This is a genomic window from Streptomyces flavotricini, assembly GCF_020639365.1.
Classification (GTDB): Bacteria; Actinomycetota; Actinomycetes; order Streptomycetales; family Streptomycetaceae; genus Streptomyces; species Streptomyces flavotricini.
Window position 1 is genome coordinate 831480 of the sequence record NZ_JAINUL010000001.1, and the last position, 57671, is coordinate 889150.

General features: G+C 73.8%; 43 protein-coding genes and 1 pseudogene (1 of these 44 only partly in view). 27 read left to right on the forward strand and 17 right to left on the reverse strand.

What is annotated here, in order from left to right:
• Positions 1-1167, forward strand: a 1167-nt coding sequence (locus K7B10_RS04130) for a diflavin oxidoreductase (RefSeq protein WP_372481364.1), incomplete at its 5' end; no start/stop codon positions are given.
• Between the two features lie 25 nt (positions 1168-1192).
• Here K7B10_RS04130 and K7B10_RS40670 read toward each other — a convergent pair.
• Complete coding sequence (locus tag K7B10_RS40670; RefSeq protein WP_308284681.1) at positions 1193-1432, reverse strand: putative Ig domain-containing protein; 240 nt, start codon at positions 1430-1432, stop codon at positions 1193-1195.
• A gap of 252 nt (positions 1433-1684) precedes the next feature.
• On the opposite strand from K7B10_RS40670, the gene K7B10_RS04140 reads away from it, so the two are divergent.
• Complete coding sequence (locus tag K7B10_RS04140; protein WP_229334574.1) at positions 1685-1948, forward strand: hypothetical protein; 264 nt, start codon at positions 1685-1687, stop codon at positions 1946-1948.
• Between the two features lie 627 nt (positions 1949-2575).
• Here K7B10_RS04140 and K7B10_RS04145 read toward each other — a convergent pair.
• On the reverse strand, positions 2576-3469 hold the full coding sequence (locus K7B10_RS04145) for a LysR family transcriptional regulator (RefSeq protein ID WP_229334575.1): 894 nt from the start codon (positions 3467-3469) through the stop codon (positions 2576-2578).
• A 603-nt stretch (positions 3470-4072) separates the two neighbouring features.
• Here K7B10_RS04145 and K7B10_RS04150 point away from each other — a divergent pair.
• From K7B10_RS04150 to K7B10_RS04195, 9 genes and pseudogenes are all read left to right on the forward strand, one after another.
• Complete coding sequence (locus K7B10_RS04150; protein ID WP_229334576.1) at positions 4073-11506, forward strand: type I polyketide synthase; 7434 nt, start codon at positions 4073-4075, stop codon at positions 11504-11506.
• A complete protein-coding gene (locus K7B10_RS04155; protein WP_229334577.1) occupies positions 11499-16013 on the forward strand; it encodes a type I polyketide synthase in 4515 nt (1504 codons plus the stop codon). The genes K7B10_RS04150 and K7B10_RS04155 overlap by 8 nt, the downstream gene beginning before the upstream one ends.
• Complete coding sequence (locus K7B10_RS04160; RefSeq protein WP_229334578.1) at positions 15997-16365, forward strand: acyl carrier protein; 369 nt, start codon at positions 15997-15999, stop codon at positions 16363-16365. Before K7B10_RS04155 ends, K7B10_RS04160 begins: the two co-directional genes overlap by 17 nt.
• Positions 16366-16372: 7 nt before the next feature.
• On the forward strand, positions 16373-17215 hold the full coding sequence (locus K7B10_RS04165) for an alpha/beta fold hydrolase (RefSeq protein ID WP_229334579.1): 843 nt from the start codon (positions 16373-16375) through the stop codon (positions 17213-17215).
• Entirely contained in the window at positions 17212-18375 is a 1164-nt protein-coding gene (locus K7B10_RS04170; protein ID WP_229334580.1) for a glycosyltransferase, read from the forward strand. Before K7B10_RS04165 ends, K7B10_RS04170 begins: the two co-directional genes overlap by 4 nt.
• Entirely contained in the window at positions 18372-20303 is a 1932-nt protein-coding gene (locus K7B10_RS04175; RefSeq protein ID WP_229334581.1) for a class I SAM-dependent methyltransferase, read from the forward strand. Before K7B10_RS04170 ends, K7B10_RS04175 begins: the two co-directional genes overlap by 4 nt.
• The gene (locus K7B10_RS04180; RefSeq protein WP_229334582.1) at positions 20300-21331 is read left to right on the forward strand and encodes a galactokinase; all 1032 of its coding nucleotides are present in this window, start codon (positions 20300-20302) and stop codon (positions 21329-21331) included. The genes K7B10_RS04175 and K7B10_RS04180 overlap by 4 nt, the downstream gene beginning before the upstream one ends.
• A gap of 65 nt (positions 21332-21396) precedes the next feature.
• Positions 21397-22296: pseudogene (locus K7B10_RS04185) on the forward strand (alkaline phosphatase family protein); the annotation flags it as partial.
• Positions 22297-23060: 764 nt separating this feature from the next.
• Positions 23061-23834, forward strand: coding sequence for a CAP domain-containing protein (locus tag K7B10_RS04195; RefSeq protein ID WP_229334583.1), 774 nt, complete (start codon positions 23061-23063; stop codon positions 23832-23834).
• A gap of 9 nt (positions 23835-23843) precedes the next feature.
• Here K7B10_RS04195 and K7B10_RS04200 read toward each other — a convergent pair whose 3' ends face one another.
• The 5 genes from K7B10_RS04200 to K7B10_RS04220 form a co-directional block, all read right to left on the reverse strand.
• Complete coding sequence (locus K7B10_RS04200; RefSeq protein ID WP_229334584.1) at positions 23844-25085, reverse strand: ROK family transcriptional regulator; 1242 nt, start codon at positions 25083-25085, stop codon at positions 23844-23846.
• Positions 25086-25159: 74 nt separating this feature from the next.
• Complete coding sequence (locus K7B10_RS04205; protein WP_229334585.1) at positions 25160-25726, reverse strand: mycothiol transferase; 567 nt, start codon at positions 25724-25726, stop codon at positions 25160-25162.
• Between the two features lie 186 nt (positions 25727-25912).
• Positions 25913-26536, reverse strand: coding sequence for a VOC family protein (locus tag K7B10_RS04210; protein WP_229334586.1), 624 nt, complete (start codon positions 26534-26536; stop codon positions 25913-25915).
• A gap of 5 nt (positions 26537-26541) precedes the next feature.
• Positions 26542-26874 (reverse strand): AraC family transcriptional regulator, encoded by a 333-nt coding sequence (locus K7B10_RS04215; RefSeq protein ID WP_229334587.1) that lies wholly within the window; start codon positions 26872-26874, stop codon positions 26542-26544.
• Positions 26875-26904: 30 nt separating this feature from the next.
• Complete coding sequence (locus K7B10_RS04220; protein ID WP_229334588.1) at positions 26905-27315, reverse strand: VOC family protein; 411 nt, start codon at positions 27313-27315, stop codon at positions 26905-26907.
• 378 nt (positions 27316-27693) lie between these two features.
• Here K7B10_RS04220 and cseB point away from each other — a divergent pair, with 378 nt between their 5' ends.
• The 4 genes from cseB to K7B10_RS04240 all read left to right on the forward strand — a co-directional run bounded on the left by cseB (position 27694) and on the right by K7B10_RS04240 (position 33303).
• Positions 27694-28485 carry a two-component system response regulator CseB gene (cseB, locus tag K7B10_RS04225; protein WP_308284500.1) on the forward strand — a complete coding sequence of 264 codons (792 nt, stop codon included), beginning with the start codon at positions 27694-27696 and terminating at the stop codon, positions 28483-28485.
• Between the two features lie 5 nt (positions 28486-28490).
• Positions 28491-29759, forward strand: coding sequence for a sensor histidine kinase (locus tag K7B10_RS04230; RefSeq protein WP_229334589.1), 1269 nt, complete (start codon positions 28491-28493; stop codon positions 29757-29759).
• A gap of 144 nt (positions 29760-29903) precedes the next feature.
• Positions 29904-30686 (forward strand): ABC transporter ATP-binding protein, encoded by a 783-nt coding sequence (locus K7B10_RS04235; protein WP_372481365.1) that lies wholly within the window; start codon positions 29904-29906, stop codon positions 30684-30686.
• Between the two features lie 55 nt (positions 30687-30741).
• The gene (locus tag K7B10_RS04240) at positions 30742-33303 is read left to right on the forward strand and encodes an ABC transporter permease (RefSeq protein WP_229334590.1); all 2562 of its coding nucleotides are present in this window, start codon (positions 30742-30744) and stop codon (positions 33301-33303) included.
• A 105-nt stretch (positions 33304-33408) separates the two neighbouring features.
• Here K7B10_RS04240 and K7B10_RS04245 read toward each other — a convergent pair whose 3' ends face one another.
• The 3 genes from K7B10_RS04245 to K7B10_RS04255 form a co-directional block, all read right to left on the reverse strand.
• Positions 33409-34626 carry a cytochrome P450 gene (locus tag K7B10_RS04245; RefSeq protein ID WP_229334591.1) on the reverse strand — a complete coding sequence of 406 codons (1218 nt, stop codon included), beginning with the start codon at positions 34624-34626 and terminating at the stop codon, positions 33409-33411.
• Positions 34623-35339, reverse strand: coding sequence for a cyclodityrosine synthase (locus tag K7B10_RS04250; protein ID WP_229334592.1), 717 nt, complete (start codon positions 35337-35339; stop codon positions 34623-34625). Before K7B10_RS04250 ends, K7B10_RS04245 begins: the two co-directional genes overlap by 4 nt.
• A gap of 195 nt (positions 35340-35534) precedes the next feature.
• Complete coding sequence (locus K7B10_RS04255; RefSeq protein ID WP_229334593.1) at positions 35535-35741, reverse strand: hypothetical protein; 207 nt, start codon at positions 35739-35741, stop codon at positions 35535-35537.
• Between the two features lie 249 nt (positions 35742-35990).
• Between K7B10_RS04255 and K7B10_RS04260 the strand changes: the two genes are divergently transcribed.
• Positions 35991-36977, forward strand: a complete 987-nt coding sequence (locus K7B10_RS04260) for a cation diffusion facilitator family transporter (protein WP_229334594.1) — start codon at positions 35991-35993, stop codon at positions 36975-36977.
• A gap of 85 nt (positions 36978-37062) precedes the next feature.
• Here the strand turns inward: K7B10_RS04260 and K7B10_RS04265 are convergent, their stop codons facing one another.
• Positions 37063-37338, reverse strand: a complete 276-nt coding sequence (locus K7B10_RS04265) for an isoamylase early set domain-containing protein (protein WP_030863784.1) — start codon at positions 37336-37338, stop codon at positions 37063-37065.
• 284 nt (positions 37339-37622) lie between these two features.
• Here K7B10_RS04265 and katG point away from each other — a divergent pair, with 284 nt between their 5' ends.
• A complete protein-coding gene (katG, locus tag K7B10_RS04270; protein ID WP_229334595.1) occupies positions 37623-39812 on the forward strand; it encodes a catalase/peroxidase HPI in 2190 nt (729 codons plus the stop codon).
• Positions 39813-39953: 141 nt separating this feature from the next.
• Here the strand turns inward: katG and K7B10_RS04275 are convergent, their stop codons facing one another.
• The 6 genes from K7B10_RS04275 to K7B10_RS04300 are packed head-to-tail and all read right to left on the reverse strand — an operon-like array spanning position 39954 to position 45631.
• Positions 39954-40991, reverse strand: a complete 1038-nt coding sequence (locus K7B10_RS04275; protein ID WP_229334596.1) for a pyridoxal-phosphate dependent enzyme — start codon at positions 40989-40991, stop codon at positions 39954-39956.
• Positions 40912-41916 (reverse strand): GHMP family kinase ATP-binding protein, encoded by a 1005-nt coding sequence (locus K7B10_RS04280; RefSeq protein ID WP_229334597.1) that lies wholly within the window; start codon positions 41914-41916, stop codon positions 40912-40914. Before K7B10_RS04280 ends, K7B10_RS04275 begins: the two co-directional genes overlap by 80 nt.
• Positions 41916-42767 (reverse strand): Rossmann-like domain-containing protein, encoded by an 852-nt coding sequence (locus K7B10_RS04285; RefSeq protein WP_229334598.1) that lies wholly within the window; start codon positions 42765-42767, stop codon positions 41916-41918. Before K7B10_RS04285 ends, K7B10_RS04280 begins: the two co-directional genes overlap by 1 nt.
• 11 nt (positions 42768-42778) lie before the next feature.
• The gene (locus K7B10_RS04290; RefSeq protein WP_229334599.1) at positions 42779-43576 is read right to left on the reverse strand and encodes an ABC transporter ATP-binding protein; all 798 of its coding nucleotides are present in this window, start codon (positions 43574-43576) and stop codon (positions 42779-42781) included.
• Positions 43573-44619 (reverse strand): FecCD family ABC transporter permease, encoded by a 1047-nt coding sequence (locus K7B10_RS04295; protein ID WP_229334600.1) that lies wholly within the window; start codon positions 44617-44619, stop codon positions 43573-43575. Before K7B10_RS04295 ends, K7B10_RS04290 begins: the two co-directional genes overlap by 4 nt.
• Positions 44609-45631, reverse strand: coding sequence for an ABC transporter substrate-binding protein (locus K7B10_RS04300; protein WP_229334601.1), 1023 nt, complete (start codon positions 45629-45631; stop codon positions 44609-44611). Before K7B10_RS04300 ends, K7B10_RS04295 begins: the two co-directional genes overlap by 11 nt.
• 134 nt (positions 45632-45765) lie before the next feature.
• Between K7B10_RS04300 and K7B10_RS04305 the strand changes: the two genes are divergently transcribed.
• From K7B10_RS04305 to K7B10_RS04350, 10 genes are all read left to right on the forward strand, one after another.
• Positions 45766-47037, forward strand: coding sequence for an MFS transporter (locus K7B10_RS04305; RefSeq protein WP_229334602.1), 1272 nt, complete (start codon positions 45766-45768; stop codon positions 47035-47037).
• Between the two features lie 87 nt (positions 47038-47124).
• A complete protein-coding gene (locus tag K7B10_RS04310) occupies positions 47125-47676 on the forward strand; it encodes a GNAT family N-acetyltransferase (protein ID WP_229334603.1) in 552 nt (183 codons plus the stop codon).
• Positions 47677-47831: 155 nt separating this feature from the next.
• Positions 47832-49313, forward strand: coding sequence for a Y4yA family PLP-dependent enzyme (locus tag K7B10_RS04315; RefSeq protein ID WP_229334604.1), 1482 nt, complete (start codon positions 47832-47834; stop codon positions 49311-49313).
• Positions 49310-50635 carry a pyridoxal-phosphate dependent enzyme gene (locus K7B10_RS04320; protein ID WP_229334605.1) on the forward strand — a complete coding sequence of 442 codons (1326 nt, stop codon included), beginning with the start codon at positions 49310-49312 and terminating at the stop codon, positions 50633-50635. The genes K7B10_RS04315 and K7B10_RS04320 overlap by 4 nt, the downstream gene beginning before the upstream one ends.
• The gene (locus tag K7B10_RS04325; protein WP_372481366.1) at positions 50628-51857 is read left to right on the forward strand and encodes an aminotransferase class V-fold PLP-dependent enzyme; all 1230 of its coding nucleotides are present in this window, start codon (positions 50628-50630) and stop codon (positions 51855-51857) included. Before K7B10_RS04320 ends, K7B10_RS04325 begins: the two co-directional genes overlap by 8 nt.
• A 54-nt stretch (positions 51858-51911) precedes the next feature.
• Positions 51912-52694, forward strand: coding sequence for a class I SAM-dependent methyltransferase (locus K7B10_RS04330; RefSeq protein ID WP_229344763.1), 783 nt, complete (start codon positions 51912-51914; stop codon positions 52692-52694).
• A gap of 177 nt (positions 52695-52871) precedes the next feature.
• Entirely contained in the window at positions 52872-54548 is a 1677-nt protein-coding gene (locus K7B10_RS04335) for an NAD(P)/FAD-dependent oxidoreductase (protein ID WP_229334606.1), read from the forward strand.
• On the forward strand, positions 54545-56026 hold the full coding sequence (locus tag K7B10_RS04340) for an ATP-binding protein (protein ID WP_229334607.1): 1482 nt from the start codon (positions 54545-54547) through the stop codon (positions 56024-56026). The genes K7B10_RS04335 and K7B10_RS04340 overlap by 4 nt, the downstream gene beginning before the upstream one ends.
• A 35-nt stretch (positions 56027-56061) precedes the next feature.
• Positions 56062-56418 carry a UBP-type zinc finger domain-containing protein gene (locus K7B10_RS04345; protein WP_229334608.1) on the forward strand — a complete coding sequence of 119 codons (357 nt, stop codon included), beginning with the start codon at positions 56062-56064 and terminating at the stop codon, positions 56416-56418.
• Positions 56419-56891: 473 nt separating this feature from the next.
• Positions 56892-57671, forward strand: partial view of a (2,3-dihydroxybenzoyl)adenylate synthase gene (locus K7B10_RS04350; RefSeq protein WP_229334609.1) — the 5' portion only. The gene runs 591 nt beyond the window's last position; 780 of the gene's 1371 nt are visible here — the first part of the coding sequence; its start codon is at positions 56892-56894; its stop codon lies off the right edge, out of view.

Genomic DNA, 57671 nt, shown 5'->3' on the forward strand with positions numbered 1-57671 from the left:
GCCGCGCCCGCGCCCGCCGAGCCGCCGCGGACCTCCGGCGTCCCGGGCCGGGCGGCCGCCCTGCACACCGCCCGACTGTCCGGCAACCGGCTGCTGAGCCTGGCCGGCGCCACCAAGGAGGTCCGGCGGTTCACCTTCGACCTCGGCGAGGACGGCCCGGCGTACGAGACGGGCGACGCCCTGGGCGTCCGGCCGGTCAACTGCCCCGACCTGGTGACGGAATGGCTGGGCGCCACCGGCCTGGCCGGGGACGCCGAGGTCGCCGTACCCGGCCACGACCAGCCCATGCCCTTCGCCCGCGCGCTGCACCGGCACCTCGACATCACCCGTGTCACGCCCGAGCTGCTGCGGTTCATCACCGAGCACACCGGCGACCGCAGGCTCCGGCAGTTGACGCGCCCCGACAACAAGGACGGCCTCGCCCGCTGGATCTGGGGGCGCCAGCCCGTGGACATCGTGGCCGAGTTCCCGGTACGGCTCAGCGCCCAGGAATGGGCCGAGCGCCTCAAACGGCTCCAGCCGCGCCTCTACTCCATATCCTCCAGCCCCCTCGTCGACCCGCGCGAGGTCAGCCTCACCGTCTCGGTGCTGCGTTACGAGGGTCCGCGCCGCCACCCCCGCAAGGGGGTGGCCTCCACCTTCCTCGCCGACGCCGAACCGGGCGACCCCGTACCGCTGTTCGTCCAGCGCTCGGCGCACTTCCGCCCACCCGCACGTCCCGAGACGCCGGCCGTGATGGTCGGCCCGGGGACCGGCATCGCCCCGTTCATGGGCTTCCTTGCACACCGTCGCGCCCTCGGCCACCACGGCGGGAACTGGCTGTTCTTCGGCGAGCAGCGCCGGGCCACCGACTTCTACTACCGCGAGGAGCTGGAGGAACTGCACCGCCACGGCACGCTCAGCCGTCTGGACCTGGCCTTCTCCCGCGACCAGCGGGCCAAGGTCTACGTCCAGGACCGGATGCGCGAACAGGGAGCCCAGTTGTGGTCCTGGCTCCGGGAGGGCGCCCACTTCTACGTGTGCGGGGACGCGAGCCGGATGGCCAGGGACGTGGACCGGGCGCTGCGGGACATCGCCATGGCCCACGGCGGCCTGGCCGAGGACGAGGCCGCCGCGTACCTGAAGCAGCTCTCCGCCGAGAAGCGGTACGCCCGCGACGTGTACTGACGGGCGGCGCCTCCCCGGCTGCCGGTCAGAACCAGGTGACGGTGAGGGGGAAGGTGGTGGTGGCGGTGGTCGGGGTGGAGTCGGTGGCGGTTGCGGTGATCTGGAGGGTTCCCGTGGTCCAGGGTTTGCCGGTGATGCGGCCGGTGTTGGTGTCGATGGTGAGGCCGAAGGGGAGTCCGGTGGCGGTGTAGTGGAGGGTGGGTTTGCCGTGGGTTTGCCTCCGGTGGTGGTGAGTTGGATGGTGCAGGTCTGGTTGAACTTGCAGGTCTGGGGGCCGGGGTCGGTCAGCTTCAGGTCACCGGGCGTGGGCGTCGGCGTGGGGGTGGGGGTCGGCGTGGGGGTGGGGGTCGGCGTGGGGGTGGTTCCGCAGCCCGGGGTGGCATCCGGCGGCAGCGGGACCCGCCAGATCTGGGTGTCGTTCTCCGAGCCGACGAGCAGGCTCGTGCAGTCGAGGTAGGTCACCGTCTCGCCCTGCGACTGCGCCGGCAGGGCGACGTCCGCGAGCCTGGTCCCCGCGGTGTCGTACACGGAAGCCGTGTTCGCGCCCAGCGGCCCGCCGCTGCGCAGCGCGTACGAGGCGCCCGACGGCGAGAACGCGCCGTCGGTGGTGAAGACCGGCCCGGCCCGGACCGCGGTGAGCGTGTTGACCCGGCCGGTCTGCGGCGGCAGCGGGGCCTGGTACAACTGCCCCGCCGCGCCGATCTGCTTGCTCGCGACGTACAGCCTGCCGGTGCCGGGGTCCGCGAGCAGGGATTCGGCGTCGTGCGGGCCGTCGGCGTAGGCGAACCTGTAGGTCACCGGGGTGACGGTGGCGTCGGCGAGCCGGTCGGGCTCGGTGAAGGAGTGCACGAGGATCTCGGCGCGGCCGCTGAAGTTGTCCCCGATGTCGCCCACCAGGATCGCCGGGAGCCCGGCCGCGTCCTTGCCGATCGTGAGTCCTTCCCAGTCGGTGTTGCCCACGCCGGAAAGGGTGTAGGTGGCCTTGAGCCGGCCGGTCGCGTCCGTGCAGTCGACGGCGAAGACCTGGTTGGTGTTGCCGCTGTCGTTGACGGCGTAGAAGATGCCCGGGTGCTTGCGGCTCATGGCGAGCCCGCTGAGTTCTGCCATGCCGCCGGGCAGCGTGCACTCGCGTTCCGGGGCGAGCGCGGCGGCCGCGGCCCGGGCTCCGGGATCGGCGGCCGGGCCGGTGGCGGCTCCGGCGGCCTGCCATGCGGCGGCCGGCAGCACGGCGGCGAGGACCGCGGTCACGAGGGCGGCGACCCAAGGGGGTGTGAGGAGTCGAGACATGTCCACCATCTGATGGCACATCAGATGGTGATCGCCAGGCCCGGCGACCCCCCGTTTGAGCATCGCTCAATGCCAAGGCGGCATATCTGGCCGAAACTCGGCGGCTTCCGCCGGCTTCCGATCAGCGCGCCGGCTCCCGGACGGGGGCGTTGTGACGGGCGTGCGCGATGAACGCCCGGGCGGCGCGGGTCAGCGGCCGGCGGGCGTGCGCGATGCCTACCGGCCGCAGCAGCGGCGGGGTGAAGGAGCGGATCTCGGCGCGGCTGCCGAAGGCCCTCAGCACCACGTCCCGGTACCAGATGAGGGAGCCGCGGCCATCAATCACGCCGGTCACCCAGGCGAGCCGCTCGTCGACTTCGAACGCGGGCACGGGACGGACCCCGAGGCAGCTGAACATGGCCTCCATCTCGGTGCGCCGCCCGGTGCCCGGGGTCGGCAGGACCATCGGCAGGCCGTCGAGCAGCCGGAACGGCACCGGGTCGGGCAGACGGGCACCGAAGGGCGAGACCAGAACCACCTCGCGCTCCTGGATGTGGTGCGTGGAGAGCTCCTTGTCGACCGGCAGGTCGACCAGCGCCAACTCCGACTTCCCGTCCATGAGTTCCTGTACGAGTGGCTCCCGGCCGTCGTGCTGGTGCAGGCGCACCTGCACGCCGGGGTGGCGCGCCGTGAACGCCGGGACCAGCTCGGAGGCCAGGTCCAAGGCCAGGGTGGGCGTGGTGACGAGGGTGAGGGTGACCAGCCCGCCCTTGCCGTTCGGCGTCCCGACGTCGTCGATGGCGTCCACCGCGTCGAGCACGGTGCGGGCCAGCCGGACCACCCGGGTGCCTTCGGGGGTGAGGTCCACCCCTCTGCCCCGGCGGGCGAGGAGCTCGACGCCGAGATCGCGCTCCATGGCCTGGACGGCCCTCGACAGGGCGGACTGGGCAACGAAGACCGAGGCCGCCGCGCCGGTGATGGAACCGCAGTCCGCGACGGCGACGAGGTAACGAAGCTGCGCGAGTGTGGGGGTCATGACCGGACGGTAACCGCGCGAGGTTGACCCCGTAAGGGGCGCCATGGTGAACAACTGCCCGAATTTTGCCGGGTGTTCATGCTCCAGGGGCGCCGAGGCATACCGGCCGGGCATGAGCCCCGGCTCATGCCGCCGCTCGGGCGCCGCCGCGCCGGCGCCCGCCCGGACGGAGAACACCGCAGGTCGGCGGCCTGGCGGGAGCCCCCAGGTGATGCTCGCGGGGCGCCCCGGGGCCGCCCGATAACTCTCCGGTACGTGAAGGACCTTACTCCGCATGGCCGTTGACAGTGCACGGCGACCACCGCACGATGCATCCCGGCGTCAGGGGAATTGACCACCGTTCAAGCCCGTCCCACCCAGACGGGTCGCCCGGCCACCCGTACCGGCGGGGAACTGCCTGCGCGCGTTCCCCGCTGCCCCCGCTCGGCCCGCTCGCCCCTGCGCCCCCGCCCGTCCCCGCTCACCCCTGTGCCCCCGCAGGCCCCGTACCCGGCTCACCCCTTCCGCCCCTGCGCCCCGGCTCGCCCGGGGGTGTACCGCCACGCCTCGCCCGTCCCCTGCGCAACCGGCGACATGTGACACAGCACTCGATGAGGAGCGCCCGTGACCCCCCAGCCCACGCCGTCCCCCCACACCGGCGAACCGTCCCCGCGGCCGGCCGCCCCGCGCGATCTGGTGATCGCGTTGAGCCCCTTCGAAGAGCCGCGGCCCCGGATCGTGATCGCCGCCGAGCGGGCGGGCAGCCTCGGGCTGCTCGACCTCGGCCGGGACCCCGACCCCGCGCGGGCCGCCTTCACGGAGCTCGCCCGAAGGCTCGGCCCCGGTCGGTGCTACGGCGTACGGGTGCCCGCCGGCTGCCCGCTCGGGCCACAGCAGCTGCCCTCCGAGGTGGACACGGTGCTGCTCGCCGACCCCGCCGAGCACACCCCGGAGCGGGTCGCCGGCTGGGCGGCGGCGCCCGGGCGGCCGCGCGTCTGGGCCGAGGCCACCGACCCGGCGCAGGTCTGGGCCGAGGCCACCGACCCGGCGCAGGCCGGGGCCGCGGTGTCCGCCGGGGCCGGGGCGGTCGTTGCCAAGGGGCACGAGTCCGGTGGCCGGGTGGGCGGCGCCACCACCTTCGTCCTGGTCCAGCAGCTGCTCGCCGACCCCGGCATCCGTGTGCCCGTCGTGGCCCGCGGCGGGATCGGCCCGCACACGGCGGCCGCGGCCGTCGCGGGCGGAGCCTCCGGCGTGCTGGTCGACGTACAACTGGCCCTGACGACCGAGGGCGAAGCCGGGCTGCCCATCGAAGTGGCGGCCGCGATCAGGACGATGGACGGATCGGAGACCCGGCTGGTCGACGGCCACCGGGTGTACGCACGGCCCGATCTGCCCTCGCCGCAGGGTCCGGCCGCTGCCCTGCTCGGGGCCCGGGACCTGCGTACGCAGCTGCTGCCCGTCGGCCAGGACGGAGCCGCCGCGGCCCGGCTCGCCGCGCGCCACCGCACGACCGGCGGTGTGCTCCGGGCCGTCCGGGCCTCCGTCACCGGTCATCTGGCGGCCGTGGTGCGGGCCCGGCCGCTCATGGCGGCCCGGCCCGTCGCCCAGGGACCGATGACCCGGGTCAGCGACCAGGCCGCCTTCGCGGAGGCGGTGGCCGCCGCGGGCGGGATCCCGTACCTGGCGCTGGCCGTCATGGAGGGGCCGGACGTACGGCGTCTGCTGGCCGAGACCGCCGAGCGGCTCGGGGACCGGCCCTGGGGCGTGGGCCTGCTCGGCTTCGCCCCGCCCGAGCTGCGCAGGGAACAGCTGGCCGCCGTGGCCGGGACCCGGCCGCCGTACGCGATCATCGCCGGCGGCACCCCGGCGCAGGCGGCCCCGCTGGAGGCCGCAGGGACGCTGACCCATCTCCACGTGCCCTCGCCGGGCCTCCTGGAGCGGTATCTCGCCGAAGGTGCACGGCGGTTCGTGTTCGAGGGGCTGGAGTGCGGCGGCCATGTCGGGCCGCGCGCCTCGTTCCCGCTGTGGGAGGAGCAGATCGAGCGCCTCCTCGGCTGTTCCGAACCGGCCTCCCTGGACGTGCTGTTCGCCGGTGGGATCCACGACGAGCGCTCCGCGGCCATGGCCGTCGCGGCCGCCGCCCCGCTGGCGGAGCGAGGCGCCCGGATCGGCGTACTGATGGGCACGGCCTACCTGTTCACCGAGGAGGCCGTGGCCGCGGGCGCGGTCACGCCCCGGTTCCAACGGGCGGCGGTGGAGTGCGCGGACACCGTACTGCTGCACACCGCGCCCGGCCATGCCACGCGCTGCGCGGACACGCCGTACGCCCACACCTTCGAGGAGACCCGGCAGCGGCTCGCACAGGGCGGGACCGAGCCGCGCGAGATGTGGGAGGAGCTGGAGCGGCTGAACCTGGGGCGGCTGAGGATCGCCAGCAAGGGGCTGCGCCGGGGCGAGACGGCGGAGTTGGAGACCGTGGACGAGGAACGGCAGTACGCGGACGGCCTGTTCATGCTGGGGCAGGCCGCCACCCTGCGAGACGGGACGACGACGGTCGCCGCCCTGCACGCCCAGGTGACCCGGGGCGCGACGGAGTTGCTGGAGCGGCGGGCCCGGGACATCGGCGCCGGGGCCGCCGCGGAAGGGGCCTCGGGCGGGGCCGCCGACCCGCTCGACATCGCCATCGTCGGGATGGCCTGCGCCTATCCGGGCGCACCCGACCTCGCCGCGTACTGGGCGCAGGTCCTGGCCGGGCGGGACGCGGTGACCGAGGTCCCCGCCGAGCGCTGGGACCCGGCGCTCTACTACGACGCCGACCCGGCGCGGGCCGGCGAGCGCACCCCCTCGCGCTGGGGCGGGTTCCTGGACCCGGTGCCCTTCGACGCCCTCGCGCACGGGATCCCGCCGTCCTCGCTGGCCGGGATCGAGCCCGTGCAGCTGCTGGCCCTGGAGATCTCGGCGCGGGCCCTCAAGGACGCCGGTTACGGCAAGGAGCGGGAGTTCGACCGCTCGCGGACCTCGGTGGTCTTCGGCGCCGAGGCCGGTACCGAGCTGGCGGGCGCGTACGGGCTGCGAGCGCTGCATCCCGCCTACCTCGGGGAGCTGCCGCCCGCCCTGGACGAACAGCTCCCCCGACTGACCGAGGACTCCTTTCCCGGGATCCTCGCCAATGTGATCGCGGGCCGGGTGGCCAACCGGCTCGACCTCGGAGGGGCGAACTGCACGGTCGATGCCGCGTGCGCCTCGTCGCTGGCCGCGCTGGACCTGGCCTGTCGACAACTGCGCGATGGTGACAGCGACATGGTGCTGTGCGGAGGCGCCGACGTGCACAACGGGATCAACGACTACCTGCTGTTCGCCTCGGTCCGCGCCCTCTCGCCGGGCGGGCGCTGCCGGCCCTTCGACGCCGCGGCCGACGGGATCGCGCTCGGCGAGGGCGTGGGCGCGCTGGTGCTGAAGCGGCTCGCGGACGCGGAGCGGGACGGCGACCGGGTGTACGCGGTGATCAAGGCGGTCGGGGCGTCCAGCGACGGCCGCTCCCTGGGGCTGACCGCGCCGCGGCCGGAGGGACAGCGGCGGGCACTGGAGCGGGCCTACGCGCGGGCGGGGATCTCACCGGGCGAGGTGGGGCTGGTCGAGGCGCACGGTACGGGCACGGTGGTCGGCGACAGCACCGAACTGGGCGTGCTCGAAGCGGTGTTCACCGAGGCCGGGGCCCAGGCGGGCGCGTGCGCGCTGGGCTCGGTGAAATCGCAGCTGGGGCACACCAAGTGCGCGGCGGGTATGGCCGGGCTGATCAAGGCGGCCCGTGCGGTGCATTCGGGGGTCCGGCCGCCGACGCTGCACATCGACCGGCCGAATCCGGCCTGGCGGGCCGAGAGCAGCCCGTTCGCCTTCGACACCGAGGCCCGGCCGTGGGCGGTACCGGTGGAGCGGCGGATCGCGGGCGTGAGCGCGTTCGGCTTCGGCGGCACCAACTACCACGCCGTGCTGTCCGGTTACGCGGGCGCCGAGGAGCCTGAGCAGGGCCGGGAGGAGTGGCCGGCGGAGCTGTTCTGCTTCCGCGGCGAGGACCGGCGGGCGGCCGGGCGGGCGATGGCCCGGCTCGCGGCGCGGCTGGAGCAGAACGACGCGGCCGGGCGGCCGTGGGCGCTGCGGGACCTGGCCGCGGAGGCGGGCTCCGGCTCGGGGCCGGTGCGGGTGGCGGTCGTGGCCGGCGACCTGGACGAGCTGGCGGCCCGGCTGGAGCGGGCCCGGGGGTTCACCGCGGGTGACGGGGTCCACGTACGGGAGGAGTCGGCGGACCCGGGGCAGGTGGCGTTCCTCTTCCCCGGGCAGGGCAGCCAGCAGGTGCGCATGCTGGGCGAGTTGTACGCGGCGTTCCCGGGGCTGCGGGTCCTGCTGGACGACGCTCCGGGCGCGGTGGTATCGGCCGTCTTCCCACCGGGGGCGTTCACGGCGCAGGCGCGGGCCGCGCAGCGGGCGGCGGTCACGGACACCCGGACCGCCCAGCCGGCGCTGGGGCTGACCGGTGCGGCGGCGCACCTGCTGCTGGGGCGGCTCGGCGTACGGCCGGACTGCGTGGCGGGGCATTCGTACGGGGAGCTCACCGCCCTGTGGGCGGCCGGGGTGTACGACACGGAGACCCTGCTGCGGCTGAGCACGCGCCGGGCCGAGGCGATCCTGACGGCCGCCGGGGAGGACCCGGGGGCGATGGCGGCGGTGTCGGCGGCGCCGGAGGAGGTCCGCGAGCTCGTGGAACGCGCCGGGTGCGTGGTGGCCAACCACAACGCGCCGCGGCAGTGCGCGGTCTCGGGGCCGAAGGCGGCGGTCACCGTGGCCGTGGAGTCGCTGCACGCGGCGGGCGTCTCGGCGCAGCTCCTGCCGGTGGCCTGCGCGTTCCACAGCCCGGTGGTCGCGCGGGCGGCGACCGCACTGGCAACCGAGCTGGCCGGGACGGCGCTCGCCGACGCCGCCGTCCCGGTCTGGTCGAACACGACGGCGGCTCCGTACCCGCAGGAAGCTGATGCCGTACGAGGTCTCCTCTCCCGGCAGGTCGCGGAGCCGGTCCGGTTCGTGGACCAGGTGGAGGCCATGTACGCGGCCGGTGTCCGGACCTTCGTGGAAGCGGGCCCGGGCCGGGTCCTGTCGGGCCTGGTGGGCAGGATCCTCGCCGACCGCCCCCACACGGTGGTCCCGCTGGACGTCCCGGGCGAGCACGGGCTGACCCGGCTGGTCACGGCCCTGGCCGAACTGGCCGCCGCCGGCGTGCCGATCACCCCGGAGCCCCTGTTCCGCGGCCGCACCGCCCCCCTCCCGGACCGGGCCCCCCGCCGCCCGGGCTGGCTGGTCGACGGCCACCTGATCCGTACGGCCGCGGGAACGCCGATCCCGGGCGGTCTGCGGCCCCCGCTCCGCGTCGAGGCCCCCGCCCGGGCGCCGGGGGCGGGGGCGGGCCTCACCCCGCACCCCGTGCATACGGCGACCGCCCCGGCACGGCACACGGAGCGGGCGGCCTCCACCGCCGCGCACGCGCCGCACGCCGGGAAGCAGGCTCCCGCCCTGGCCGGGCCGGCCGGAGACGCGGCTCCCCTCGCTCCCGGACGCGCACCGGCGTCCGGGGGCACCCCCGGCCCGTATGCGGCGACCGGTGCGGCCGACTCGGCGTGGCCCGCGGCGGACACGGCGTCCGCGGGGGGGCCCGCGGCGGACACGGCGTCCGCGGGGGCCGCGCCGGGCACCGCGTGGCACGCGGCCCCGGATGCCGCTCCCGCGCCCGGGTACGCGGTGCCGGCGCCCGACCGGCGCCAGGAGGCAGTACTGGAGTACCTGCGCGGCTCGCGCGAGCTGATCGAGGCCCAGAGGGCCGTCCTGCTCGGCTACCTGGGAACCACCGTGGCCCCGGCCGGTGTACCGGCCGGACTCGACGCCACGGCAGCCCCGACGGACGCGCAGGCCCGGCCGGGCACCGGCGAGGCATCCACGAACGGCCAAGGGGCCGCAGGCGGCCGGGCATGGCCCGGCGCCCGGGAGATCGGCACCAACGGTCACGGGCCGGCCGGCCTTGCGGGCCCCGCCGGGTGGGCGGCTGCGACGGGCGCCCCGGCCTGGCCCGGCGTCGGGGAAGCCGGCGCGAACGGCCACGGGCCGGCCGGTGTTGCCGGGGCGGGTGCCGAAGGGCGGCTCGACGGGGCGGAGTCGGCGGCGGACGCAGACGGCTTTGCCCCCGCGGGCGACCGAGGTCCTGGGGCGCAGGTCGGGGCGGGCTCCGCGGAGGAGGTGATGGACGCCGTTCTGGAGATCGTCCACTCCCGGACCGGATACCCGAGGGACATGCTCGACCCCGAACTGGACCTGGAGGCCGACCTCTCCATCGACTCCATCAAGCGGGTCGAGATCATCGGCGCTCTCGCCGACAGGATCGGGCTTCCCACCGACCCCGGCGGCTCCGCCGAGTCGGCCGTGGAGGAGCTGTCCCGGATCAAGACCCTGCGCGGCATCGTCGAATGGGTCACCACGCACGCCGGCGGGTCCGCTCCGGCCCCGGCAGCGGGAGAGGCGGCCACCGGACCGGCACCGGCCCCGGTGACGGCCCCGGTGACGGCCCCGGCGACGGTCGGGCCCGCTTCGGGTCCGGCAGCGGCGCCGGCCGGATCCGCACCGGCCGGGACGCTTCGGCGGATGCGGGTGGACGAGGTGCCGATCGCGGCGGCCGACGGGGACCCCGGTGCGCTTCGGGGGCTGCGGGTCGGCATCGTGGACGACGGGCAGGGGGTGGCTCCCGCACTCTGCGGGGCCCTGGAGGCGCAGGGGGTCCGCGTAGAGGTACTGGCCGCGGCCGACGCCGGATTCGACGGCATCGTCGACCTGTCCGCGCTCCGGGCCGGCCAGGATCCCGTGCTCCCCGCCGCCTTCCCCGGTTACAAGCGCGCCCTCACCGGCGGCGTCCGCCGACTGGTCCTCGGCTCCACCCCCGGCAGCGGTCTGCACGGCTTCGCCCGCAGCGCCGCCCTGGAGTTCCCCGGCACCCTCGTCCGCGCCGTCGACCTCCACCCCAAGGAGGACCCGAGCCGGATCGCCGCCCAGTTGCTCGCCGAGCTGTCCGACCCGGGTGAAGGGCTCGCATCCGTCGGGTACTCGGCCGAAGGGCTCCGGACCGCCCGCCGCCCGGTACCGGCCCCACTCCCCCCGGCCGCCCGCAGCCCGCTCGGGCCCGGCTCCGTCGTCCTGCTGAGCGGCGGGGCACGGGGGATCACGGCTCGGACCGCGCTCGCCCTGGCCCGGGTCAGCGGGTGTCACATCGAGTTGATGGGGCGCACGCCCGAACCGTGCGGCCAGGAGGACGAGTTCCCGCACGCCGGTGACCGGGTGGCGCTGCGCGCCGCCCTCATCCGCAGCGGTCTGCGCACCCCCGCCGAGATCGAGGCGGCGGCCTCGCGGATCCTGGCCGAGCGGGAGGTCCGGGCCACGCTGGCCGCCCTCGCCGCGGCCGCCTCGTCCGTCCGGTACCACCGCGCCGACGTCGGCGACGCCGACGCCGTACGGGCGGTCGTGGCCGACGTACGGGCCCGGCACGGCCGGCTCGACGGCATCGTGCACGGCGCGGGGACCCTGCGCGACGGTCTGCTCCGCGACAAGGAACCGGACGTGTTCAGCGAGGTGTTCACGAGCAAGGTGGCCGGCGCCCGGAACCTGGCGGCCGCGGCCGCCGAGCACGGAGCCGTGCCGGCCCCGGCCTTCCTGGCCCTCTTCGGCAGCGTCGCCGGGGTGTACGGCAACCGCGGCCAGAGCGACTACGCCGCCGCGAACGACGCCCTCGACGGGCTCGCCCTCACCTGGGCCGACACCTTCCCGGGCCGGGTGCTGTCCGTCGACTGGGGCCCCTGGGCGGCCGAGGCGGGCGGGATGGTCACCCCCGAGCTGGAGCGCGCGTACGCCCGGCGCGGGATCCCGCTCATCTCCCCCGAAGCCGGGACCGACGCGTTCCTCGCCGAACTCGCGCACGGCGGCGACGTACAGGTGGTCCTGATGGCGCAGGACGGGGCGGGCCATGAGTGAGCGGGAGCGGCGCGGTCCCCGGCCGACCGACGCCGCCATCGTCGGGATGGGCGCCGTCTTCCCCGGCGCCGCCGACCTTGCTGCCTACCGGCGCAATCTGTTCGCCGGTACGGACTCCATCTCCGAGGTGCCGCCGGGGCGTTGGGACCCCGAGGTGTACTACGACCCGGAGAGCGCCGCCGGGCCCGTGCGCGGGGACCGTTTCTACTGCCGGCGCGGCGGCTTCGTCGACGGGCTGGCGGCCTTCGACCCGACCCGGTTCGGCATCATGCCGGCCGCCGTGGAGGGGGCCGAGCCGGACCAGATGCTGGCTCTGCACGCGACGGCCGAGGCGATCGCCGACGCGGGCGGCGAGGACAGACTGCCGGCCGACCGGTCCCGGATCGGGGTGGTGCTGGGGCGCGGCGGGTTCATGGGCGTGGCGACGGCCCGGCTCGACCAGCGGGTGCGTACCGCACACCAGCTGGCGCAGACCTTGCGGGAGCTCGCGCCCGAGCTCGGAGAGCGGCGGATCGGCGAGGTGCGGGCCGCCTTCCAGGAGGCACTGGGGCCCGAGCGGCCGGACGCCTCGATCGGGCTGGTGCCGAGCTTCACGGCCGCCCGTACCGCGAACCGGCTGGACTTCCGCGGCCCCGCCTACACGCTCGACGCGGCCTGCGCCTCCTCGCTGCTGGCAGTGGACCAGGCGGTGGGGCTGCTGGCGGGCGGCCGGTGCGACGCGGTGGTCGCGGGGGCGGTCCACCACTGTCACATCGCCACGCTGTGGAGCGTGTTCACGCAGCTGCGGGCGCTGAGCCCGAGCGAACGGATCCGGCCCTTCGACCGGCGGGCGGACGGAACCCTGCTGTCCGAGGGCACGGGCGTGGTGCTGCTGAAGCGGCTCTCCGACGCGGAGCGGGACGGGGACCGGATCTACGCGGTGATCCGGGGTACCGCGGTGGCCGGGGACGGCCGGGCGGCCAGTCTGATGAGCCCGCTGGTCGCCGGCCAGGTACGGGCGCTGGAGCAGGCCTGGCGGGAAGCCGGTCTGGATCCGCGGGCTCCCGGCGCGCTGGGGCTGCTGGAGGCGCACGGCACCGGCACGCCCGTCGGAGACGCGGCGGAACTGGACACACTGGCGCGGGTGTTCGGCCCGGCAGAGGTCGCGGGAGGTCCCGGGATCGGCTTCGGATCGGTGAAGTCGATGGTGGGACACACCATGCAGGCCTCGGGCATGGCCGGGCTGATCAAGGCGGCGCTCGCCGTGTCCGAGGGGGTGCTGCCGCCGACCCTGCACCTGGAGGAGCCGCACGCGGATCTGGCCCGGACCCGGATGCGGCCGGTGACGGCGGCGGAGCCGTGGGAGCGGGGGACGCGGCCGCGCCGGGCGGGGGTCAACGCGTTCGGCTTCGGCGGGATCAACGCGCACGCGGTACTTGAGGAGGCCCCGGGCGCCACCGCGTCCGCGGCGCCGGTACGCCGCTTCCTGCCGCTGGGACCCGCTGGCGGGCCGGTGGTGGGGGCCGGTGCGCGGGAGGACGTACTGCTGCTCGGCGCGGACGGCCCCGCCGAGCTGGCGGAGCTGCTGGCCGCCGGATCGGCGTCCGCGGGAGACGGGCCGTGCCGGCTGGCCGTGCTCGGGCCGACCCCGCAGCGGCTCGCGCTCGCCGCGAAGGCGGTGGAGCGCGGGCGGGCCTGGCGGGGGCGGGGGGACGTGTGGTTCACCCCGGAGCCGCTGGGTGGGGGCACGGCGTTCCTGTTCCCGGGTCTGGAGCCGGAGTTCGCACCGGTGCTGGACGATGTCGCGGACCGGATGGGGCTGGAGCGGCCGCGGCTCGGCCGGGGCGCCGAGCTGATGGAACGGGCGCTGGACGCCCTCGCGACGGGCCGGTTCTTCGCGCGGGTCCTGCCGGAGCTCGGCGTGAACGCCGATGTGTCGGCAGGGCACAGTCTCGGCGAGTGGGCGGCGATGGTGGCCGGCGGGATGTACCCGCAGGACGCGGCCGACTCCTTCCTGGACTCGCTGCGGCCGGGGTCGCTGAAGGTCCCGGATCTCGTGTACGCGGCGCTGGGCTGCGGGGCGCGCCGGGCCGGGGCCGCGCTGCACGGCTTGGACGGGGTGGTGGTCAGTCACGACAACTGCCCGCACCAGTCGGTGGTGTGCGGGGACCCCCAGGGGGTCGAAGAGGTTCTGGAGCGGCTGCGGCGCGAGGGGGTGCTCGGGCAGCAGCTGCCGTTCCGGTCGGGGTTCCACACGCCGATGTGGGAGCCGTACCTGGGGCAGGTCCGGGCGGCGTTCGCGCGGCTTCCACTGCGCCGGGGGGATCTGCCGGTGTGGTCGGCGACGACCTGCGCGCCGTTCCCGGACGAGCCCGCGCGCGTGCGGGATCTGGTGGTACGGCACCTGCTGGAGCCCGTCCGCTTCCGGGAGTTGACGCTGCGCCTGTACGAGGAGGCGGGGATCCGGACGTTCGTGACGATGGGGCCGGGCAGCCTGCCGGGATTCGTGGAGGACACCCTGCGGGACCGCCCGCACCTCTCGGTGGCGGCGTCCTCACCGCGCCTGTCGGGGCTCGCTTCCCTCCGGCGCGTCTGCGCCGCGCTGTGGGCCGAGGGCCACGCCCCGTGCTGGGAGCGCCTGCGCGATCCGGCACCCGCCACCCGCCCCGCCGTACGGGGCCGGCCCGTCCCCCTGGACCTCGGCTCCCCGCTGGTCCGCCTCGACGGGGCGGCCCGAAGCCGCCTGGGCACCCTCACCACCGCCCCCTGCCCGGCTCCTGCTCCGCCGGCACGATCGCCGCTGCCGCCGCCGGGGGCGGGGCGGCCCGTACCGCCGTCCACCGCGCGGACGGGCCGGCCCGTGCTGCTCTCCGCCTTGGACGCCGAGTCCGGGGGCGCGCGTGAAGGCGGGGGGAAGGCCGCGGGGACCCAGCGGCTCCGGGTGTCGCTCGACGCCATGCCCTGCGTACGCGACCACTGCGTGTACCTGCAGCCGGACGGCTGGCCGGAGGATTCCGACCGGTTTCCCGTCGTGCCCATGACGACCATGCTGGAGCTGGCCGCCGACGCCGCCCGTCGGTACGCCCCGCCGGGCGCGGTCGTGCTCGGCTACGACGACGTACGGGCCCTGCGCTGGCTCCCCGCCGCGCCCGCCCTCGACGTCGAGGTCGGTGCCCGCGCCGAGGGCCCCGGACGGATCCGGATCGGGCTGGGCCCGTACGCCTCCGTCGTCGTCCTGCTCGGTCCGGGGCACCCGCGGCCGCCCGCGACCGACCTGACGCCGCTGCGCGATCCGCGCCCGGCCCCCGTCAGCGCCGAGGCCCTGTACCGGGACCGCTGGATGTTCCACGGGCCGCGTTTCGCCGGTGTCCACGAGGTCCGGTCCGTCGGCGCGGACGGCATTCACGGGGTCCTGCGCGCACTCCCCGACCCGGGTGCGCTGCTCGACGCCGCCGGGCAGCTGTTCGGGCACTGGATGCAACTGCGGCTCCCCGTGGACCGGTTGGTGTTCCCGGCCACCGTCGACCGGATCCGCTTCTACGGACCCCCGCCCCCGCCGCAGGCCCTGGTCACGGCCGTCGCCCGGATCCGGGACGTCCGCGACGTCACCGTCCGCGGGGATCTCGAACTCCTCGACCCCAACGGGGTGTTGTGGGCCCGGATCGAGGGCTGGACGTACCGCCGCTTCGGGGCCGACGAGCGGGTGTGGCCGATGAAGTTCACCCCCGAGGTGTGCGGGATCGGCGAGCCGCAGCCCGCCGGCTGGTGCCTGGCCCGGCGGCGGTGGACGGATCCCGCCTCGCAGGAGCTCGTGATGCGCCGCTACCTCGGCGCCGCCGAGCGCACGGCGTACGAGCGGCTGGCTCCGCGCGCCCGGGCGCCGTGGCTGCTGGGTCGCATCGCCGCCAAGGACGCGCTGCGGCAGCGGCTCTGGGACGACGGGGCGGGGCCCGTGTTCCCGGTGGAGGTCCCGGTAGGCAACGACCCGGCCGGGCGGCCCGTCTCCGAGGGTGCCCTGGCCCGCGGCTTCCGGCTGTCGATCGCGCACAAGGACCGGGTGGCCGTGGCCCTGGCCCACCCCTCCCACCCCGTCGGCATCGACGTGGAGCCGGTGACCGGCGATCCGGACGCCCTGATCCGGGTCGCCCTCACCCCGGCCGAGCTGCTGCTCGCCGAGGAACTGGCCGCCCGCGAGGGCACCGGGCTGCCGGCCGCCCTCACCGCCCTGTGGTGCGCGAAGGAGGCCGCCGCCAAGGCCCGCGGCACCGGGCTCGGCGGCCGGCCCCGGGAATGGCGGGTCGCGCAGGACCCCGGGTCGGGCGGACTGCTCGTGCTGTCGCCCGAAGGCCTGCCGTACCCGGTCCGTACCGCCGCCCTGCCCGCGGCCGAGTCCGAGAGCCCGACCGGCCCCCACCAGGCGGCCGGTTCCGCCCCGGGCGAGTACCTCGTCGCCTGGACCGCCCACCCCGCGGCCACCTCCCCCGTCCCCTCCCACCTCACGGAGACCAGCCATGGCCACCACCACTGACGTCCTCGCCGAGATCACCGGCATGCTCGTGGAGATCCTCGGCGACGAGTTCCTTCTCGCGGAGGAGGTCACCATGAGTACGAGCTTCAACGAGGATCTCGCCCTGGAGAGCATCGAGTTCGTCGCCCTCGCCGAGCTGCTGCACGAGCGCTACGGGTCCGGGGTGGACCTGATGGGCTTCCTCGCCGAGAAGGACATGGACGCGATCCTCGCCATGTCGGTCGGCGAACTCGTCGCCCACATCAGCCTCATCACCCACGCCTCCCTGGCCCGTACGTCGCCGACGACGAAAGCGACCCCGACTGCGGCGACCACCGCGGCCGCGACCGCCTCGGCGCCGACGGCCGGCTGAGCCCGCCGTGGCCTTCGTCCCCGCGGGCTCGCTCCGCTTCCACGTCCAGCGGCTCCCGGCCACCGCCGGGGCCGCCGCCCCGGACCGTCCCGTCGTGGTGTTCTTGCACGGGCTGGTCGTGGACAACCTGTCCTCCTTCTACTGCCCCCTGGCCGTCCCGGTGGCCAGGGCGGGCCACGAGGCCGTCCTCTACGACCTCCGCGGCCACGGCCGCACCGAGCGCCCCGCCACCGGCTACGACAGCCGGACCGCCGTACGGGATCTGGTGTCGCTGCTCGGCGCGCTCGGCCTCGGGCACCGCCGCGTGCACCTGGTCGGCAACAGCTACGGCGGCACCCTGGCCCTCCACGCCGCCCTCGCCCGCCCGGACCTCGTCGCCGGACTGACCCTGCTGGAACCTCCGCTCGGCGGCGCCTGGGTGGAGAACATGGTCGACACCCTGTCCGCGGCCGCGCTCAGCCTGGAGGACAGTCCGGTCCCCGCCGAGCTGCTCACGCTTCGGCTGCGCAAGGCGGCCAACCTCACCTCGATCGCCGACGAACTGCTGAACCGGACCAGCCTCATCGACGACATCGCGGCGAGCCGCACCCTCACCCCGGCCGACTTCGCCCGGCTGGACTGCCCGGCCCTCATCATCTGCGGAGAGCACTCCGAACTGGTGCCGGGAGGGCGCGAGCTGGCCCGTCACGCGCCGCGCGCCACGATCGAGATCCTGCCCGGCCTCGGCCACGACGTACTCAAGGAGAGCAGCGGGGTCCTGCGGGAGACCGTGCTCGCCCATCTCGAAACGACGGCGGCGGGGGCGACGCGCGGCGCGCGCGTCCCGCGGACGGGAGCGCTGGTGCGATGAGGGTGCTGTTCACGGTCCCGCCGCTGGCCGGGCACGTCAACCCGACGGTGGCGGTCGGCGCCGAACTGGCCGCCCGGGGGCACGAGGTGGCCTGGACCGGCCCGGCCGGGGCACTGGCCCGGCTGCTGCCCGCGCACGCCCGCGTCCTGCCCGCCGGGGACGGGGCCGGCGGCGGCTACGCGGCCCTGCACGAGCGCTGGCGGGACCTGCGCGGGGTCGGGGCGCTGCGCTTCCTGTGGGAGGAGGCACTGGTGCCGTTGGGCCTGGCCATGGTGGCGGGAGTGACGCAGGCCGTGCACTCCTTCGGCCCGGACCTGCTGGTCGCCGACCAGCAGGCGCTGGCCGGCCCGGTGGTCGCCCGGCGGCTCGGGATCCCCTGGGCCACCTCGGCCAGTACGTCGGCCGAGCTGACCCGCCCCTTCGCCGATTTCCCGAAGGTAGGGGAGTGGGTCTGCGGGCAGATCTCCGGATTCCTCTCGGCCTGCGGGATGCCGGACGCGGACTGGGACCCCCGGTTCTCCGAGCGGCTGGTGATCGTGTTCTCGACCCCCGAACTGGTCGGCCCCGGGGTGGGGTTCCCGGCACATCACGCCTTCGTCGGGCCCGCCTTCGGGGCACGGCCGGCCACCGCCCACTTCCCGTGGCAGCGGTTGGATCCGGAGCGGCGCAGGGTACTGGTCTCGCTGGGCACCCTCAACCAGGAGGCCGGCGGCCGGTTCTACGCCACCGTGCTGGGGGCGGCCGAACGGCTGGCCGACGACGTCCAGTTGGTGCTGGCCGCGCCGCCCTCGCTGGTCGGGCCGGTACCGGGGAACGTACTGGTCCAGGAGCGGGTACCCCAGCTGGAGCTGCTGGCGCACCTGGACGCCGTGGTCTGCCACGGCGGGCACAACACCGTCTGCGAGGCGCTCGCGTACGGGCTGCCGCTGGTGGTCGCACCGATCCGCGACGACCAGCCGATCGTGGCCCGGCAGGTCGTCGAGGCGGGGGCGGGGGTACGGGTGCGCTTCGGCAGGACCCGGGCCGAGGAACTGTGTGACGCACTCACGGCCGTGCTGGACGCTCCCGGCCATCGCCGGGCCGCCCGGCGGATCCAGGCCTCCTTCGCCGCGGCCGGCGGGGCCGCCGCCGCGGCCGACCGGTTGGAGAAGCTGACATGACGCCGTCCCCCTTCCACCGGGTCCGCTGGACCTCCGCGCTGACCCTGGCCGCGCTGGGCGCGGGTACGGTCCGGGCCCGCCGCCGGCTGCGGGCGATCCCCGTATTGCCCGCTCCCCCGTCCGCGGCCGACGGGCTGCCGCGGGCCGTGGGGTGGCGGCTGCTGACCGCGCGCGGGGTCGAGGTGGACCCGGCCACTTTCCTGGCCGCCTGCGCGCACGCCGACCGGGAAGGCCTGCGGGTGCTGGACCTGTTGCCGGCCGATCTCGGCGCCGAGCGGGCGCTGGGGCTGCTGCGCCTGGTCGACCCCGGCGCGTACCGCGAGGACCGGCTCGCCGAGGGGCGCGGAGCCGGGTACGCGCTGCTCGTCGCCGAGGAGGTCCTCGCGCGGGCCGGGCTGCTGTGGACCGGTCCGGACGGGGCGGGCCCGGCCGGCGCCGGCGGCCGGGAGCCCGCCGATCTCCTGGCACTGACCCGCCGGTTGAAGGAGTACGCCGCCGACGCCACGGGGCTGGCCGTCGCACCCGCGCTGTCCGTCGGCCGGGCCGGGGATCCGGCGGGGGCGGTACGGGCGGCCGAGTTGCGGGCCCAGGGGCTGCCGCCCGGGGTGCTGGCCGCCGCGCAGCTCGCCGGGCTGGGGCTGCTGACAGGGCTCGCCGTACGCCAGTGCAAGTGGGGTGCGGCCGCGGCCGGGCTGTACTGGCTGCAGCCGTACCTGGTGCTCGGCGGGCCGGGTGCACCGCTGCGTCCCGCCGATCTCCCCGGGGCCACCGCCGCCCGGCCGGCGCGCTCCCTCGGCGCTGCCGTCCGTACGGCCGCCGCGGTCCTGCGCACGCCCGCCGACGCGGACGCCGAGGCCGACGCCGCGCGCGCGGCCGCGTACCGGGCCGAACTGGTCCTCGGCACCGACCGGTTCCTGGAACCGCGGCGGACGGACTGCCCCTGGTGCGGTTCGCGGCGGCTCTTCGTGCGCGTCCGGGTGCCCGACCTCCTCCAGGGCAAGCCCGGCCGGTTCGCCCTGGAGCAGTGCGCGGACTGCCGCCACGTCTTCCAGAATCCCCGGCTGACGCCGGACGGACTGGAGTTCTACTACCGGGACTTCTACGACGGGCGCGGCGGCGAGGGCGCCGGGACGGTGTTCGGGCGGCTCGGCGCCTCGTACCGCAAGCGCGCCGAGATGCTCCGGCCGCACACGGTGGACGCCCCGGCCTCGTGGCTCGACGTCGGGACCGGGCACGGCCACTTCTGCAACGCGGCGCGCGCCGTCTGGCCGGACACCCGCTTCGACGGGCTCGACATGGGCGACGGGGTCGGCGAGGCCGAGCGGCGCGGCTGGGTGGAGACCGGATTCCAGGGCCAGTTCCCGGAGTTCGCGCAGAAGCTGGCCGGCCGGTACGAGGTGGTCAGCATGTACCACTACCTGGAGCACACCCGGGATCCGCTGGCCGAGCTGGACACCGCGGCCGCCGTCCTCACCCCCGGTGGGTTCCTGGCGATCGAGCTTCCCGACCCTCAGTCGCGGATGGCCCGGCTGCTGGGCTCCGCGTGGCTGCCGTGGTTCCAGCCGCAGCACCAACACCTGATCCCGGCGTCGAACCTGCGCCAGGCGCTGACCGACCGCGGGTTCACCGTCCTGGCCGAGGAGCACGGCCCCGCCCACCAGGGCAACGACTTCTTCGGCGCGGTGGCCCTGACCACCACCCGGCTGGCGCCGGATCCGGACCGCCCGTGGGCTCCCCCGGCCACGCGCCGCGGGCGGGTGCTGGCGCATGCCGTACGGGCGGCCGCGCTGCCGTGCTTCGCCGGGGCGGCGGCGCTCGACGCCCTGCGGACGGCGCTCGCCCGGCGCACGGACGGCGGCAACGCCTACCGGCTGCTGGCCCGCAGGGACGACGACCGGCTGCCCACCGCGGTCGGGGAGGACCGGTGACGGGGACCCGTGCCGGTTCCCCGCCCGCCGGTTCCCCGCCCACCGGTTCCGCGCCCACCGGTTCCACGCCCACAGGCCCCACGCCGCTCGGCCCGCTCCCCGTCGGCCCGGTCCCCGTCGGCCCCGTCCCCGTCGCTCCCGTGCCGGCGGACCTGGCGCGCCGGGCCACCGCCGATCCGCTGTTCCGGCTCGTGGCCTACGCGCTGGAAGCCGCGCACGGCCGGCCGCCGGCCGCCGTCTGGAGTGCCCCCTACGCCTTCCACCTGGGCTCGCCCGGACTGGTCGCGGCGGCCGGCTGGCCGGTGGCGGCCGCCGCCGCGCCGCGTACGGACGGCCTGGTGCGGCTCAGCTCCCTCGGGCATCCCGCCGACAGCTGCGATCTGCCGCTGACCCCGGACGGGCCCTCGCCCGCGGCCCCCGCCTGGGCCGTGCGCCCGTACGCCCTGCTGCGGGCGCTGGCCCGCGCCGGGTACGGGCGCGGCGGGAGCGACCTGCACTTCCAGGGCTCGCTCACGGAGGCCGCCGGGCTGGCCACGGCGGAGCCCGCCGACTGTGCGATGGCGCTCGCGGTGGCCGACGTGCACACCCCGGCGGGTACGGAACCGGACCGGGACGGGCTGGCCCGGCTGCTGGCGCGGGCGCTCCCGGACGGCGACGACGCGCTGCGCAGGGCGGTGCTGTTCGCCCGGCCCGGCCAGGCCCTTCAGCCGGACACCGGGGAGGAGGGGCGCCACGTCGACTTCGACCCGGCCGCTTCGGGGAGGCGGCTGGTGCTCCTCGCCGTACGGGGCGAGCCGGCGGACCGGGCTGCCGAGCTGGCCCGGGCGGTCGCCCGCGCCCGCCGCGCAGGGGCGCTGAGTGCCTGGCCTCCCGGGCGGCGGCCGGGGCGGAGCGTTCTGGTGCTGCTGCCCGCGTCGCGCCTGACGGCGGTTCGGGCGGCGGTGGCGGAGGACTTCCGAGGCCGGGGCAGGCCGGTACCGCGCTTCCTGAACATCACCGTGGCCGGTGCGGCCCGGCGGGAGGAATGAACCACCCGCGAGGAACGACCACCCACACCCACACCCACCAGGAGGAACCTCTCATGCCCTCACCCATGGCCGCCGCGAGAGGCGCGACCCGCCGGTCCGCGCTCGTGGCCGCACTCGGCACGCTCGGCCTGCTGGGCGCGTTCACCGTGGCCAACTCACAGGCCGCCGAGACGGGTTCGGCGGCCGCGCGGACGCCGGCGGCCGCCGCCCTGCCGACGTACGACCACGTGGTGGTCGTCGTGTACGAGAACAAGCAGTACGGCGAGATCATCGGCAGCGCGAACGCCCCTTACGTCAACCAGCTCGCGAACGGCGGCGCCAGCCTGACCGGCATGAAGGCGCTGACCCACCCCAGCCAGCCGAACTACTTCAACCTGTTCTCCGGCTCCACCCAGGGCATCACCGGGGACGGCTGCTACACCCCGCAGTCGATGAGTGCGGCCAACCTCGGCCAGGAGCTGATCGCGGCCGGGAAGACGTTCGCCACGTACAACGAGGACCTGCCGGCCGAGGGGTCCACGGCCTGTACCAACGGCCAGTACGCGCAGAAGCACAACCCGTGGTTCGCCTTCAAGAACGTACCGCTGAATACGGGGAAAACCTGGACACAATTCCCGCAGAACGACTTCGGGGCGCTGCCGAACCTGTCCTTCGTCGTGCCGAACCAGTGCAACGACATGCACTCGTGCTCGGTGACCACGGGTGACACCTGGACGAGGAACAACATCGACGCGTACGCGCAGTGGGCGAAGGCCAACAACAGCCTGCTGGTCCTGACGTGGGACGAGGACAACTACCTCGGCTCCAACCAGATCGCCACGGTGTTCTACGGGGCGAAGGTGAAGACCGGCAAGTACGCCACCGCCTTCAACCACCACCACCTGCTGCGCACCTTCGAGGACCTGTTCGGCACGGCGACGCACGCGGGCAACGCGGCGAACGTCCAGCCGATCACCGAGGTCTTCGACGGGGCCACCACGCCGACGCCCACGCCCACCCCGACCCCCACCCCCGGTGACCTGAAGCTGACCGACCCCGGCCCCCAGACCTGCAAGTTCAACCAGACCTGCACCATCCAACTCACCACCACCGGAGGCAAACCCACGGCAAACCCACCCTCCACTACACCGCCACCGGACTCCCCTTCGGCCTCACCATCGACACCAACACCGGCCGCATCACCGGCAAACCCTGGACCACCGGAACCCTCCAGATCACCGCAACCGCCACCGACTCCACCCCGACCACCGCCACCACCACCTTCCCCCTCACCGTCACCTGGTTCTGACCGTCAGCCGGGGGGGCGGGCGCACGCCGCCCGCCCCGAAGCGGCATCCGGTTCCACGCGAAACAGTGACATGCATCACCAGCGGTGAACTGATCACGGAAGCATTACGTCCGTTCCCCTCTCCCCGACATGTCGATATTTGTCCCACTCGAATCGACATTCCCCTCTTCGCCCGACATGGGTGTCCACAACGGCGGCACCATCTGCGGCAACTCGCCATGTCACAGCCGTGTCTGATGGAGGATCCCGATCTCACGCGGCCGGCCGGCCATCCGGTCAGCACGACCGTCCGCCCATTTCAAGCCCGGCGCCCGGCTCTGCCCCGCGGCCCGGCGGCGAGACTTGCCAGCCCGTTCCGGGGCTTCTAAGAATGGCGGCCCGGCCCCCGCGCTCCAGCAGCTCAGGCGCAGGACGCATCGCAGAAACCACGTGAGGTCACGCATGCACAAGCACCGCAAGAAGACGCACTACAAGAAAATAACCATCGCCGCCGTCGCCCTCGGCCTCGTGGGCATACCCACGGCCGCCATGGCGTGCCTGCACACCAATGAGGCGGGTGGGGCGAAGGCCGGCGGCAGGCACGGCATGCGCCCCTCCCACACCGCCCCCTCCCCCACCGAGTCGATCGTGACCGTGGCGGAGCCGACGGACGCACCGGTCCCGTTGGGGACCGAGACGGCCACCCCGGCCGCGCAGACCACGCAGGCCCCTGAGCCGGAGCGGCCTGCCACCGGGCCGACGCGGCAGCCCCCCGCGGCGAAGCCCGCGCGCCCGGCCCCGGCGAAGCCGTCGGCCCCGCCCACCGCGGAGCAGCCGGCCACCCCGGCGGGCGGGGCCTCCGGGCCGGCCGCCGAGGTGGTGGCCCTCGTGAACAAGGAGCGCGCCAAGGTCGGCTGCTCGGCGCTCACCGTCAACCCGAAGCTGACGGCCGCCGCGCTCAACCACAGCCAGGACATGGCCTCGCACTCCAACATGTCGCACACCGGATCCGACGGATCGGACCCGGGCGAGCGCATCACCCGGAGCGGCTTCGCCTGGACGACTTACGGCGAGAACGTCGCCTACGGGTACAGCACGCCCGAGCAGGTCATGACCGGCTGGATGAACAGCCCCGGGCACCGCGAGAACATCCTCAACTGTGCCTTCAAGGAGATCGGCGTCGGCCTCGCGCAGCCGAACTCCTACTGGACGCAGGACTTCGGCACGGCCCGCTGACGGCTCCCGCTAGCGGGAGGTGTCGAACACCTCGTCCCGCGTCGTGGCCAGGGCGCACTCCAGCGCCCCGCGCAGGACGGGGTGTTCGCGGATGTCGGCGAGGACCAGGGGCGGCTGGCAGGCGGACAGTTCGGCGAGCTCGGCCTCGACCAGGGCGCGCAGCGGTTCGCCGCCCGCCAGGAACACTCCGCCGGAGAGGACCACGAGCTCGGGGTCGAGTACGCCGGCGATCGAGGACAGGCCGGTGGCGACGGCCGTCGCGAACTCCTCCAGCACCTTGCGGTACGGGCCTTCGGCCTCGGCCGAGGCCCGCCTCAGGATGGCCATGGCCTCCTCGAGCGCCGGGTCGGCCGCCCCGCGCCGTCCCGTGCCGGCGAGGGGCTCAGCGCCGTCGGCGACGTGGTCGATGCCGTGCCTGCGCGCCATCTCGGGCACGACCTGGAAGCCGGCCAGGTCCTGGTAGCCGCCGGTCTCGGCCACTTCGGGGTTGCGCACCAGCGGGGTGCCGGGGACGGGCATGAAGCCGACCTCGCCCGCCCCGCCCGTACGCCCGCGGTACAGGCGGCCGCCGAACATCATGGCGGCGCCGATGCCCTCCTCGTTCCACAGCAGGAAGAAGTCCTCGTACCCGCGGGCCGCTCCGGTACGCCCCTCGGCGATGGCGACGAGGTTGACGTCGTTCTCGCAGACGACGGGCATCGGGAGTCCGGCCGCCAGTTCCCGCAGCAGGGTCGGCGACTGCCAGCCCGGCAGGTGGCTGGGGTAGCGGAGCCGGCCCTCGCGGTGGTCGAAGGCCATCGGGGCCCCTACGACGACCCGGTGGATGGCGTCGGAGGTGAGCCCGGCCGCCCGGGCGGCTCCCTCGACGGCCGCGATCACCTGGTCGACCTCGCCGCCGCACGCCTCCGGGGAGGTGAGCTCGTACGTGCCGATCGTCCGCCCGGTGAGGTCCGCGACCGCCGTACGGATCAGGCCGGGCGTCACGTCGAGCCCGGCCACGTACGCGGCCGCCGGGTTGAGGGTGTACAGCAGGGCGCCCGGTCCGGGGTGCCCGGCGGAGGTGCCGCCGGCCACGACGAGGCCGGAATCCTCCAGGCGGGCCAGCATCTGGGAGGACGTCGGCTTGGACAGCCCGGACAGCCGGGCGATCTGGGCCCGGGACAGCGGCCCCTGCTCCAGCAGGAGCTCCAGGGCCGCCCGGTCGTTCAAGGTGCGCAGGACCCGGGGTACGCCGGGCACTCGGTTCGTCACACGTACCCCTGGTCGGCTGTCAGAAGATCTTCCCGTCCATAGTAGCGGCGCCTGCCCGGCCGGGCCGCGGGCCGCTACTGGCCCACTCTTCCGTCGACGCACTCGCGCAGCAGGTCGGCCTGGCCGCAGTGCCTGGCGTACTCCTCGATCCGGTGCACCATCAGCTCCCGGATCGCGATCCCGTCCTTCCCCACGCGCTCGCCCAGGTCCGGGTGGGCGGCCAGCGCCGCGTCGGTCGCGGCCTGCTCGCGCTCCAGATCGGCACGGGCGGCATCGACCACCGCCTGATCGGCGACGGCTCCGTGGAAGTCCGCGTCCTTCACGCCGTACAGCTTCGGCAGCGGTTCGCCGTCGGTGATCCAGTTGCGCCAGTCCCGTTCCACCTCGGCGAGGTGGCGCACCAGGCCCAGCAGGGACATCGTCGAGGGAGGCACCGACCGGCGGGCGAGCTGCTCCGCGTCCAGGTCCTCGCACTTCATGCGCAGGGTGATGCGGTAGTTGGCGAGGAAGTCCTGCAGGGTCGCGAGTTCGCCGTCGGGACTGTTCTCGTTGTTGCGGGGGTCGTCGTCCGGGTCGGCCCACATGTCGGGGTAGACGGTCGCCCGGGTCCATCGCGCGGATTGATCGCTCATGCCTCGCATGGTCGTCCGCGAAGGCGCGGGTCCGCCACCGAATTCGGGAGCCGGGGGCGGGCGTGGCGTCAGCCTCCCGCCGGGCTTGGACGCGCATGGGCCGGATCCGGAAGCACCGGTGGGGGCCGTCGAGTTCCCTCGGGCCGAATCCGGTCTTCGCCGCGCACGCCTCGCCCCGTCCCGGGGCGGGACCGGTCAGGGCGCGGGCATGCGCGCCGGGGCCTCCCACGCGAACCCGTCCGGGTCGGCGAAGGCCTCCCCGTCGCCGCCGAGCACCAGCCGGTGCGATCCCGTCCCGTCGACGGGGACGCCGACCTCCTTGGCGAGGGCGCGGCGCCCGTAGAGCGCCAGCTTGACGCCACCCGACGGGGCCTCGAACTGCACGTACTTGCTGCCGAAGCTCTTGGCGACCGTGAGGCCGCGGTCGAGGTAGAACCGCTTGCTCCCGAGCACGTCCGCGGATCCGAGCAGGAGCACCATCTCGTCGAACCGCAGCGGGGCGGGGCCCCCGTCCTTCTTCTCCGAGGTGGCGACCTTCCAGATCGTCCCGTCCGGTGCCCGGACGACGCCCCCGTAGCCCCAGAAGGACTTCGCGGCGGGCTTCAGCGGCGTGGCACCGGCGTCGAGGGCGGCGCCGATGAAGCCGTCGACCACGGACGGCCGGGACACGGTGAGCGCGAGCGCGAACCCGCGGAAGCCGGTCGTCGGTGCCTGCGACGCGCGCAGGCCCACCTGGTCGCCGAGGCCGAAGGCGGTGTAGAAGCGGTCGGCGGCCGTGGTGTCGGCCACCTCGAGGGTGACGGATGCGATGGAGTTCATGTCCTTCACGCTAGTTGTGGCGGGGCGGCCGGTGCTTCTCGATTCCTGACCGGTCCGCGGGCGCCCGGCGGTACGCCGGCCGGCCGGGTGGGGCGGGCGCCGAAGCCGGCGCGCTCGATGCGACGCGCCATCAGATAGTCGTACGGCGACTTCCCGTACGCGAGCCGGAACTGCCGGCTGAGCTGCCCGGCGGCCATGCTCGCGCCGCGGGCGAGCGCCTCGACGTCCAGCGGATGGGCGTACTCCCGGTCGATCCGGTCGCGGACGCGGCGCAGCCGGGCGAAGTCCTTCAGGCGCTGTGCCTCGGTGAGTGCGCGCCCCCATGCGGGATTGCACATGCGAGAACCCCCTCTGCTCGGTGTCGCGACTCAGCGCAGTTCCTGGATCCGGATCAGGTTGCCCGCGGGGTCGCGGAAGGCGCAGTCGCGGATGCCGTACGGCTGCTCGGTCGGCTCCTGCACGACCTCGGCGTCGCCGCCCCGGACCTTCTCGAAGGTGGCGTCGAGGTCCCGGGTGGCCAGCAGGATCCAGCCGTACGTGCCCTTGGCCATCATCTCGACGATGGTGCGGCGCTCGGCGTCGGTGATGCCGGGGTCGGCGGCCGGCGGTGCCAGCAAAATGGACGTGCCGGGCTGGCCGACGGGGCCGACGGTGATCCAGCGCATCTTGCCCTGGCCGACATCGCTGCGGACTTCGAACCCGAGGGTGTCGCGGTAGAAGGCCAGGGCGGCCTCCGGGTCGTCGTGCGGCAGGGAGCTCGTGTGAATGGTGATGTCCATGACCAACACGGTAGTTCCGGCCCCGTGCCCGCGCTTCTCCATTCCTGATTCCCGATCCGCGTGCCGGTCACCTTCCGACGGTGTTCATCAGGATGATCGCCGCGAGATCGGCCAGGATGACGCAGACGACGCCGAAGATCATGATCCAGGCCCGGCGTGATTCGTCCATGCCCTTCAGTCAAACCGCACGGCCCCGGAGCGGCAACCAGAGTGCCTCAGGGGCGGGGTTTGTATCCGCCGTGTATCAGGGAGCGCTTGGTCGTCCATCGAAGCGGGAGGCCGGGCCGGTGACGCCGTCACCGCGCCCGCCACCTGCCGTATCGTTCCATCCGGCGTCGCCCGCCGCTCCGCCCGTCCGCCTCCACAGGAGTCCTCCCCGTGTCCTCGCCCGCCCCCGCCCAGGCCTCCGCGCGCCCCGTGCGCGTGCTGCTGGTGGAGGACGACGAGCTGATGCGCCGGTCCTTCACCGTCGCCCTCGAACGCTACGGCTACCGGGTGAAGGCCGCGGCCGACGGCCTCGCCGGGCTGGAGCTCTTCCGCGACGGCGGCCGCGACGGCGAGGACACCGGCGCCGTCCACGGCGGCGAGGGCGACGGCTTCGACCTGCTGATCCTGGACGTGATGCTGCCCGGCCTGGACGGCATCGGGCTGTGCCGCAGGGTCCGGGAGACCAGCCTGGTGCCGATCCTGATGATGTCCGCCCGCGGCGACGGGCTCGACATCGTGGCCGGTCTGGAGGCCGGGGCGGACGACTACGTCGTCAAGCCCGTGGACACCTACGTGCTCGTGGCCCGCATCCGCTCGCTGCTGCGCCGGGCGACGTACGCGCCCTCGGCCCCGGGGCCCGGGCGCGCCGCCGGTGAGGAGCCGGCCCCCTCCCAGGGGGACCTGCTGGTCTTCGGGGACCTGACCCTCGACACCGGCGGCCTGGAGGTATTCGTCTCCGGGACCCCGGTGGCGCTGACCCCGACCGAGCTGAAGCTGCTGCTGGAGTTCGCCGCCCACCCGGGCGTCGTACTGGAGCGGCACACCCTGCTGCGCAACGTCTGGGAGTACGGCTGGGACGGCGACAGCCGGGTCGTGGACCTGTGCGTGCAGCGGCTGCGCCGCAAGCTCGGCCGGGACCGGATCGAGACGGTCCGCGGCTTCGGCTACAAGCTCAGGCGCTGAGTCCGGTGCGCCCGTACCGCCGTCTCCCCCGCCCGGACCGCGTCTCCCTGCGCTGGAAGATCGCCGCGCTGGCCGCGGCCACCGCCTGCCTGGTCGCGGCGGCCGTCGGCGTACTCGTACACCTGTGGACCGCGAGCGACATCCGCGGCCGCGCCGAGATGCGCGCGTTCAACGGCGTGTACGCGGCCGTGGAGACGTACCGGCGCACCGGGACGCTGGTGGACGGTGCCGAGCTCGATCCCGACGAGCTGCCCCGCGCACTGGACCACCCGGCCGACGGCGCCCGGCACACCGCCTACGACGGCCACGTCGACGACAACGTCGGGCCGAGCTTCTGGGCCGCCCAGCGGGTCGGCGGGCCAGGCAGCCCGGTGCTGGCCGTCCGGATCAACATGAGCCCGGAGCTCCACGATCTGCGTCGGCTCGACATGAGCATGGCCGTGGCCTCGCTGGTCTCCCTCGCCGCGGCCGTCCCGCTGGCGGCCTACGGGGCCGGGCTCCTCGGCCGCCGGCTGCGGCGGGTCTCCGAGACCGCGGGCCGCATCTCCGCCGGTGACCTGGACGCCCGTACCGGGCCCACCAAGGGAGGCGACGAGGTGGCCGACATCGCCGCCACCGTCGACCTCATGGCCGACAGCCTCGGCCGGCGGCTTCGGACCGAGCGCCAGTTCACGGCGGACGTGGCCCACGAGCTGCGCACCCCGGTCGGCGGTCTGCTGGCCGCCACCGACCTGCTTCCGGCCGGTGAGACGGAGGACCTGGTGCGGGGCCGGGTACGCGATCTGCGCGGTCTGGTCGAGGACCTGCTGGAGATCTCCCGGCTGGACGCGGGCGCCGAGCGCCCGGTACGCGCCCGTGTGCCGCTCGGCGAGGTCGTCCGCGAGGCCGTGGCGCGCACCGGATTCGACGCTTCGGTCACCGTGGCCGAATTCCCGGGTACGGCTGCCGCCGGGACCGTCGAGACCGATCCGCGCCGCCTCGAACGGATCGTCGGCAACCTCGTCGTCAACGCCCACCGGCACGGCGCGGGCCCGGTCGAGGTCACCGTCGAGGGCCGTACGGTCGTCGTACGGGACCACGGCCCCGGCTTCCCCCCGGACCTCCTGCGCGAGGGTCCGCGCCGCTTCCACACGGGCGCGGCGGAGCGCGGCTCGGGCCACGGGCTGGGGCTGACCATCGCCCTGGGCCAGGCCCGGGTCCTCGGCGCCGAGTTGCGCCTGGGCAACGACCCGGCCGGCGGGGCCGTCGCCACCCTCGGCCTGCCCGCGTCCTGACGGGCCCGCGCCACCCCCACCCGCTCCGCCCGCTACACGACTGATACGAAGCGACGCGGCCGCCGAAACACGGCGGGCCCCGGCCCCGATACACGTGCCGGACACCCTTCGAAGTGCATCCACCCGCACCGAAGAGGAGTCCCCGTGACCGCCGCACCCTTTGACGCCCTCGCACCGCACCCGACGACCGGGTTCGCGGCCGCCACCAGCGAACTGTCGAAGGTCTACGGGAGCGGCGACACCCGCGTCGTCGCTCTGGACCGCGTCAGCATCGCCTTCCGGGAGGGCGAGTTCACCGCGATCATGGGCCCCTCGGGGTGCGGCAAGTCGACCCTGATGCACTGCGCCGCCGGGCTCGACTCGGTGAGCTCCGGCTCCGTACGCATCGGCACCACCGAGCTGAGCACGCTGGGCGACCGGCAGCTGACCGAGCTGCGGCGCGATCGGATCGGCTTCATCTTCCAGGCCTTCAACCTGCTGCCGACGCTGACCGCGCTGGAGAACATCACGCTGCCCCTGAGCATCGCGGGCCGCCGCCCCGACCAGCAGTGGCTGGAGCGCGTGGTCTCCATGGTCGGGCTCTCCCGGCGGCTCGGCCACCGGCCCGGACAGTTGTCCGGCGGACAGCAGCAGCGCGTGGCCGTGGCCCGCGCCCTGGCTTCCCGGCCCTCGATCATCTTCGGCGACGAGCCCACCGGCAATCTCGACTCCCGCGCGGGCGCCGAGGTGCTCGGCTTCCTGCGCGACTCGGTGCGCGAACTCGGTCAGACGGTGGTCATGGTGACGCACGACCCCGTCGCCGCCGGCTATGCCGACCGCGTGGTCTTCCTCTCCGACGGCCGCCTGGTCGACGAGATGGCCCACCCCACCCCGGAGCGGGTGCTGGACCGGATGAAGGCGCTCGACACCCACTCCCGCACCAGCTGACCGCGACCGGACTCCCCCGGTTCTCCCCGTACGCCCACGTCACCGAAAGCTGCCCATGCTGAGAACAGCCCTGCGCAACGTCCTGGCGAACAAGGCCCGTCTGGTCATGACCGTCCTCGCGGTCTGCCTGGGTGTCGCGTTCGTCTGCGGCACCCTCGTCTTCGCGGAGTCCTCCGCCGCCGCCTACCGCGCCGCCGCGTCGAAGGACTTCGCGGGCATCGCGGTCACCGTGACCCCGAAGTACGCCCCGCCCGGGGCCGGGGAGGAGGCGCCCGGAGCCCTCGACGACGCGCTCGTAGGGAAGCTGGCCGAGGTACCCGGCGTCGCCGCCGCGCGGCCCGCGGCCGACGGGTCGGCGACCCTGAACGGCGCGGACGGCCGTCCGCTGCGGGCCGGCAGGGCATGGTCGAACCTGGCCGCCGCCTACCTACCCGGCGAGGACGGCAACGACAGCCGCCATCCCCTGGTCGAGGGCCGCGCCCCGCGCGGTGGCGGGGAACTCGCCGTGGACAGCGGAACCGCCGCGGCAGGCGGGTTCGAGATCGGCGACATGGTCACGCTGGCCACCGACGGCCCGGTCCTGAAGAAGAGGCTCGTCGGCATCGTGAAGACCGAGGACTCGCGGGTGACCGCCGGCGGAACCCTCGCCGTGTTCGACAAGGCGACCGCCCAGGCGCTGTACGCCTCCCCCGGCCGGTACACGTCGATCGACGTGTCCGCGGAGCCCGGCACGGACGAAGTCGAGCTCGCCGGACGGATCAGCGCCCTGCTCCCGGCCGACCGGGCCGAGGCGGTCACCGGCGCGGCCCAGGCGACCCAGCAGGCCACCTACACCGACACGCTGACCCGCGGCCACCAGAAGATGCCGATGCTCTTCGCAGGGGTCTCGCTCTTCATCGGCTCCTTCCTCATCGTCAACACCTTCACCATGGTCGTGTCCCGGCGCACCCGGGAGATCGCGCTGCTGCGGGCGATCGGCGCCTCGCGCCGCCAGGTGGTCCGCTGCGTCCTGTGGGAGGCGGTCCTGCTCGGCCTGGTCGCGTCGGCGGCCGGTTTCGCACTCGGCCTCGGCATCGCCTCCGTACTCCCCGGCCTCCTGAGCACCCCTCAGGACGCCCTGCCCGACGGCCCGCTGGTGATCGGCCCGCTGCCCGTCGTGGCGGCGCTCGGCGTGGGCGTGGGCATCACGGTGCTCGCCGCCTGGCTGCCGTCCCGCAAGGCGGCGAAGGTCGCGCCCATCGAGGCGCTGCGCACCAGCGAGCAGCCGCCCACCGCGACCGCGTCCCGGGTCCGGGGCGTGGTGGGACTGCTCCTGCTCCTCGCCGGGGGCGGACTGCTGGTCTCGCTGACGGGAGCGAAGGACGCCTCGGAGGAGAACCTGCAGAACGCGATGTCCGGCTGCGCCCTGCTCGTCGTCGCGATGATCGTGCTGGCGCCGCTGCTCGCCGTCCCCGTCATCCGGCTGACGGGAAGGCTGACCGGCCGGTTCGGGATCACCGGGCACCTCGCCCGCGAGAACGCGCTGCGCGACCCGCGGCGCACGGCGGCCACCGCCTCCGCCCTGATCGTCAGTACGGCCTTGGTCGCCGGGCTCGCCGTCATCGGGAACTCCACCGGGCAGGCCCTGGACCGGCAGGCCGCGGCAGGCCTCGGCGCCGACTACGTGATCGGCAGCAGGGGCGGCATGACCGCCATCGACCCCGGCACCGAGAAGCGGGTGGCGGGCACCCCCGGGGTGAAGACGGCGGCCGGCATCGCGGACTCCACCGTCTTCACCGGCGGCGGCGTCCGCAGGATCGCCGGCATCGACCCCGCCGCCGTGGGCGACGTCATGAGGCTCGACTTCGTCAGCGGCTCCCTGAAGGACCTCGGACCGGGACGGATCGCGCTCTCCGCCACCGTCGCCCGGGAGCAGGGCGTGAGCGCGGGCGGCCAGGTCAAGGCCCGTATCGGGCGCAACCAGGAGTTCACGCGGTACACGGTCGTCGGCGTCTACGAGGACAACCCCACCGCCGGGGAGGTGCTGGGCTCCCGTGCCGACGTACGGCGCGACGGCTTCCTGCCCGACTCCGTCCAGCGGATCCTCGTGCGCACCGACGGCGCGGCGGTCTCGAAGACCACCGAGGACGGGCTGCGCGCCGCCGCGGGCAACAGCCCGCTGGTGCAGGTGAAGGACCGGCAGGCGCTGGTGGACGAGGCGGCCGGCTCCCTGGCCGACCTGCTGACCCTGATGTACGGGCTGCTCGCGATCGGTACGGTGATCTCGCTGCTCGGCATCGTCAACACCCTGGCCATGTCGGTCGCGGACCGCACGCGTGAGATCGGCGTCCTGCGCGCCGTCGGCATGGACCGCGCCGGGATCCGGCGGATGATCCGCCTGGAGTCGGTGACCGTGGCCGCCTTCGGCACGCTGCTGGGCCTGACGGGCGGGCTGTTCGGAGCCTGGGCGGTCGGGTCGCTGACCAACGGCGCGATGAAGGAGTACTCCCTGGCACTGCCCTGGGGGACGCTGCTCCTCGTGTGTCTGGTGTCCTTGACGACAGGCGTGCTCGCGGCCGCCGTGCCGGCCCGCCGCGCCGCCTCGCTGAGTCCGCTGGAGGCCGTCGCGGAGCGGTGACGGACGCGTGCGGGTGACGCCGAGGGCCGGGCTGGTCAGACCCGGTCCTCGGCTCCGTACGTCCGGCTCAGGCGGGCACGCGCACCCGCGGGCGCGGGCCCGTCCTCACCAGAGGACGGGCATCCGCTCGGGGATCCGCTTCATGAACCCCGTGCGCCAGACGAGTTGCTCGATCGGCACGGCCAGGTCGAGGCCGGGCAGCCGCTCGAGGAGCACCTCGATGGCGATCTGCGCGTGCCGCTTGCCCAGGGCGGTCGCGGGGCAGTAGTGGCCGCCGCCGCCGAACGACAGGTGCGCGTTCGGGTTCGGCCGGTCGAGGCGTACCGTGTGCGGGTCCTCGAACTCGGCGGGGTCGTGGTTCGCGGCCTCGACGAGGACGAGGACCAACTCCCCCTTCTGCACGGTGACGTCGCCGAGCTGCACGGTCTCGGTCGCGATCCGGGGCAGCCCGTCCGCGATCGACAGGTTGATGCGCAGCAGCTCGTCCACGGCGGCGGGCACGAGCTTCGGGTCGGCGATCAACTCGGCCTTGAGTTCGGGGTGTTGGATCAGCGAGACCAGGGCCATGGTGAGGAACCCCATGACGCTGATGACGCCCGCGCCGAACATCGTGACGCCGACGGTGGCGAGCATCTCGTCGGTCAGGTGCGCGTAGTCGGGGTCGTCACGCAGGGCGGCGAGCTCGGCCATGAGGCCCGTCGTCGCCGGGTCGTCCAGCCGGGCGACCATGTGGGCCATGTCGCGGTCCCAGTTGATGCCCGCCGCGGGGATGGGGCGCGGGCTGTTCATGAACGCGACGTGCAGCGACCGGTAGAGGTCGGGGCCGTCGCTCTGGGGGATGCCGAGGATGTGGCAGTGCAGTCCGGTGGAGTACGGGACGGTGAAGTCGCGGCGCAGGTCGGCCGGCACCCCGGTGGCGACGAGCTGGTCGACGAGGGCGTGCGCGTGGCCGACCAGCCATTCCTCCAGCCCGGGGGCCTTCGGGTTGAGGGCCTTCATCACGGCCTTGCGCAGCCCGGCACCCGTGATGTTCCCCATGTTGTTGACCACCTCCGGGGGGATGGTCAGCGCGTACTGACGGGGTGCGCCCTCGGCGGAGGTGTCCTTGAGGGAGAACCGGGGGTCGTCGAGCACCTGCCTGCACAGGCGGTACGAGGACACGAGCCAGGCTTCCGCCCCGGCTATGGTGCGGACCTTCTTGACCGGCTCGTGGGTGAGCAGGTGCGTGATCTCGTCCGGCAGTCGCGTGCCGTTGGCGTCGAACGGGAACCGGGTGAGCTCGTCGGCCGGCGCGGCCGCGATGGGTTCGATGGTGCTGGTCATGCGGAGCGGTCCTGTTCTTCGCGTTCTTCGGCGGGGGTGATGACGGCGTGGCCCTGATTGCGCGAGGCGCGCAGCCCCCAGCCCCGTGCGTACAGCAGCTCGGCCAACGGCAGTGCCTGGTGGTAGCAGTTGAGGGAGGAGGAGACCCCGAGGATGGCCGGGGTGTCGAGGAACAGCGGCACTTCGGCGCACACGTACTTGATGCACACCTGGCGCTGCAGCTCGGTCGGCGGCAGGCCGTTCAGCTTGTCGGCGAGGAACCGGGCCGCGAGCTGGTCGCACACCTCGCGGAACTCGGGGTCGTCGGCCATGAGGACGTCGAGCCCGGAGCGGATGCGCTGGTAGGCGGGGAGCTCCAGGAGCGCGGACATGGGGCGGCCGCGCAGCCGCTCCCCCTCGGGGTCGAGGGCGGCGACGGCCGAGGTGACCTTGGCGCGCACTCCGCGGAGGTTCTTCACCGCCTTGCGCTGCGCTTCGATCTCGGGGTAACCGAGTGCCACGAACATCTCGGCGACGTGCATGTCGGTCCAGATGAGATCGACCTGGCGGAAGTGGTCGAGCCCCCACCGGGCGAGTTCGAGCACGCGGTCGTGGGTGAAATAGGAGTTCCCGGACGAGATGCCTATGACGGCATGGTCTCCCTCGTCGTGGATGACCTGGCAGTGAGGCGTATAGGGACGGACGGCGAAGATGCCTTGAATGGCAGTCGTCAACGTGAGTAATTCCCCTGCGCCGCGAGTCCCGCAGGGCCGTGTGCCCTGGGTGTGGCGGCGCGAGAGATGACGCTACAGAGAACAGCCCTGATGATCCAGAGCTACCGACCGGTTACTCTACGGAATTACGCCGCACGAGCCGTGCGATCATACGATCTTCCCCCTCGGCTGATCCGCCAGCCGATCCGCCAGGGGTCACTCCGAGGACTCCCCGTGAGGGATCTCGCGCACCGGTCCGGGTCCCTTCTTCGAGGACTGTCCCGGCCTGTCGAGACGGCTCGCCTCGTCCGTGTCCGCCGCGCGGACGGCGTGCCCGTCCTTGCCCGCGTGCGGGGCACGGCGGCGCTCCTCGTCTCCGTGACCGTGCAGGGGTACGCCTCCGGCGCCGCCTTGGTCTTCCATGGCCCGTCACTCCTCGACCGCGTGTCCGTCCCCCGCGGCGCGCCTGCCCGACACGTGGCTCCGGAAACCTGCCCCGCCCCGCCCCGCCCCGCCCCTCCCCCTCACCCGCTGCGCGCCTCGCCGCGCGCCCCGTCACGGCGAGTCCGAGGCGCTGATTGAGACGCTCCCGTCCGGGCAGGCGTCGCGGTACGAGAAGACGAGCCGGTTCCGCTCGTACCCGACCACGCGCGATCAGGGCAGGCCAAGGCCATGGGCGATACCCGTACGCACTCCGCGCGGAAGCGGGAGCGGGACAGCGAGACCCGCTTCACCGTGTGGGTGGCCCTCGCGGCCAATCTGGTCATCTGCGTCGCCAAGGCCGTCGGCGGTGTGATCGCCGGCTCCCCCGCCTTGCTGTCCGAGGCGGCCCACTCGGTGGCCGACAGCCTGAACGAGGTCTTCCTGCTGGCCTCGGTCAAGCGCAGCCGTCGTCCGGCCGACCGGCACCACCCCTTCGGCTACGGCAAGGAGCGCTACTTCTGGTCCCTGCTGGCCGCCGTCGGCATCTTCGTCACCGGAGGCTGCTTCTCGGTCTTCCAGGGCGTCGAGGCGTTCCGCGCGGGCGGTTCCGAGTCCCACGAGGGGTACCTGATCGGCTTCGCCGTGCTCTTCGTGGCGCTGCTCGCCGAGGGGGCCTCACTGGCCCGGGCCGTCCTCCAGGTCCGCGGCGCGGCCGCGGCAGCCGACCACAGCGTGCGCGAGGAGATCCGGGTGGGCCGGGACCCGGCGCTGCGGACCGTCCTCGCGGAGGACGGCACGGCCTGCGCCGGCGTCCTGCTGGCCATGGCGGGCATGGGCCTCCACATGGCGACCGGGCGGATGGCGTACGAGGCGTCCGCCTCCATCCTGATCGGCGTCCTGCTCGTCTACGTGGCGTACACGCTCGGCAAGGGCGCCCGGGCCCAGCTGATCGGCGAGGCGGCCGATCCCGAGGTGCAGCGCGGGGTACGGGAGCTGCTGCGCGAGCAGCCGGAGATCGACTCGGTCACCACCCTGCTGACCATGCGGCTGAGCCCGGATTCGGCGCTCCTGGCGGCGAGCGTCGACCTGACGCCCGGGTACGACAGCGAGACCGTCGAGGACGCGATGGTCCGCATCAAGGAGGAGCTGAAGACGCGCTGGCCCGAGCTGGACCAGGTGTTCCTCGACGTCACGGACGCCGCGGCGGCCAGCCGCGCGACGGGACGCGCCCGCTGACCGGCATCCCGGTCCCGCCCGCTCCGGCCGCCGCCCGCCCCGGCCGTGCGGGCGGGGCGGGCGGCAGCCCGGGGCCGGGCCGGGATCAGGTCTGCAGGCGGCAGTTCGGGCCGTCGTGGCCGTCGGCGCTCTCGTCGTTGAACCAGTAGTCCCCCGCCGCGAGGTAGCGGAAGGAGTGCGTGACCTTCGCCGGCAGCGCCACCGTCACCGCGCGCGTCCCGTCGGGGCGGGATTCGAGCACGTGGGAGCCGGGCTGCCACCCGTTGAACGTTCCCACCACGCTGACCGGTCCGGGCGGGTCCCCGTCGGGCAGTACGAAGGTGACCTCGGTGGCGTTCTTTCGACGCTGTCTCTCGAGCACGGACAACTCCTTCTCACTGTCGGGAGGGGGCCATCCTGACGGCCCGGACCGCCCCCGACCCGCGACCCGCCGGGGCGCGGGACACGTCACCCGTCCGGGTCGATCGCGTTGATCCGAAAACCCGCCTTTTCCCGAATTCCTCAGCGTCCGGAAGAGTTCTGCGTGTTCTCGCGGCCGCGCGGTCCGCGGTGCGCGACCATACGGACGCCCGGCAGTCAGCAGTGAGCAGTCACCGGCAGAAGCAGAGCAGAGCAGCAGACACCGAGACAGGAAGAAGGGCGGACGTGTCCGGCAGCGAAAGCGAGAACCCAGCAATTCCCTCCCCGACCCCCGCGCCGACTCGGCCCAGGACGAACCAGGACTGGTGGCCGAATCAGCTGGACCTGCAAGTCCTCCACCGGCATTCGCCCCTGTCCGATCCGATGGGCGAGGACTTCGACTACGCGAAGGAGTTCGCGACCCTCGATGTCGACGCGCTGAAACGGGACGTCTTCGAGGTGATGACGTCGTCCCAGGAGTGGTGGCCCGCCGACTACGGCCACTACGGGCCGCTGTTCATCCGGATGAGCTGGCACGCCGCCGGTACGTACCGCATCGCCGACGGCCGCGGTGGCGGCGGAGCCGGCTCCCAGCGCTTCGCCCCCCTCAACAGCTGGCCGGACAACGCCAGCCTGGACAAGGCCCGCCGTCTGCTCTGGCCGGTCAAGCAGAAGTACGGGCAGAAGATCTCCTGGGCCGACCTTCTGATTTTCGCCGGAAACTGCGCCATCGAATCCATGGGTCTGAAAACGTTCGGATTCGGATTCGGACGGAAGGACACCTGGGAGCCGGAGGAGATCTTCTGGGGGACCGAGGAAACCTGGCTCGGAGACGAGCGCTACAGCGGTGACAGGGAACTCTCCGGTCCTCTCGGCGCCGTGCAGATGGGTCTGATCTACGTCAATCCGGAAGGGCCCAACGGAAACCCCGATCCGAAGGCCGCCGCCCGCGACATTCGCGAGACGTTCGCGCGCATGGCGATGGACGACGAGGAGACGCTGGCACTCATCGTCGGCGGACATACGTTCGGGAAGTGCCACGGCGCCACGGACCCCGCCTATATCGGTCCCGAACCCGAAGCCGCCCCCATCGAGCAGCAGGGGATCGGCTGGAAGAACGCGTCCGGCACCGGCGTCGGCGCCGACGCGCTGACGAGCGGGCTCGAAGGCGCGTGGACCACCGCACCGACCAAGTGGGACAACGGGTACCTGGACAACCTGCTCGGCTACGACTGGGAGCTGACGACCAGCCCCGCCGGCGCCAAGCAGTGGACTCCCACGGACCCGGCGGCCCGGGGCACGGTGCCCGACGCCCACGACCCGTCGAAGCGGCACGCTCCGATGATGCTGACGACGGACCTCGCGCTGAAGGTGGATCCGGTCTACGCGCCGATCGCCAAGCGCTTCCACGAGAACCCGGACCAGCTCGCGCTGGCCTTCTCCAAGGCCTGGTACAAGCTGCTGCACCGCGACATGGGCCCCCTCCCCCGCTACCTCGGCCCGTGGGTCGCCGAGCCGCAGCTGTGGCAGGACCCCGTGCCCGAGGTCGATCACCCGCTGGTGTCGGAGGCGGACGTCGCCGCCCTCAAGGGGAAGATCCTCGCCTCGGGACGGTCCGTCCCCCAACTGGTCACGACCGCCTGGGCGTCGGCGGCGAGCTTCCGCGGCACCGACAAGCGCGGCGGGGCCAACGGGGCGCGGATCCGGCTCGCGCCGCAACGGGACTGGGAGAGCAACGCCCTGCCCGAGGTGGGCGAGGTGGTGGGGACCCTCGAACAGATCCGGCAGGACTTCAACGCGTCGGCGACGGGCGGCACGAAGGTCTCGCTCGCCGACCTGATCGTCCTGGGCGGGTGCGCGGCCGTCGAACAGGCCGCCAAGAACGCCGGGTACGACATCACGGTCCCCTTCGCGCCGGGGCGTACGGACGCCTCGCAGGAGCAGACCGACGTGGACTCCTTCGCCGTGCTCGAGCCCAGGGCCGACGGGTTCCGCAACTACCTCCGGCAGGGGGAGAAGACGGCGCCGGAGACCCTCCTGCTGGACCGCGCCAACCTGTTGAATCTCACCGCTCCCGAGATGACGGTCCTGGTCGGCGGCATGCGCGCCCTGAACACCGGCTTCGGGCGGTCCCGGCACGGCGTCCTCACCGACCGGCCGGAGTCGCTGACCACCGACTTCTTCGTCAACCTGCTCGACATGGGTACGCAGTGGACGGCATCGGCCGCGGCCGAGAACGTGTTCGAGGGCCGCGACCGGGCCTCGGGCGAGGTCAAGTGGACGGCCACCGCCGTCGACCTCGTCTTCGGTTCGCACTCGCAGCTGCGGGCGCTCTCGGAGGTCTACGCCTCCCAGGACGCGGGAGAGAAGTTCGTGCGCGACTTCGTGTCCGCGTGGGACAAGGTGATGAATCTCGACCGGTTCGACCTCCGCTGACCCCCGGCCCCCCTTAGAGTCGGTACCAGAGTCCGAGTCCGAGTCAGAGGGCCCGGTCGGCCGCCCCCGGCCGACCGGGCCCTTCTCGTGCCGCCACGCGCCGGTAGGCGGGGCGGGGCGCGGGGGTACGCGCCGGTGAACTCACCCCTGCCGGCCGACCCCCCGGACCGCCGGCGCCGCCGGGGCGCGGTTCCACCGCATGCGGGACCACGGGAGGGCGAGCCCGCTCGGGTCGCGGACCTCCCGCGGCGCGAGGTGCTCGATCGGCGCCGCCTCCCGGTACCGGGCGTGGACGGTGTCGACGTACCGGTGACCGGTGTCGGCGGCGATGAACAGGACCGTCCGCTCGGGGGCGCGCTCGCGCTCGTGGCGGGCGGCGAGGTAGCCGGCGCCGGTGGAGAGGCCCGCGAAGACCGCGTGCCGGCGCAGGAGGTCGACGCTGCCCGCCAGCGCGGCATCGAAGGAGATCCAGTGCAGGGTGTCGTACAGCTCGTGCGAGACGTTCCCGAACGGGATGGAGCTGCCGATCCCGGCGATGATGATCTCGGGGTCTCGGACGTGCTCGGCGCCGAAGGTGAGGCTGCCGTACGGCTGGACGCCGACGAGTTCGACATCGGCCGGGGCGGCGGCAGCCCCGCGCAGGTGGCGGGCGAGGGATCCGGTGGAGGCCCCCGATCCGACCCCTCCGACGACGGTGAGCCCGGTCGCGCCGCCCGTCTCCTCCCGGATCCGGTCGGCGATCACGCGGTAGCCGAGGTAGTGGATGTCGTCGTGGTACTGCCGCATCCAGTGGTACTCGGGGTGCTCGGCGAGGATCTCGTGGATCCGCTCCACCCGCCGCTTCTGGTCGAGCCCCAGGTCGCTGCACGGCTCCATCTGCTCCAGGGTCGCCCCGAGCACGGCGAGCTGGGTGCGCAGCGTGCGGTCGACCGTCGTCGAGCCGACGATGTGGCAGCGCATGCCGTACCGGTGACAGGCCAGGGCGAGGGCGTACGCGTAGATGCCGCTGGAGCTGTCCAGCAGGGTGTCCCCGCGGCGCACCGCCCCGGTGTCCAGCAGACGGCGTACCGCGGCGAGGGCGGAGACCACCTTCATGGTCTCAAAACGCAGGCAGACGAGCCGGTCGTCGAGCCGTATCAGGTCCGGCCGGCCGATCGCCTCGGCGATGTGCTGATCCATGCGGGAACTCCTTGCCGGTGGTGGGGAAGGTGGTGAAGGTGCGGGTGGCGGGGATGCCGTGGGCGTCGAGGGCGCGCAGGCAGCCGCGTACGCGGTGGCGCAGATGCGGCGCGGCCGGGTCGAAGAGCACGCCCGCCACCGCGCCGCTGTGCGCGATCTGCACGCCGACCGCCCCGACCCGCCGGTGGATCGCGGCCAGCGCCTCGAACTCCGGGTGCCTCAGCACTTGTTGACCGCGCCGGGCGCTGGCGGTGGCCACCTCGCCGAGAAGCCGTGCGTCCGCGGTGGCCACCGCCCGGCGCAGCAGCGTACGCAGCCGCTCCCAGGCCCGTACGTCGCCCTCCTCGGGCTCCCGGACGGGCAGGGAGAGGGTGTCCACGGGCGCGCCCCCGCCGAGGGCGCAGCCCACCACGACCAGCGGCGGCAGGGCCGGCCCGAGGGCTTCCAGCACCCGGCCCTCGCGCTGGGCGAACAGCACCGGCCGGCCGTCCAGCATCAGGGGATCGCAGGCCTGTTCCGCCCGCACGGCCAGCCGGGCGACCGCCTCGGGGGTCGGCCGCAGCCCGTACGAGTCCGCGACCGCGCGGACGGTGGCGATCACGTCACTGGTCGAGCTGCCCATGCCGAGGCCCACCGGTATGTCACCGGTGAGCCTCAACTCACCCCCGCAGGGCGGCTGTCCGGTCCGCTCCGCGTATTCCGCCACCGCGAGGGACGCGGCCCGTACGGCTTTCGTACGGTCGGCGGGTACGGCGGTGAGTGCTTCGGGCGCCGTACCGGGCCTGCGGAGGAACTCGGCGCGACTGCCCGGGCCGGCCATGGGGAGGGTGACCAGGCCGGCGCACCGGCGGCCGTCGGTGTCGAGGAACACGCCCTGGAGGAGCTCGCCGTGGTGGCAGGGGGCGTGTCCGGTGCCGGTGGGCATCACGCGCGGCTCACCGTCCGGTAGCGGTACAGGACCGTCTCCTCGGCACTGAACTGGGAGAACGGGAACGGCTCGGCGGACAGGGCGGTCACGCCGGAGCCGAGGAAGGCGCGGGCGACGGCGCTGCCGGTCTGCGCGTAGACGATCAGCGGGATGCCGCGGGAGCGGCAGCGCTCCAGGACGGTGTCGAACGAGCCGTTGCTCAGGGTCATCCCGGTGGCGACGACGGCCTGGGCGCGCTCCAGCACCTGGTCCATGTCGTCGGTGACGGGGTCGCCCCACTGGGTGGCCTTGAGGTTGAAGTCGCAGGGCAGCGGTTCGCCACCGCGCTCGCGGATCGCCGCGACGAGCGGGTTGACGACGCCGATGAGACCCACGCGGGCCCCTTCGTCGATGTCGAGCAGACCGGCGATGGCCGCGTCGCGGGCCTTCGCGCGCGTCTCGGGGGTACCGGTCGGGAGGGCGACCGGTTCGGCTTCACCCGCCGCGGCGGCCACCCGGTGCGGGCGGGTCTCGGACAGGTACGCGTCGAGGGCGGCGATCCGCAGCGGGCGCGGGGCCCCGCGCAGCAGGGCGTCGAGCGGAACGCCGCAGGAGTCGCGGCAGATTCCCGGGTCGATCTCGCCGGCCTCGAAGGCGCAGCCTCCGAAGGAGCCGCCGAGGCGGACCAGGACGTACTGGTTGAGGTACGTGGTGTCGCCGCCGGCCAGCCGGGTGCCGTGGTGGATCCAGAACACGCTGGTGGCGACGAGTTCGGAGGGCAGTGGGCCGTGTTCGCCGGCCAGGACGGCCTCGACGAGTGCGTCGACGGACGGCGGCGCGAGGGCGGGGAGGGGGGTGGTGCGGTTCACGGGGTTCCTTTTCAGAGGGCGGATCGGGGTACCGGTGGCAGGGTGCCGAGCGGCCCGCGGTAGGCGACCGCGGGGTGGCCTAGCTGATCGGTCGTGAGTTCGGCGTCGACCTCGAAGACCTCGGCGAGCCGCTCGGCGGTGAGGACGGCCGCGGGCGCGCCGGAGGCGATCAGGCGGCCGTGGTGCAGGAGCAGCAGCCGGTCGCAGTACCGGGCGGCGAGCGACAGGTCGTGCAGCGCGATCAGGACCGTCCGTCCGCTCCCGGCCAGCAGCTCCATCAACTCCAAGCGGTGTTTGACGTCGAGGTGGTTGGTGGGCTCGTCGAGCAGGAGCGCGTACGGCTGCTGAGCCAGCGCGCGGGCGATGTGGGCGCGCTGGCGCTCGCCGCCCGACAGCGCCTTCCAGGGCCGGCCCGCGAGCGCGGTGAGCCCGACGCGCTCCAGCGCGTCGGCGACCGCCGCCCGGTCGGTGGCGTCCGGTCCGCGCCAGCGGTCCCGGAACGGGGTCCGTCCCAGGCCGACGACGTCGGAGACCCGCAGGTCGCTGTCGGCGCCCGGGTCCTGTGCCACGAAGGCGACGTGGCGGGCGGTCCGCCGGGCGCTCCAGCCCCGTACGGACTCGCCGTCGTAGCGGACCGTACCCGCCTCGGGCGTCCGCAGCCCGGCCAGGCAGCGCAGCAGCGAGGACTTGCCCGAGCCGTTGGGGCCGAGCAGCGCGACGGTCTCGCCGGACGCGATGTCCGCGCCGACCTCCCGTACGACCTGCGTGCCGGCCACCGACCAGCTCACCTTCTCGGCGCTGATCCTCACAGCTCACCCCGCTTGCGCAGCACGAGGAGGAAGAGCGGCACTCCGAGCAGGGCGGTGATCACGCCTACGGGAACCTCACGGGGCGCGAAGGCGATCCGCGCGAGCGCGTCCGTCCACACCAGGAACACCGCGCCCGCGAGCGCCGCGTACGGCAGCAGCAGCCGGTGCAGCGGCCCGACGAGGAACCGCACCCCGTGCGGGACGATCAGCCCGACGAAGCCGATGGCGCCGACGGTGGCCACCGCGACGGCGGTCAGCGCGGCGGTGACCACGAGCAGCAGCGTCCGCGTATGCCGCACGCCGATCCCGAGGGACGTGGCGGTGTCGGAGCCGAAGGCGAGTCCGTCGAGGGCGTTCGAGCACAGCCAGGCCACCAGCAGCCCCAGCGGGGTGACGATCGCGCAGACCACGACGGTGTTCCAGCGGGCCGGCGCCATCGAGCCGAGCAGCCAGTGCGTGACGGCCCGCGTGGTGTCCGCGTCCGCCGAGGCCATGAGGATCAGCGAGGTCAGGGCGGTGAAGAGCTGGCCGACCACCACTCCGGTGAGGACGATGCGGACCGAATCCAGTCCGGTGCGCCGCAGGAGCAGCAGGAGCAGCCCGAACGAGAGCAGCGCGCCGGCGAGCGCGCCTCCGGTGACGCCGAGCGTGCTCGCGCCGATCCCGAGGACGAGGACGGTGACGGCTCCCGCGGATGCGCCGGAGGAGACGCCGAGCAGGTAGGGGTCGGCGAGGGCGTTGCGGGTGACCGCTTGGAGCACCGTGCCGCAGACGGCGAGGGAGGCGCCGACGAGGGCGGCCATCAGCACGCGCGGCAGCCGCAGGTCCCAGACGAGCGAGTCGACGAGCGGGGCCAACGGCCGCACGTCCAGGCCGAGACGGCCGCCGAGGACGCGGGCGAGCCCGCTCCAGCCGACATCCGCGGTGCCGATGCGCACGGCGCCCGCCACCGAGACGGCCAGCGCGCCGGCGGCGAGGAGCAGGAGGACCGCGTGGGCCGTCCCGGCGGGTCCCCTCACGGTGGTGGCCGGGTCAGCGGACATGTCCGAGGTCCTTCATGCCGTTCGCCAGCAGCCCGAGGGCGTGCACGGAGCGCACCGACGGGTCCAGTTCCATGCCGGGCACCTCCAGGATCCGCCCGTCGCGGACGGCCGCCAGTTTCGAGATCACCGGGTGCCGGGCCATCTCGGAGCGCTTCTCCGCGGCGCTGTCGCCGGGCCGCCCCCGCTCGGACAGGTCGCCGATCACGATGAAGTCCGGGTCTCGCTTGGCGACTTCCTCCCAGGTGACCTCCGGCCAGTCCTCGTTGACGTCGTCGAAGGCGTTCCTCGCGCCGACGATCCGGCTCATCTCACTGGGCAGGCCGTTCTTGCCGGCCACGTACGGCATGCCGTTGAAGACGGAGTAGAGGTAGACGATGCTCGGCCGCTGCGCGCCCTGGGGGACCCCGGCGGCGTTCTCCCCCGCCTTGGCGACCGCCGCGCGCTGGTCGGCCACGAGCTTGCCGGCCCGCTCCCGGGCGCCGAAGAGCGTGCCGAGGTTCTCGTAGTCGGAGAAGAGCAGATCGAACGCGGTGGTGCCGGGCGGGTTCTGGTGAGGGCAGTCCACGGCGCTGACGAAGGTGGGGACTTCGAGGGCGTCCAGTTCCTCGCGGGTGCCGGCGCGGTCCTTGGTGTAGAGGTCCGCGGAGCCGGCGACGACGAAGTCGGGGGTGGCGGAACGGAGCTGCTCGCCGGTCGCGATCTTCGGGGCGATGACCGGGATCCGGGCGTACGCGGCCTCGTACTGCGCAGGGATCTTCGTCTTGAGGTTGGCGGTCCCCGCCATCCGGTCCTGGAGCCCGAGTTCGAGCAGGATCTCGGTCGAGGTCTGGTCAAGGGCGACGGTCCGCCGCGGCGGCCCGGCGACGGTCAGCTGACGGCCGCAGCTGGTGACGGAGACCGCGCCGGCGGCGGGCTTGCCGTCCGCCCCGGATCCTGCGCCGGCTGCGGTGGAGCAGCCCGCGGTGGCGAGGGCGAGGGTCAGGGCTGTCCCGAGGCGGGCGGGGTGGCGCATGGGTTCTCCTGTCGGAAGGGGAGGCGGGCGCGGACGTGCCGCGTTCGAAGAGTACTGTAATGGTATTCATTTTCATTAACGCCAACGGGGTGGCTCACCGAGCCGCTCCCCCACCCCCGAAGGAGCCCCCAGACGTGGCGACCACACCCACGCCGGCCGCGGCCAAGACCGTTGCCCCGCCTCCGCGTTCGGTCCTGCGCGACCCCGCCTTCCTGCGCCTGTGGGCGGGCACCACGGCCTCCGGGCTCGCGACCTGGGCCCTGCCCTTCGTCCTCGGGCTCGCCGTGCTCCACCGCGATCTCGGAGCCGCCGGCCTCGGCCTGGTGCTCGCCGCCCGCACCGCCGGCTTCCTCGCCGCGGTCGGCGTCGGCGGCGTACTGGCCGACCGGCACTCCCGCCGCGCGGTGGTCCTCTGGTCCGCCCTGGCGGCGGCCGCCGCCGCACCCCTGCTCGCCGCGGGCCTCGGCCGCTCACTCGTGCTGATGACGGCCGCCGCGGCCCTCGCCGGGGCCGGACAGGGCGCCTGCCGCCCGGCGTTCCAGGCCCTCACCGCCGAGACCGTCGAGCCCGGGCGCCGTCAGCAGGCCAACGCCGCCATGACGATGGCGGTCCGCGGCTCCACGCTCGCCGGACCCGCCCTGACCGCCCTGCTCGCGGCCTTCCTCGACGTCGGGGCACTGCTGCTCGGCATCGGCGCGCTCTGGCTGGTCGCCGCCCTGGTGCCCGGCCGGGGCGGCGCCACCACCACCGGCGGGGACTTCGCCGCGCCGCCCGCCCCGCGCGCGGGCTTCCGTACGGAATTCCTGGAGGGCATGCGCGAGGCGCGCCGTCACCCGTGGTTCCTCGCCGGACTCGCCGCCCTGGCCGCCGTCATCACCCTCGGCTACTCCGCCACCAGCGTCGCGCTGCCGCTGATCAGCCGGGACCGGTACGGCACGGAGTGGGTGCTGGCCGCCGCCGTGACCGCGTACACCGTCGGCGCGCTCGGCGGGGCCCTCGTCATCGCCCGGTGGCGGCCGCGCTCCCCCGGCCGGGCCGCTTTCGCCGGGCTGGCGGCGTACGGGCTCGCCCCGCTGAGCCTGATGCTCCCGGCCCACCCGCTGGTGGTCGTCGCCGCCTACGCCGTGGCCGGAATCGGCATCGAGCTGTTCAACGTGCCGTGGTTCACCGCCACCCAGCGCGAGGTGGCCCCGGACAAGCTGGCCCGCGTCTCCTCGCTGGACTTCCTGGTGTCGTACGGCCTGGCGCCCGTCGGGCTCGCGCTGATCGCCCCCGCCATCGACGCCTTCGGGGTCACGGCCGTACTCGGCGCCTGCGCCGCCGCCTGCTTCCTCGTACCGGCAGCGGCGGCGCTGGTGCCCACCGCGCGCCACTTCGGCCGACCGAGCGCGGCGCCCGCGGACTGAGCGCCGACGGCCACGGCGGGCCCGCCCCCGGCCGGCTGTCGCCCGGCCGGGGCACGCGTCGACGCCGCGTCTGGCAAGCTGCGCTCCATGACCGCGCCGCAACCACTCGATTTCGCGCAGATCACCCGCCCGCGGGAGCTTTCCGCCGAGCTGCGGGACCAGCTCGTCGACTGCTGGGTACGGGTCATCAACGCCGGGGGCGCCGTCATCCCCCGCGGGCTCCCCATGCCGCCGGTGCGCAACGACCAGGCCGACCCGGCCCTGGGGCGGCTCGTCGGCGCGCTCGATCCGCGCCGCGCCCGGATGCTGATCGCCACGGCCGGCGGACAGCTCGCCGGTTGGCTGATCCTGCGCCGTGACCCGCATCCCCTCGTCGCGCACTGCGGCGCCGTCAACCACGTCATGACCCACCCCGACTTCAGGGGCCGCGGCGTCGGCACGGCGCTGATGCGCCGGGTCGGCGAACTCGCCCGGCAGGAAATGGGACTGGAGCAGCTGCACATCGCCGTCCGGGCCGGGCTGGGGCTCGAGGAGTTCTACGGCCGTCTGGGCTGGCGGGAGATCGGGCGCTGGCCCGGCGGCCTGCGGGTCGCACCCGGCGACGACCGCGACGAGGTCCTCATGTACCTGCCCCTGTGAGCACCCTGAGCCCCGTCGGTCGCACGCGTTGCCGTCCCGTCCCCGTCGCGTTTCGGCCATCTCCCGGCCACACGCGTCCACATGGGATCAACAGGGCATGAACAGGGCCGCGAGGGATATCGTCGTACGATCGGCGCGCGGGAGGAGCAGCTGGGATGGACACCGGCCCCCTGTACTTGGAACCGAGGCTGGCGCCACGCCTCGCCGCGCTGCTCGGTTCGCCCCCGTTCCTGCACATGCTCGCGGACGCCCTCGGCTCGCCCCTCAACGTGCTCCTGCCCGACCAGGCGGCGGAGAACGCCGAGGGCTTCCGCTCCGTCTACCGCCGCCACCGGCTCGGCGGGCAGGTCTTCTTCGCCCACAAGGCCAACCGTTCCCGGTCCCTCGTACGGCGGCTCACCACGGCGGACGCGGCCGTGGACGTGGCCTCCGTCGGCGAGCTCCGCCGCGCCCTCGGCGCCGGTTTCACCGCGGACCGCATCATGGCGACCGGCCCCAAGGACCCGGCGTTCCTGTGGCTCGCCGCGCGGTCGGGGGCCACCGTGAACGCGGACGGTCCGGGCGAGTTGGAGGCGCTGGCAGACCTCGTGCGCCGTCACGGCCTGCCCCGCCCGAAGGTCCTGCTGCGACTGTGCGAGTTCGAGACCTCGGGGCCCAGGATGCTCTCCCGCCGGAGCCGGTTCGGTACGTCCGTAAAAGCCCTGGGGCCCCTGCTGGACCTCCTCGACCGCCACCGGGACCGCGTCGATCCGATCGGCGTCGCGTACCACCTCGACACCACGAGCGCGGACGAGAAGGCCATCGCCCTCGAAGGCTGCCTGCGGGCCATGGACGACCTGCGATTACGGGGATTCCAGCCCCGCGTGGTCGACATCGGCGGCGGCTTCGGCGTCAGCTACCTCGCCCACGCCGCCCAGTGGGACCGCTACACGAGCGAGCTCGCGGCGGCCGTCATGGGCCGGCGCCCGCCGCTGACCCGGGGCGGCCACGGGTACGGTCTGCACGCCGAGGGCGGTACGCTGCGCGGCGCCCTGAGCCTGTACCCCGCCCACCGCCCGGTCGCCGGCGCGGGCTATCTCGACGCGCTCCTGTCGCAGCCCGCCCCCACCCTGGGCCGGGCCCTGGGCACCCTGCTGCTGGAGAGCCTCTACGACCTGTACACCGAGCCGGGCCGGGCCCTGGCCGACCAGTGCGGCCTCACCCTGGCACGGGTGCTGGAGGTGCGCCGTACGGACGCGGGCCCCGCACTCGTACGCCTGGCCATGAACGCGAACGACGTCGCCCTGGAGGACCACGGGATCCTCGTGGACCCCGTACTGGTGTCCCGCGAGGGCGGACCCGCCGGCCCGCCGGAGCCGGTCGGCGTCCACCTGATGGGCAACCTGTGTCTGGAAGCCGACCTGATCACACGCAGAACGGTGTTCCTGCCGCGGCTGCCGCGTGTGGGCGATCTGCTCGGTTTCGCCAACACCGCCGGCTACTGCATGGACTTCGGCGCGACGCACGCACAACAGCAGCCGTTGGCGCGCACGGTGGCGGTCCGTCACACCGGTGGCTCCTGGCGCTGGTGTCTGGACGAGGAGTACTGGCCGATCGAGGAGTACGGGCCGACATCCGATTCGGGGGGACAGGCATGAGGTACGACAGCATCACCGAGGCCATCGGCAACACCCCGCTGGTCCGCATCGATCCGGCCGTACACGGCCTGCGTCACATCGATCTCTACGCGAAACTGGAGATGCTCAACCCGTTCGGCTCGGTCAAGGACCGGGCCGCCTGGAACATGGCCCGGGCCGCACTGCCCGGCGCCGGGGAGCGCGGCGAGACCGTCGTCGAGCTGTCCAGTGGCAACACCGCCAAGGCCCTGGCGGTGATCGCGGGCATGCACGGGCTGCCGTTCAAGAGCGTCACCAACCGGATGCGCATCGCGGAGGTCAAGGACCTGCTCCTGCTGCTGGGCGCCGAGATCGAGGAGCTGCCGGGTCGCAGCGAATGCCTGGACCCGACGGACACCGAGGACCCGCTGACCCTCTTCCACCAGCGGCTGAACGAGTCCGGCGGCGCCCACCTGCACACCGATCAGTACTTCAACGCGCTCAACACCGAGGCGCACGCGACGGGCACGGGTCCGGAGATCGTGGCGGACCTGGACGGCCGGGCCCCGGACTGGTTCCTCGCCTGCGTCGGAACGGCCGGCTCCTCGACGGGCGTGGCCCGGGCGCTGCGCGCGCACGATCCTGCGGTACGGGTGATCGGACTGGTGGGCGAGAAGTCGGACTTCATCCCCGGCATCCGCAACATCGACGAGGTCCACGAGGTCGGCCTCTTCGACCCGGCCACGTACGACACGATCGAGTCGGTCGGTGCCGACGACGCGATCGACGGCATGCTCACCCTGGTCCGGCGCTGCGGGATCCTCGCCGGCCCCACGGGCGGCGCCGCCTACCACGGCGCCGTGCGCCATCTGCAGTCACTTGACGCGGAGTTGACGGGGCCGGTGCGCAGGACCGCGGTCTTCATCGTCTGCGACCGGGTGGAGAGCTACCTCGGCTACGTCAAACAGCGCCGCCCGGAGCTGATGCGCCGTCCACCCGCACGGAACTCCGTGGCCGCGCTGAGCGATGCCGAGGTGCGGGCCGCGCAGGTCATCGAGGTGGCCGACGCCCGGAAGTGGATCGCGGCGGAGCGGCCGCTGGTGATCGATCTGCGCAGCTCCTTCGCGTACGCCGCGCTGCACATCGACGGATCGGTGAACATCGTGGACGAGCTCTTCGACGAACTGGTGCGGGGCGGGCTCCCGTTCGGCAAGCGGCAGCCCGTGCTGCTGGCGTGCCCGGTGGGCGAGCAGTCGGCGCGCTACGCCGCGCTGCTGACCCGGATGGGGCATCCCGACGTACGCAGCCTCGCGGGCGGGATCATCGCCTGGCGGGACGCGGGCGCGCCGCTGGTGCGTGACTGACGTGGCCGGGGCGGCCGAGCCGGCCGGCATCGCCGATGCCCTGGCGGAACTACGCGCCTGGCAGCGCCCGTTGCGCGCCCAGTTCCCGATCGTCGTGGCGAACCCCGGGCTCGCGTACCTGGACAGCGCGGCCACCGCACAGAAGCCGCAGGCCGTACTGGAGGCCGTACAGCGGTACCTGACCACCTCCAACGCCAACGCGGGCCGCGGCTCGTACCCCTGGGCCAACGCCACGACGGCGACGGTGGAGCGGGCCCGCGACCGGGTCAAGGAGTTCCTGGGCGATCCCGATCCGGACCGCTCCTGCGTGCACTTCACCAGCGGGGCTTCCGACGGCCTGCGCACCGTGGCCCGGGACTGGCTGGCGCAGCGGCTCACCGACGGGGACGAGGTCATCGTCCCGTTCGCCGACCACGAGGCGAACCTCGCGCCGTGGCTGGAGGTACGGGAGCTGCTGTCGCGCCAAGGCGTCGGGATCCGGGTGCGCGGGCTGCCGTACCAGGAGAGCTCCGGCGACTACGATCCGGCGGCGCTCGCCGCCTCGGTGGGCCCGCGCACCCGTTTCGTGGCAGCCACCCACGTGCACCACGTGTACGGCGTCGACATGAACGTGCACCGGATCCGCCGGGTGGTCGGGCCGTCCGTCCCGATCTGCCTCGACGCCGCGCAGAGCATCGGGCACCTGCCGTTCTCCGTGGCCGAACTCGACGTGGACTTCGTGGTGTTCTCCGGACACAAGTCCATGGCGCTGCCGGGTACGGGGGCGGTGTGGGCCCGCGGCCGGCCCGGGGTGCCGCCATTCCGGCCGGGCGGCTGGGCCGGCACCCCGAACACCGTCGGCATCGCGAGCCTTGCCGCCGCCCTCGACTGGCTGGACGCGGCCGGTACGGACCGGATCGAGGCGTGGACGGTGGCGCTGGCGGCCCGGCTGACGGACGGCCTGAGCCGCCTGGACGCGTACGAGGTGCTCGGCTGCCGCTCCAGCCTGGCGGCCGGATCCGAGGTGCAGCGGCGCCGGAGCATCGTGACGTTCCGGCATCGCGAGATCCCCTCGCGCGATCTCGGGTTCGTCCTCTACGGCCACGGGTTCATGGTGCGCTCCGACAGCCACTGCCAGGCGGGGGCCGGCGAGTCGGACGGCTCGGTGCGGGTCAGCCTGCACGTCCACAACACGTGCGAGGAGATCGAGGGGCTGCTCGCCACCCTCTCCAGTCTGCAATGATTTTCATGTGGAGTCAGGGCCGTGAGAACGGCAGGAGCACGAGCGGACAGCGACATGGACGTGGGCAGTGCGGTCGGCGTGGGCACGGTGGCGGCGGCGAGCCACTGGGTGGAGCGCTGGGAGCGGCAGCAGCAGCGCTACGCGATCGACCGCGAGGAGCGGTTCACGGTCATCTCGGACGTGGTCGAGCGCGTCACGGCGGGCAGCGGGCACACCGCTCCCCTCCTCCTCGACCTGGGATGCGGACCGGGGTCGCTGGCCGCCCGGCTGGCCGCGCGCATGCCCGCCGCCGAGGTCGTGGGCGTCGACGCCGATCCCCTGCTGCTGGAGCTGGGGCGGGCGCACCACGGTACGGCCCTGCGCTTCGCGCAGGCCCGCATCGGGGAACCGGGCTGGCTCGACGCCCTCGTACCGGGCCGTCCGGTGGACGCCGCCGTCTCCACGACGGCCCTGCACTACCTCGGCGAGGAAACGCTCCGGCGCACCTACGAGGAGCTGGCCGAGCGGATCCGTCCCGGCGGCGTCCTCGTCAACGGCGACCATCTGGACCCCGACTCCCCCAAGGTCCACGAGCTCGCCGTGGACATCGGCCGGCGGCGCGCCGAGCGCCAGCAGGCCCTCGCGCACGAGGACTGGGAGTCGTGGTGGTCGGGCGTGCGGGCCGACCCCGAACTGGCGCCGCTCCTCGCCACCCGCGACCGCCTCACCCATCCGCACTGCGAGGGCAACAAACTGACCCTCACCGACCACCTCGAACTGCTGCGCGAGGCGGGCTTCGAGCACGTCGGCACGGTCTGGCAGTTCGGCAACAGCCACGTGGTGGTGGCGGTCCGCTGACTCCGGCGCACCGCCCCGCGCACGCGGGACGGTCACCGGGAGTGACCTGGCATGGACCCGGAGCGCCCGTTCGGCGGGGTTCCGGGGCGGTCGGCGGGCATCGAACATACGATGGGCGGGAAACCGGCGCGGGCGGCTCGCCGTGCGGCCCGCCCAGAGCACTCGGGGTGGAGACGTATGGCACAGGCCGCCGATACGGCGCGGACCGTCATCCTGACCGTGGACGACGACCCGGGAGTCTCCCGCGCCATCGCCCGTGACCTGCGGCGCCAGTACGGCGCCGACTACCGGATCGTGCGCGCCGAGTCCGGCGAGTCCGCGCTGGAGGCGCTGCGCGAGCTGAAACTGCGCGGCGACCTGGTGGCGGTGATCCTCGCCGACTACCGCATGCCTCAGATGAACGGCATCGAGTTCCTGGAACAGGCCCTCGCCGTGTACCCGGGCGCACGGCGCGTGCTGCTGACCGCGTACGCCGACACCAACGCGGCGATCGACGCGATCAACGTCGTCGACCTGGACCACTACCTGCTCAAGCCCTGGGACCCGCCGGAGGAGAAGCTCTATCCGGTCGTGGACGACCTCCTCACGGCGTGGCGCTCCAGCGACTACCGGCCGGTACCCGCCACCAAGGTGGTCGGACACCGCTGGTCGGCCGGCTCCTCGCGCGTACGGGAGTTCCTGGCCCGCAACCAGGTTCCGTACCGCTGGTACTCCTCCGACGAGCCCGAGGGGCAGCGGCTGATGGAGGCCGCCGGGGCGGACGGGCAGCGGCTTCCGCTGGTGGTGACGCCGGACTGCACCGTGCTGATCGAGCCGGAGGCCGCCGAGCTGGCCGCCCACGTGGGGCTCGCGACGACCCCGGCCGCCGACTTCTACGACCTCGTCGTCATCGGCGGCGGACCCGCCGGGCTCGGCTCGGCGGTGTACGGGGCCTCCGAGGGGCTGCGCACCGTGCTGGTCGAGCGCTCCGCGACCGGCGGGCAGGCCGGCCAGAGTTCCCGCATCGAGAACTACCTCGGCTTCCCCGACGGAGTCTCCGGCGCACAGCTCACGGACCGTGCCCGCCGCCAGGCCGGCCGGTTCGGCGCCGAAATCCTGACGGCGCGCGAGGTCACGGGGCTGGAGGTCAACGGCGCGGCGCGCGTCGTCCGCTTCTCCGACGGCTCGGCGGTCGCCGCGCACAGCGTCATCCTGGCGACCGGGGTCTCGTACCGGCAGCTCCGCGCGCCGGGCTGCGACTCGCTGACCGGCTGCGGGGTGTATTACGGCTCCTCGCTCACCGAGGCGGCGGCCTGTCAGGGGCAGGACGTGTACATCGTGGGCGGCGCCAACTCCGCCGGGCAGGCGGCGATGCACCTGGCGCGCGGCGCGAAATCGGTCACGCTGCTGGTGCGCGGGGAGTCCTTGAAGGCGTCGATGTCGTACTACCTGATCCAGCAGATCGAGGAGTCGGCGAACATCACGGTGCGGACGCGGACCGTCGTCGAGGAGGCGCACGGCGACGGACACCTGGAGCAGCTGACCCTGCGGGACGTGGACAGCGGTGCGACCGAAATCGTCGGCTGCCAGTGGATGTTCGTGTTCATCGGCGCGGCCCCTCTCACGGACTGGCTGGACGGCACTGTGCTGCGCGACGAGCACGGGTTCATCCTGACGGGGCCGGATCTCACCGCGGACGGGCGGCCGCCCGCCGAGTGGGAACTGGACAGGCCGCCCTACCACTTGGAGACCAACATCCCCGGCGTGTTCGTGGCGGGCGACGCGCGCGCCCAGTCCGCGAAGCGCGTCGCGTCCGCCGTAGGAGAGGGAGCCATGGCCGTGATGCTCGTCCACCGGTACCTGGAGCAGTCATGACCGGGCAGCCGATGCCCTGCAGCCCGCAGGAGATCGCCTCGCTCTTCCTGTTCGAGAAGCTCTCCCCGGAGCAGCTGGGGCGGCTGTGCTCCGAAGGGCGGGTGGAGCGGTTCGACGTCGGCCCGGTCTACACCGAGGGCGATCCGGCCACCTGCTTCTACGTGATGGTCGAGGGCACCGTCGTGCTGTCCCGACGGGTCGGCGGCGACGACGTCGAGGTGAGCCGCACCTCGCAGCGCGGCGTGTACGCGGGCGCCATGCAGGCGTACCTGGGCGACCGGGTGCCGCAGACGTACAACAACTCGATGCGGGTGACGGAGCCGACGCGGTTCTTCGTACTGCCCGCGGAATCGTTCGCGGCCGTCATGCGGGACTGGTTCCCCATGGCCGCGCACCTGCTGGAGGGGCTGTTCTTCGGTTCGCGGAACACGCAGCGGGCCATCGGCCAGCGTGAACGGCTGCTGGCGCTGGGATCGTTGTCCGCCGGCCTCACCCACGAGCTCAACAACCCGGCCGCGGCGGCCGTACGGGCCACCGCGACGCTGCGGGAACGGGTGGGCAAGATGCGGCACAAGCTCGCGATCATCGCCCAGGGCCCCTACTCGCGCGAGGCGCTCGCCGACCTCATCGAGATCCAGGAGCGCACTGCCGAACGGGTCGCCAAGGCGCCGGTGTTGAGCCCTCTGGAGGCCTCCGACCGGGAGGACGAGCTCGCCGACTGGCTCGACGACCACGGCATCCAGGAGGGCTGGCGGATCGCGCCGACCTTCGTACAGGCCGGGCTGGACACGGACTGGCTGGAGCAGGTAGCGGCGACCGTGGCCGAGGACATCCTGCCGGGGGCCATCGGCTGGCTGAACTACACGGTGGAGACCGAGCTGTTGATGGACGAGATCAACGACTCCACCACCCGCATCTCCCACCTGGTGGACGCGGCGAAGCAGTATTCGCAGCTCGACCGCGCCCCGCACCGGGTCGTCGACGTCCACGAGCTCCTCGACAGCACCCTGCTGATGCTGTCCGGCAAGATCGGTCGGGGGGTGCGGGTGGTCAAGGACTACGACCGCTCCCTGCCGGACGTTCCCGCCTATCCGGCGGAACTCAACCAGGTGTGGACGAACATCATCGACAACGCCGTCTTCGCCATCGCGAGCACCGGCGGCGAGGGCACGCTGACGGTCCGCACGGCACGCGAGGGCGACCGGCTGCTGGTGGAGTTCCGCGACACCGGGCCCGGTATCCCGGCGGACGTCCGCAGCCGCATCTTCGACCCCTTCTTCACCACGAAGCCGGTCGGCGAGGGTACCGGTCTCGGCCTCGACATCTCCTGGCGGATCGTGGTCAACAAGCACCACGGCAGCCTTCAGGTCGAGTCCGCACCGGGCGACACCCGGTTCCAGGTGCTGCTGCCGCTGACCGCCCCGGAATCCGAGACCGCGGAAACCGGGGAGACCCCAGAGACCCCAGAGACCTCTTAGACCACCGCGACCACCGCGACCACCGAGGAGCCGGCATGACCGACGACATCAACGGAATCGACCCGAGCGTCCCGCCCGCCGGAACCGGCTGCGTCGACTGTGACGCGGTGGGCGGCTGGTGGTTCCACCTGCGCCGCTGCGCCCAGTGCGGCCACATCGGCTGCTGCGACTCCTCGCCGGCGCAGCACGCCACCGCCCACTGGAAGTCCGCCGGCCATCCGCTCGTGCAGAGCTTCGAGCCGGGTGAGGAGTGGTTCTGGAACTACGACACCGACGCCCTGTACGAGTCCGGGCCCGCGCTCGCCCCGCCGTCCGCCCACCCGGCAGACCAGCCGGCCCCCGGCCCCGCCGACCGGGTCCCGCAGGACTGGACGAGGCGGCTGCACGGCTGACGGCGCCGCGGAGGCAACCGGCTCCAGAACGGGCACACACGACCCGAAGGCGGCATTCGACCTTGCGGATGCCACCTACAGTGACAAATTTTCCTCTTGAATGATTGACTGGGCGCATCAGGCCACCGCGGCCTGATCCGTGTCCGGATGCCGTCGCCCTGCCAGGCCGACCGCGGGCTGACCGACACGCACACCGGCCCCGTGACGGTCGAGCGGCTCTCGCCGCCGTGGGGAGCACCGGTGATGGCCCCTGCATGCCGATCAGCGGTGTTCGGCACGCAGGGGCTTCATGCGCCCCGGCCTCCCCGCTCCCCGCCCCACGGATGAAACGCGTCTGCACCGGGAACACTTCCGGCTCCGGTCCTGATTGGACCTTCCGCTGATCGCGGCCGGCATCCGTGGTGCGGAAGGCGCATTGCACAAGGGGGTGTTGACGGATTGGCTTGGTCCAGGAACGGGACCGAAGGAAGCGAATGGCACCCATGCTCACCGGCTGTACACCCTGGCCCGAGAAGTTCGTCGACCGCTACTGGGCGGCCGGGCACTGGCGCGGCAACACGCTCGACAACCTGCTGCGCGGCTGGGCCCTGCAGTACGGACCGCGGACCGCACTCGTGCACGACGGTGGCGCCCGCACCACCTACGCGGGCCTGAACCGGCGCGTCGACCGTGTGGCCGCCGGACTCCGGTTGCGTGGCCTGCGGCCCGGGCAGCGGGTCGTCGTCCAGCTGCCGAACGTTCCCGAGTTCGTCACCACCGTGTTCGCACTGATGCGCATCGGCGCGGTCCCGGTGCTCTGCCCCGTCTCGCACCGCTCGTCCGAGGTGTCCCACATCGTGCGGATCACGGAGGCCGTCGGTTACGTCGGACCCTCGACGTACCGGGGCTTCGACCACACGGCGATGGCCGCCGACATCGCCGCCGAGGGCCCCTTCCTCCGGCGGGTGTTCACCTTCGAGGCGCCGGGCGAGTCGTCTCCGTACGGCGGCTTCTCGACCGATCCGGCGGGCTGCCACTACTTCCCGCTGGGCTCCCTGGACTCCCCGCCCGGGCCGACGCCCGCGCAGAGCTCCGACCGGGTGGCGCTCTTCCTCCTCTCCGACGCCGCCACCGGCGCGCCCCTGCTCGTTCCTCGCACGCACGACGACTACGCCTACCAGGCACGGGCCGCCGCCGAGCTGGTGTCCCTCACCGAGAACGACGTGTACCTCGCCGCGCTGCCCGCCGAATCCAACCTCGCCTTCGGCTGCCCC

What these genes read in the sequence shown, in the direction of transcription:
- K7B10_RS04210 (WP_229334586.1), bottom strand. Translation starts at nt 26,536, where the DNA reads ATGAACTCCATCGCATCCGTCACCCTCGAGGTGGCCGACACCACGGCC.
- K7B10_RS04255 (WP_229334593.1), bottom strand. Translation starts at nt 35,741, where the DNA reads ATGGAAGACCAAGGCGGCGCCGGAGGCGTACCCCTGCACGGTCACGGA.
- K7B10_RS04155 (WP_229334577.1), top strand. Translation starts at nt 11,499, where the DNA reads ATGAGTGAGCGGGAGCGGCGCGGTCCCCGGCCGACCGACGCCGCCATC.
- K7B10_RS04320 (WP_229334605.1), top strand. Translation starts at nt 49,310, where the DNA reads ATGAGGTACGACAGCATCACCGAGGCCATCGGCAACACCCCGCTGGTC.
- K7B10_RS04240 (WP_229334590.1), top strand. Translation starts at nt 30,742, where the DNA reads ATGCTGAGAACAGCCCTGCGCAACGTCCTGGCGAACAAGGCCCGTCTG.
- K7B10_RS04300 (WP_229334601.1), bottom strand. Translation starts at nt 45,631, where the DNA reads ATGCGCCACCCCGCCCGCCTCGGGACAGCCCTGACCCTCGCCCTCGCC.
- K7B10_RS04215 (WP_229334587.1), bottom strand. Translation starts at nt 26,874, where the DNA reads ATGTGCAATCCCGCATGGGGGCGCGCACTCACCGAGGCACAGCGCCTG.
- K7B10_RS04260 (WP_229334594.1), top strand. Translation starts at nt 35,991, where the DNA reads ATGGGCGATACCCGTACGCACTCCGCGCGGAAGCGGGAGCGGGACAGC.
- K7B10_RS04330 (WP_229344763.1), top strand. Translation starts at nt 51,912, where the DNA reads ATGGACGTGGGCAGTGCGGTCGGCGTGGGCACGGTGGCGGCGGCGAGC.
- K7B10_RS04275 (WP_229334596.1), bottom strand. Translation starts at nt 40,991, where the DNA reads ATGGATCAGCACATCGCCGAGGCGATCGGCCGGCCGGACCTGATACGG.
- K7B10_RS04220 (WP_229334588.1), bottom strand. Translation starts at nt 27,315, where the DNA reads ATGGACATCACCATTCACACGAGCTCCCTGCCGCACGACGACCCGGAG.
- K7B10_RS04175 (WP_229334581.1), top strand. Translation starts at nt 18,372, where the DNA reads ATGACGCCGTCCCCCTTCCACCGGGTCCGCTGGACCTCCGCGCTGACC.
- K7B10_RS04335 (WP_229334606.1), top strand. Translation starts at nt 52,872, where the DNA reads ATGGCACAGGCCGCCGATACGGCGCGGACCGTCATCCTGACCGTGGAC.
- K7B10_RS04310 (WP_229334603.1), top strand. Translation starts at nt 47,125, where the DNA reads ATGACCGCGCCGCAACCACTCGATTTCGCGCAGATCACCCGCCCGCGG.
- K7B10_RS04160 (WP_229334578.1), top strand. Translation starts at nt 15,997, where the DNA reads ATGGCCACCACCACTGACGTCCTCGCCGAGATCACCGGCATGCTCGTG.
- K7B10_RS04280 (WP_229334597.1), bottom strand. Translation starts at nt 41,916, where the DNA reads ATGCCCACCGGCACCGGACACGCCCCCTGCCACCACGGCGAGCTCCTC.
- K7B10_RS04295 (WP_229334600.1), bottom strand. Translation starts at nt 44,619, where the DNA reads ATGTCCGCTGACCCGGCCACCACCGTGAGGGGACCCGCCGGGACGGCC.
- K7B10_RS04245 (WP_229334591.1), bottom strand. Translation starts at nt 34,626, where the DNA reads ATGACCAGCACCATCGAACCCATCGCGGCCGCGCCGGCCGACGAGCTC.
- K7B10_RS04345 (WP_229334608.1), top strand. Translation starts at nt 56,062, where the DNA reads ATGACCGACGACATCAACGGAATCGACCCGAGCGTCCCGCCCGCCGGA.
- K7B10_RS04145 (WP_229334575.1), bottom strand. Translation starts at nt 3,469, where the DNA reads ATGACCCCCACACTCGCGCAGCTTCGTTACCTCGTCGCCGTCGCGGAC.
- K7B10_RS04205 (WP_229334585.1), bottom strand. Translation starts at nt 25,726, where the DNA reads ATGCGAGGCATGAGCGATCAATCCGCGCGATGGACCCGGGCGACCGTC.
- K7B10_RS04315 (WP_229334604.1), top strand. Translation starts at nt 47,832, where the DNA reads ATGGACACCGGCCCCCTGTACTTGGAACCGAGGCTGGCGCCACGCCTC.
- K7B10_RS04195 (WP_229334583.1), top strand. Translation starts at nt 23,061, where the DNA reads ATGCACAAGCACCGCAAGAAGACGCACTACAAGAAAATAACCATCGCC.
- K7B10_RS04340 (WP_229334607.1), top strand. Translation starts at nt 54,545, where the DNA reads ATGACCGGGCAGCCGATGCCCTGCAGCCCGCAGGAGATCGCCTCGCTC.
- K7B10_RS04170 (WP_229334580.1), top strand. Translation starts at nt 17,212, where the DNA reads ATGAGGGTGCTGTTCACGGTCCCGCCGCTGGCCGGGCACGTCAACCCG.